At 75.5% G+C, this 55,903-nt stretch carries 55 protein-coding genes (2 of these 55 running past the window's edge); 29 read left to right on the plus strand and 26 right to left on the minus strand.

All coding sequences use genetic code 11. The annotated features are described in order from the left end of the window. The 4 genes in view from O7602_RS12175 to O7602_RS12190 are tightly spaced (at most 53 nt apart) and all read left to right on the plus strand, a layout consistent with a single transcriptional unit that may run on beyond the window. A protein-coding gene (locus tag O7602_RS12175) for a hypothetical protein (RefSeq protein WP_281588857.1) crosses the window boundary here: on the plus strand, positions 1-535 show its 3' portion. The gene continues 149 nt to the left of window position 1, outside the view; only the last 535 of its 684 coding nucleotides appear in the window; its start codon lies off the left edge, out of view; its stop codon occupies positions 533-535. Then, positions 532-1,512 carry a PmoA family protein gene (locus O7602_RS12180; RefSeq protein ID WP_348651320.1) on the plus strand — a complete coding sequence of 327 codons (981 nt, stop codon included), beginning with the start codon at positions 532-534 and terminating at the stop codon, positions 1,510-1,512. The genes O7602_RS12175 and O7602_RS12180 overlap by 4 nt, the downstream gene beginning before the upstream one ends. Before the next feature lie 53 nt (positions 1,513-1,565). After that, on the plus strand, positions 1,566-2,525 hold the full coding sequence (locus O7602_RS12185; protein WP_281588858.1) for a sugar kinase: 960 nt from the start codon (positions 1,566-1,568) through the stop codon (positions 2,523-2,525). Further along, positions 2,522-3,136, plus strand: coding sequence for a bifunctional 4-hydroxy-2-oxoglutarate aldolase/2-dehydro-3-deoxy-phosphogluconate aldolase (locus O7602_RS12190; protein ID WP_281588860.1), 615 nt, complete (start codon positions 2,522-2,524; stop codon positions 3,134-3,136). Before O7602_RS12185 ends, O7602_RS12190 begins: the two co-directional genes overlap by 4 nt. Here the strand turns inward: O7602_RS12190 and O7602_RS12195 are convergent. From O7602_RS12195 to O7602_RS12270, 16 genes are all read right to left on the minus strand, one after another. Further along, positions 3,129-3,893 (minus strand): hypothetical protein, encoded by a 765-nt coding sequence (locus O7602_RS12195; RefSeq protein WP_281588862.1) that lies wholly within the window; start codon positions 3,891-3,893, stop codon positions 3,129-3,131. The two genes, O7602_RS12190 and O7602_RS12195, sit on opposite strands and share 8 nt — an antisense overlap. A 63-nt stretch (positions 3,894-3,956) precedes the next feature. After that, the gene (locus O7602_RS12200; protein WP_281588864.1) at positions 3,957-4,433 is read right to left on the minus strand and encodes a hypothetical protein; all 477 of its coding nucleotides are present in this window, start codon (positions 4,431-4,433) and stop codon (positions 3,957-3,959) included. A 55-nt stretch (positions 4,434-4,488) separates the two neighbouring features. After that, positions 4,489-5,409: a hypothetical protein gene (locus O7602_RS12205; protein ID WP_281588866.1), complete on the minus strand. Its 921-nt coding sequence runs from the start codon at positions 5,407-5,409 to the stop codon at positions 4,489-4,491. Continuing rightward, a complete protein-coding gene (locus O7602_RS12210) occupies positions 5,406-6,086 on the minus strand; it encodes a phage tail protein (protein ID WP_281588867.1) in 681 nt (226 codons plus the stop codon). Before O7602_RS12210 ends, O7602_RS12205 begins: the two co-directional genes overlap by 4 nt. Then, positions 6,067-8,754: a putative baseplate assembly protein gene (locus O7602_RS12215; protein ID WP_281588868.1), complete on the minus strand. Its 2,688-nt coding sequence runs from the start codon at positions 8,752-8,754 to the stop codon at positions 6,067-6,069. Before O7602_RS12215 ends, O7602_RS12210 begins: the two co-directional genes overlap by 20 nt. Then, positions 8,751-9,212 carry a GPW/gp25 family protein gene (locus O7602_RS12220; RefSeq protein ID WP_281588870.1) on the minus strand — a complete coding sequence of 154 codons (462 nt, stop codon included), beginning with the start codon at positions 9,210-9,212 and terminating at the stop codon, positions 8,751-8,753. The genes O7602_RS12215 and O7602_RS12220 overlap by 4 nt, the downstream gene beginning before the upstream one ends. Next, positions 9,209-9,547 (minus strand): hypothetical protein, encoded by a 339-nt coding sequence (locus O7602_RS12225; protein ID WP_281588871.1) that lies wholly within the window; start codon positions 9,545-9,547, stop codon positions 9,209-9,211. The genes O7602_RS12220 and O7602_RS12225 overlap by 4 nt, the downstream gene beginning before the upstream one ends. Then, on the minus strand, positions 9,547-11,118 hold the full coding sequence (locus O7602_RS12230) for a phage baseplate assembly protein V (RefSeq protein ID WP_281588873.1): 1,572 nt from the start codon (positions 11,116-11,118) through the stop codon (positions 9,547-9,549). Before O7602_RS12230 ends, O7602_RS12225 begins: the two co-directional genes overlap by 1 nt. A gap of 52 nt (positions 11,119-11,170) precedes the next feature. Beyond that, positions 11,171-11,932, minus strand: coding sequence for a hypothetical protein (locus O7602_RS12235; RefSeq protein WP_281588875.1), 762 nt, complete (start codon positions 11,930-11,932; stop codon positions 11,171-11,173). After that, positions 11,932-12,054 (minus strand): hypothetical protein, encoded by a 123-nt coding sequence (locus O7602_RS12240; RefSeq protein ID WP_281588877.1) that lies wholly within the window; start codon positions 12,052-12,054, stop codon positions 11,932-11,934. Before O7602_RS12240 ends, O7602_RS12235 begins: the two co-directional genes overlap by 1 nt. A gap of 1,684 nt (positions 12,055-13,738) precedes the next feature. Then, positions 13,739-14,221 (minus strand): phage tail protein, encoded by a 483-nt coding sequence (locus tag O7602_RS12245; protein ID WP_091055932.1) that lies wholly within the window; start codon positions 14,219-14,221, stop codon positions 13,739-13,741. A 1-nt stretch (position 14,222) separates the two neighbouring features. Next, on the minus strand, positions 14,223-15,464 hold the full coding sequence (locus O7602_RS12250) for a phage tail sheath subtilisin-like domain-containing protein (protein ID WP_281588882.1): 1,242 nt from the start codon (positions 15,462-15,464) through the stop codon (positions 14,223-14,225). Positions 15,465-15,480: 16 nt separating this feature from the next. Then, entirely contained in the window at positions 15,481-16,161 is a 681-nt protein-coding gene (locus tag O7602_RS12255) for a carboxypeptidase-like regulatory domain-containing protein (protein ID WP_281588884.1), read from the minus strand. Then, positions 16,158-16,766, minus strand: coding sequence for a glycine zipper family protein (locus tag O7602_RS12260; protein WP_281588886.1), 609 nt, complete (start codon positions 16,764-16,766; stop codon positions 16,158-16,160). Before O7602_RS12260 ends, O7602_RS12255 begins: the two co-directional genes overlap by 4 nt. 15 nt (positions 16,767-16,781) lie before the next feature. Continuing rightward, on the minus strand, positions 16,782-17,123 hold the full coding sequence (locus O7602_RS12265) for a hypothetical protein (protein ID WP_281588887.1): 342 nt from the start codon (positions 17,121-17,123) through the stop codon (positions 16,782-16,784). Beyond that, complete coding sequence (locus O7602_RS12270) at positions 17,120-17,854, minus strand: DUF3153 domain-containing protein (protein ID WP_281588889.1); 735 nt, start codon at positions 17,852-17,854, stop codon at positions 17,120-17,122. Before O7602_RS12270 ends, O7602_RS12265 begins: the two co-directional genes overlap by 4 nt. A 329-nt stretch (positions 17,855-18,183) precedes the next feature. Between O7602_RS12270 and O7602_RS12275 the strand changes: the two genes are divergently transcribed. Further along, complete coding sequence (locus O7602_RS12275; protein WP_281588891.1) at positions 18,184-19,326, plus strand: FUSC family protein; 1,143 nt, start codon at positions 18,184-18,186, stop codon at positions 19,324-19,326. A 6-nt stretch (positions 19,327-19,332) separates the two neighbouring features. Here O7602_RS12275 and O7602_RS12280 read toward each other — a convergent pair whose 3' ends face one another. Then, entirely contained in the window at positions 19,333-20,322 is a 990-nt protein-coding gene (locus tag O7602_RS12280; RefSeq protein ID WP_281588893.1) for a LacI family DNA-binding transcriptional regulator, read from the minus strand. A gap of 118 nt (positions 20,323-20,440) precedes the next feature. Between O7602_RS12280 and O7602_RS12285 the strand changes: the two genes are divergently transcribed. Then, a complete protein-coding gene (locus O7602_RS12285; protein WP_281588895.1) occupies positions 20,441-21,676 on the plus strand; it encodes an MFS transporter in 1,236 nt (411 codons plus the stop codon). Between the two features lie 91 nt (positions 21,677-21,767). Then, the gene (locus tag O7602_RS12290; protein WP_281588896.1) at positions 21,768-22,100 is read left to right on the plus strand and encodes a hypothetical protein; all 333 of its coding nucleotides are present in this window, start codon (positions 21,768-21,770) and stop codon (positions 22,098-22,100) included. A gap of 9 nt (positions 22,101-22,109) precedes the next feature. Here O7602_RS12290 and O7602_RS12295 read toward each other — a convergent pair whose 3' ends face one another. From O7602_RS12295 to O7602_RS12305, 3 genes are all read right to left on the minus strand, one after another. Next, positions 22,110-22,814 (minus strand): MBL fold metallo-hydrolase, encoded by a 705-nt coding sequence (locus O7602_RS12295; RefSeq protein WP_281588897.1) that lies wholly within the window; start codon positions 22,812-22,814, stop codon positions 22,110-22,112. A gap of 61 nt (positions 22,815-22,875) precedes the next feature. Continuing rightward, positions 22,876-23,238, minus strand: a complete 363-nt coding sequence (gene crcB / locus O7602_RS12300; protein ID WP_281588899.1) for a fluoride efflux transporter CrcB — start codon at positions 23,236-23,238, stop codon at positions 22,876-22,878. Next, the gene (locus O7602_RS12305) at positions 23,235-23,738 is read right to left on the minus strand and encodes a CrcB family protein (protein ID WP_281588901.1); all 504 of its coding nucleotides are present in this window, start codon (positions 23,736-23,738) and stop codon (positions 23,235-23,237) included. Before O7602_RS12305 ends, crcB begins: the two co-directional genes overlap by 4 nt. A gap of 228 nt (positions 23,739-23,966) precedes the next feature. Here O7602_RS12305 and paaK point away from each other — a divergent pair, with 228 nt between their 5' ends. Together paaK and paaI are read left to right on the plus strand one after the other, a co-directional pair. After that, entirely contained in the window at positions 23,967-25,274 is a 1,308-nt protein-coding gene (paaK, locus tag O7602_RS12310; RefSeq protein WP_281588903.1) for a phenylacetate--CoA ligase PaaK, read from the plus strand. Between the two features lies 1 nt (position 25,275). Continuing rightward, positions 25,276-25,755, plus strand: coding sequence for a hydroxyphenylacetyl-CoA thioesterase PaaI (paaI, locus tag O7602_RS12315; RefSeq protein ID WP_281588905.1), 480 nt, complete (start codon positions 25,276-25,278; stop codon positions 25,753-25,755). 122 nt (positions 25,756-25,877) lie between these two features. Here paaI and O7602_RS12320 read toward each other — a convergent pair whose 3' ends face one another. After that, positions 25,878-28,499 carry an adenylate/guanylate cyclase domain-containing protein gene (locus O7602_RS12320; RefSeq protein WP_281588906.1) on the minus strand — a complete coding sequence of 874 codons (2,622 nt, stop codon included), beginning with the start codon at positions 28,497-28,499 and terminating at the stop codon, positions 25,878-25,880. Positions 28,500-28,688: 189 nt separating this feature from the next. On the opposite strand from O7602_RS12320, the gene O7602_RS12325 reads away from it, so the two are divergent. The 3 genes from O7602_RS12325 (at position 28,689) to O7602_RS12335 (ending at position 34,733) form a co-directional block, all read left to right on the plus strand. After that, the gene (locus O7602_RS12325) at positions 28,689-31,628 is read left to right on the plus strand and encodes a helix-turn-helix transcriptional regulator (protein ID WP_281588908.1); all 2,940 of its coding nucleotides are present in this window, start codon (positions 28,689-28,691) and stop codon (positions 31,626-31,628) included. A gap of 112 nt (positions 31,629-31,740) precedes the next feature. Further along, the gene (locus O7602_RS12330) at positions 31,741-32,511 is read left to right on the plus strand and encodes a DUF5995 family protein (RefSeq protein WP_281588910.1); all 771 of its coding nucleotides are present in this window, start codon (positions 31,741-31,743) and stop codon (positions 32,509-32,511) included. 125 nt (positions 32,512-32,636) lie between these two features. Beyond that, entirely contained in the window at positions 32,637-34,733 is a 2,097-nt protein-coding gene (locus O7602_RS12335; RefSeq protein ID WP_281588912.1) for an amino acid transporter, read from the plus strand. Between the two features lie 185 nt (positions 34,734-34,918). Here the strand turns inward: O7602_RS12335 and O7602_RS12340 are convergent, their stop codons facing one another. The 5 genes from O7602_RS12340 to O7602_RS12360 form a co-directional block, all read right to left on the minus strand. After that, positions 34,919-35,125 carry a hypothetical protein gene (locus tag O7602_RS12340; protein WP_281588914.1) on the minus strand — a complete coding sequence of 69 codons (207 nt, stop codon included), beginning with the start codon at positions 35,123-35,125 and terminating at the stop codon, positions 34,919-34,921. Positions 35,126-35,244: 119 nt separating this feature from the next. Next, positions 35,245-36,447 (minus strand): low temperature requirement protein A, encoded by a 1,203-nt coding sequence (locus tag O7602_RS12345; RefSeq protein ID WP_281588915.1) that lies wholly within the window; start codon positions 36,445-36,447, stop codon positions 35,245-35,247. Between the two features lie 337 nt (positions 36,448-36,784). Beyond that, entirely contained in the window at positions 36,785-37,771 is a 987-nt protein-coding gene (locus O7602_RS12350; protein WP_281588916.1) for a helix-hairpin-helix domain-containing protein, read from the minus strand. A 220-nt stretch (positions 37,772-37,991) separates the two neighbouring features. Then, positions 37,992-38,336, minus strand: a complete 345-nt coding sequence (locus tag O7602_RS12355; protein ID WP_281588918.1) for a TcmI family type II polyketide cyclase — start codon at positions 38,334-38,336, stop codon at positions 37,992-37,994. Positions 38,337-38,432: 96 nt separating this feature from the next. After that, on the minus strand, positions 38,433-39,275 hold the full coding sequence (locus O7602_RS12360; protein ID WP_281588920.1) for a BTAD domain-containing putative transcriptional regulator: 843 nt from the start codon (positions 39,273-39,275) through the stop codon (positions 38,433-38,435). Positions 39,276-39,626: 351 nt separating this feature from the next. Here O7602_RS12360 and O7602_RS12365 point away from each other — a divergent pair, with 351 nt between their 5' ends. The 17 genes from O7602_RS12365 to O7602_RS12445 form a co-directional block, all read left to right on the plus strand. After that, the gene (locus O7602_RS12365; protein ID WP_281588922.1) at positions 39,627-39,959 is read left to right on the plus strand and encodes a TcmI family type II polyketide cyclase; all 333 of its coding nucleotides are present in this window, start codon (positions 39,627-39,629) and stop codon (positions 39,957-39,959) included. After that, positions 39,956-41,656: an acetyl-CoA carboxylase carboxyltransferase subunit alpha gene (locus O7602_RS12370; protein WP_281588924.1), complete on the plus strand. Its 1,701-nt coding sequence runs from the start codon at positions 39,956-39,958 to the stop codon at positions 41,654-41,656. The genes O7602_RS12365 and O7602_RS12370 overlap by 4 nt, the downstream gene beginning before the upstream one ends. Further along, complete coding sequence (locus tag O7602_RS12375) at positions 41,656-42,135, plus strand: biotin/lipoyl-containing protein (RefSeq protein WP_281588926.1); 480 nt, start codon at positions 41,656-41,658, stop codon at positions 42,133-42,135. Before O7602_RS12370 ends, O7602_RS12375 begins: the two co-directional genes overlap by 1 nt. After that, the gene (locus O7602_RS12380; protein WP_281588928.1) at positions 42,135-43,652 is read left to right on the plus strand and encodes an acetyl-CoA carboxylase biotin carboxylase subunit; all 1,518 of its coding nucleotides are present in this window, start codon (positions 42,135-42,137) and stop codon (positions 43,650-43,652) included. Before O7602_RS12375 ends, O7602_RS12380 begins: the two co-directional genes overlap by 1 nt. Continuing rightward, complete coding sequence (locus O7602_RS12385; RefSeq protein ID WP_281588929.1) at positions 43,649-44,356, plus strand: SRPBCC family protein; 708 nt, start codon at positions 43,649-43,651, stop codon at positions 44,354-44,356. The genes O7602_RS12380 and O7602_RS12385 overlap by 4 nt, the downstream gene beginning before the upstream one ends. Then, the gene (locus O7602_RS12390) at positions 44,353-44,763 is read left to right on the plus strand and encodes a cupin domain-containing protein (protein WP_281588931.1); all 411 of its coding nucleotides are present in this window, start codon (positions 44,353-44,355) and stop codon (positions 44,761-44,763) included. The genes O7602_RS12385 and O7602_RS12390 overlap by 4 nt, the downstream gene beginning before the upstream one ends. Further along, on the plus strand, positions 44,760-46,031 hold the full coding sequence (locus O7602_RS12395) for a beta-ketoacyl-[acyl-carrier-protein] synthase family protein (protein ID WP_281588932.1): 1,272 nt from the start codon (positions 44,760-44,762) through the stop codon (positions 46,029-46,031). Before O7602_RS12390 ends, O7602_RS12395 begins: the two co-directional genes overlap by 4 nt. A 55-nt stretch (positions 46,032-46,086) precedes the next feature. Further along, positions 46,087-47,352: a beta-ketoacyl synthase N-terminal-like domain-containing protein gene (locus tag O7602_RS12400; protein ID WP_281588934.1), complete on the plus strand. Its 1,266-nt coding sequence runs from the start codon at positions 46,087-46,089 to the stop codon at positions 47,350-47,352. A gap of 291 nt (positions 47,353-47,643) precedes the next feature. Then, on the plus strand, positions 47,644-49,026 hold the full coding sequence (locus tag O7602_RS12405; RefSeq protein WP_281588936.1) for a class I adenylate-forming enzyme family protein: 1,383 nt from the start codon (positions 47,644-47,646) through the stop codon (positions 49,024-49,026). Between the two features lie 213 nt (positions 49,027-49,239). After that, a complete protein-coding gene (locus O7602_RS12410; RefSeq protein ID WP_281588938.1) occupies positions 49,240-49,503 on the plus strand; it encodes an acyl carrier protein in 264 nt (87 codons plus the stop codon). Then, positions 49,503-49,748 carry an acyl carrier protein gene (locus tag O7602_RS12415; protein ID WP_281588940.1) on the plus strand — a complete coding sequence of 82 codons (246 nt, stop codon included), beginning with the start codon at positions 49,503-49,505 and terminating at the stop codon, positions 49,746-49,748. The genes O7602_RS12410 and O7602_RS12415 overlap by 1 nt, the downstream gene beginning before the upstream one ends. Beyond that, the gene (locus tag O7602_RS12420; protein ID WP_281588942.1) at positions 49,741-50,871 is read left to right on the plus strand and encodes a beta-ketoacyl synthase N-terminal-like domain-containing protein; all 1,131 of its coding nucleotides are present in this window, start codon (positions 49,741-49,743) and stop codon (positions 50,869-50,871) included. Before O7602_RS12415 ends, O7602_RS12420 begins: the two co-directional genes overlap by 8 nt. Then, positions 50,868-51,383, plus strand: a complete 516-nt coding sequence (locus O7602_RS12425) for a hypothetical protein (protein WP_281588944.1) — start codon at positions 50,868-50,870, stop codon at positions 51,381-51,383. The genes O7602_RS12420 and O7602_RS12425 overlap by 4 nt, the downstream gene beginning before the upstream one ends. Then, positions 51,380-52,999, plus strand: coding sequence for a class I adenylate-forming enzyme family protein (locus O7602_RS12430; RefSeq protein WP_281588945.1), 1,620 nt, complete (start codon positions 51,380-51,382; stop codon positions 52,997-52,999). The genes O7602_RS12425 and O7602_RS12430 overlap by 4 nt, the downstream gene beginning before the upstream one ends. After that, positions 52,996-54,237 (plus strand): beta-ketoacyl-[acyl-carrier-protein] synthase family protein, encoded by a 1,242-nt coding sequence (locus O7602_RS12435; protein ID WP_281588947.1) that lies wholly within the window; start codon positions 52,996-52,998, stop codon positions 54,235-54,237. Before O7602_RS12430 ends, O7602_RS12435 begins: the two co-directional genes overlap by 4 nt. A gap of 60 nt (positions 54,238-54,297) precedes the next feature. After that, complete coding sequence (gene hppD, locus O7602_RS12440; RefSeq protein WP_281588949.1) at positions 54,298-55,395, plus strand: 4-hydroxyphenylpyruvate dioxygenase; 1,098 nt, start codon at positions 54,298-54,300, stop codon at positions 55,393-55,395. 5 nt (positions 55,396-55,400) lie between these two features. Next, positions 55,401-55,903, plus strand: the 5' portion of a protein-coding gene (locus O7602_RS12445; protein ID WP_281588950.1) for a phytanoyl-CoA dioxygenase family protein. Its footprint extends 421 nt past the window's final position; the window shows 503 of its 924 coding nt (coding positions 1-503); the start codon lies at positions 55,401-55,403; its stop codon lies off the right edge, out of view.

Below are 55,903 nucleotides of genomic sequence, written 5' to 3' on the forward strand. Positions count from 1 at the left end.
CCGCGCGGTCACCGGGTCGTGGCCCGCGGCTCGGACCACCCTCATCCGGTTCGGCCGGGCGCTGCCCGCCGGCCTCGCCGCCAGCGCCGTCGCGCTCACCGTCGCCGTGGCGCTCGGCGCCGACCTGCTCGCGCTGGCCACCGGCCGGGCACCCGGCGGCGGCCCCGCCCTGGCCGTCACCGCCGTCGTGGCCGCGGCCCTGCTCGGGTACGCCGGCCTGGTCGCCGTCGCGATCGGGCGCACCGGCGGCCGGGGCTGGCGGGCCGCCGCCCGGCACGTCGCCCGCACCTGCCCGCAGCGGCCCGGCGCGTGGGCCGCCGCCGCCGGGACCTGCGGCCTGGCCGTGCTGCTCGCCGCGCTCGTCACCCCGGTCGCGGTGCCGATCCTCGGCGGGTACACCCTGGCCGCGCTGCACGCGATCGACGTCCGCTTCGCCGACCGTCAAGCGGCCCTCGCCGGTGCCCTCGGCCGTCCGGGCGGCGCGCCGGAGCCGGCGCGGGCCCACCACCCGGCAGTCGGACCGGAGGCGTCGTGACCGCCGATCCCCGCGCCGCCGCTGCCGGGACGGACGCTGCCGCCGCCGGGACGGAAGCTGCCGCCGCCGGGACGGACGCTGCCGCCGCCGTTCCGGACGCGGCCCGGGCCGGCACGCCGGACGCCGCCGCGACTGGTGCGGAGCGGCTGGTCGTGGCCGGGGTGGAGGTGGCCCGCTACGTGGTCCGCCCCGACCTGGACCCCCGGCACGGGCCCCGGCCCTACCTGCACCCGGTGCGGACCCGGGCCGGCGTCCCGGTCACCGACGCGCTCCCCGCCGACCACGTCTGGCACCTCGGCGCGTCCCTCGCCGTGCAGGACGTGGCCGGCGCGAACCTGTGGGGCGGCCGGACGTACGTGCGCGGCACCGGCTACACCTGGCGCGACGACCACGGCGTCATCGCCCACACCGGCTGGCGGGACCGGGCCGCCGACCGCCTCGACCACGATCTCGAATGGCGGGCCGCGGGCGGGCGGCCGTTGCTGCGCGAGCACCGCACGCTGACCGCCGCCCCGGCCGGCGACGACGCCTGGTGGCTCGACCTGAGCGCCACCCTCACGTCCGCCACCGGCGGCGACGTCCACCTCGGCAGCCCGGCCACCAACGGCCGACCCGGCGGGGCCGGCTACGGCGGCTTCTTCTGGCGGGTCGCGGCCGGGCCGGAACCCCGGGTGCGCACCGTGGACGCCGCCGGCGAGGAGGCGGTCAACGGTTCGGCCGCGCCCTGGCTGGCGCTGTTCGGCACCGGGTCCGGCGGCGGCGCGTACACGCTCGTGTTCACCGGCCTCGGGCCCGGCGACAGGTGGTTCGTGCGGACGGCGATGTACCCGGGCGTCTGCGTCGCGTACGCCTTCGACCGGCCGGCGGTGGTCGCCGCCGACCGCCCCCGCCGCAACCGGCACCGGGTGCTCGTCGTCGACGGTCACCTCGACCCGGCGGACGTCCCGGCCCGGCTGGCCGCGAAGGCCACGTCGTGACCGGCCCGGCCCGCCGTGCAGGCCACCTCATGAGCGGGCCGGAGGTGGCCTGCGTGGGCGAGACCATGGTGGTGCTCGCCCCCGACGACGGCGGTCCGCTGGAGCACGCCGCCCGGCTCACCGTCGGGGTGGGCGGCGCGGAGTCCAACGTGGCGATGGGGCTGGCCCGGCTCGGCCACCGCGCGGCCTGGCTCAGCCGGGTCGGCGACGATCCGTTCGGCCGCCGGGTGATCGCCGAGATCGTCGCGTCCGGCGTGGACGTCTCCCTGGTCACCGTCGACCCGGCCGCGCCGACAGGCGTCTACCTCAAGGACCCCGGCCCGGCCGGCACCCGGGTCCACTACCACCGGGCCGGATCGGCGGCCAGCCGCCTCGACGCGCCGGACCTCACCGACCCCCGGCTGGCCGGCGTCCGGCTGCTGCACCTGTCCGGGATCACCGCCGCGCTCTCCGATTCCTGCCACGGGCTGCTCGCGCACGCGCTGACCGGGCGGGCGCTGCCCGACGCCCGGGTCGTCTTCGACGTGAACCACCGGCCCGCGCTCTGGCCCGCCGACCGGGCCGCCCCGATCCTGCGCGACCTGGCCGACCGCGCCGACGTGGTGCTCGTCGGGCTGGACGAGGCGGCGACGCTCTGGGGCAGCGCCGACCCGACCGCCGTCCGCGACCTGCTGCCCGGACCCGAACTGGTGGTGGTCAAGGACGGGCCGGTCGGCGCGACCGCGCTGCCGCGTACCGGGCCGGCGGTCTTCGTGCCGGCGCCGCAGGTGGACGTGGTGGAGCCGGTCGGTGCCGGGGACGCCTTCGCCGCCGGCTTCCTCGCCGGACTGCTGCGCGAGGTTGACCTGAGATCGTGCCTGCGGTTGGGTCACCTCACCGCGGCACCGGTGCTGGCCGTGCCGGGCGACACCGCGCCACCGCCGGACCCGGCGCGGATCGCCCGGGCGCTGGCGCTGACCGACCGGGACTGGGCGACGCCGGTACGGCGACGCGACGGAGGGAACGGCACATGAGCGCACACGACTTCGCACCGCTGTTCGGCGACGCGCGGGTGATGGTGATCCTGCGGGACCTGCCGCCGGAGGAGACGGTCCGCCTCGCCGAGGTGGCCTGGGACCTCGGCATCGACGTGGTGGAGGTGCCGATCCGTACCCCGGGGGCGGTGCCCGCGCTGCGCGCCGCCGTCACCGCCGGGCGGCGCCGGGACCGGATCGTCGGCGCCGGCACGGTCCGCAGCCCCGCCCAGGTCCGCCAGGCGATGAGCGCCGGCGCGGCGTTCACCGTCGCCCCCGGCCTCGACCTGGCCGTCGCGGACACGGCCCGCGGCTACGGCATCCCGCACCTGCCCGGCGTGGCCACCCCCACCGAGGCGCAGCGGGCGCTCGACCACGGCCTGATCTGGCTCAAGGCGTTCCCGGCGGTCAGCCTGGGCCCGGCCTGGTTCCGGGCGGTCGCCGGACCGCTGCCGGAGGCCCGGTTCGTGGCCACCGGCGGCATCGACGCCGGCAACGCGGGCGACTTCCTGGCCGCCGGGGTGCGCGTGGTGGCGGTCGGCTCGGCGCTCACCGACCCGGCGCAGCTCCCGCGCCTCGCCGCGCTCGCCACCGGGGACCCGGTCAGCTGACCGTGCGACCGGACGTGGTGGCGGTGGTGCGGATCGCCTTCACGATCGCCGGAATCGAACCGATCAGCAGCACCAGCGCCCAGATCAGCGCCACCACGGCGAACACCACCGCGCCCAGGTCGTCGAGGATGCTGACCAGGATCACCGGCAGCAGGCCGTGCAGGAACTGCAGCACCACCGTGCACAACAACGTGGTCAGCGCCAGCGCGACGAGGCCCTTGTTGCGCAGGAAACGCGGTTGGGCGGCGAGCAGCAGCCCGGCCCACACCAGCTTGAGCAGCAGCACCAGCCCGAGCAGCACGGCCGCGTCACCGACCGGGAAGAACCCCCACACCGCCAGGTACGCCAGCGTGCCGAACGGGGGCGCCAGGAACAGCGAGACCATCACCGTCAGCTCGACGAACGCGACGATCAGCAGGACCAGCGACACCAGCAGCAGCACGATCGAGAAGACGAGCGTGGCGACGCCCTGCAACCGACCCTGGACCCGGTCCGGCAGCACCAGGCTCAACGCGAACAGCCCGGTGGTCCAGAGCGCCACCACGTCGATCAGCGCGAGATAGCCGGTGCCCCGGCCGGACGGCTCGGCCACCCCGCCCACGTCGCCCAGCTCCACGCCGAGCTGCCCGGCGCTGTCCCGCAGCGCGGAACCCGCGTCCCCGCCGCCGGTCAGCGCCGCCGCGCCCAGCTCCACCCCGACCACGAGCGCCACCGCCAGCAACGCCAGCAGCAGGAACGGCTTGCGTAGCTCACCCATGTCGCGTCCCCTCCCGGACGGGCCCGGTCCGGACCGGGCGCGCTCCTCCCCGGGCGGGCCCGGTCAGGAACGGGCGATCGTGACCGCGCACCCGCCACCTCCCGGGCACCGCAGGACCACCTCGGTCTCCCGGTCCACCGCCACCTTCGCCACCGGCCCGCCGTCCGGCCCGGGCGTCACCTCGTCGGTGACGGTGACGTCCGCGTCGCCGGGCGCGGGGGCCGTCACCTCGAACGGCGTCCCGCCGCGCAGCACGAGCGTGCGCAGGGACCCCGGATCGGCGACCCGCAGCCGGCAGACGGCGTCGAAGCCGACCACCACCCCGTCGGCGGTGGCGGTCGGCGCGGTGGCCGGCGGCACGCACGCCACGGTCACCGTCGCCGGGTCCACCGCACCGGCGCCGCGCCCGAGCCGGCCCAGCGGGCCCGGCCCGGCGGCCGGGTCGCCCGGACCGTCACGTCGCCCGGCCACCGCCACCAGCCAGAGCGCCACCAGCAGCCCGGCCAGCGCGACAAGCAGCACCTTCTGCCGCCCGGTCATGCTGCCGATCCGGTTCGCGACTGCGGGGCTCGCAACACCGGCTCACTCCTCGCGCTCACGGCAGGTCGACCGGGGTGAACCGGATCAGGTCCACCCCGGCGAAGTAGCCGTCGGTGCCCTGGGTCTTGCTCACCGCCACGAGCGTCAGCGTGTGCGGCCCCCGGGCCAGCTCCACCGTGTCCACGTCCAGCTCGTCGGTGCGCACCACGGTCGGGGTGAAGCCGAAGAACGTGTCACCCACCTGCCGCCCGTCCACCAGCCAGATGGTGTTCGCGTAGTCGTACGACGTGACGCGCACGGTGGAGAACCGCCACCTGCCGTCCGCCGGCAGGTCCACCGACACGGTCACCCGGTCGCCGACCGCCCGGCCCAGGAAGAACAACTGTTTGTCGCCGGAGAAGACCACGCCGCAGCAGTTGTCCTGCGCCACCACCGCCGCCTTCGTGGCGCTCTTCGACGTCACCTCGGCGCCGGCGACGAGCGTCTCCGCCTCCACCGCCACCGGCTGCACCGCCGGCGTGGGGGGCGTGTCCGGGCCGCGGGTCACCAGCCACACCACCACGCCGGTCACCACGAGCAGCAGCACCGCCGCGGCGGCCACCCACGGCCACGGCGAGCGCCTCGGCCGTTCGACCGCCCGCACGTCGTACGTCACCCGGCCGCTGGACCGGGAACTCTCCTCCGGCGCGGTGTTCGCCGAGTACGCGAACCCGGTCACGTCGTAGCGCCGGGGCGGGGTGCCGGGCGGCACGGCGAGCCGGACCAGGACCGACACCGACCCCTGCCCGGGCACCACGCGCTGCGGCTCGGCCACCGTGAACCAGGCGCGTTGGCTGCCCTCGCCGGGGGCGACGTCGAACACCACGGTGTCCGGCGCCGCCCCCGGGTTCGACACGGTGAAGGTCAGCTCGCCGGTGTTGCGGGCGTCCAGGGTGAACTGTTCGGCGGCGGCGACGACTGTCCATTCGGTGGTCATGACGGCTCCTCGGGCGGATCGTGCGGCGGGGGAGGGGGCACGTGCGCCCGGCCGACCGCGCGCACCGGCTCTGGCGGCATCGGGTCGGCCGGCGGCGTCGGGTCGGTGGGCGGCGTCGGGTCGGTGGGCGGCGTCGGGTCGGTGGGCGGCGTCGGGCCGGCGGGTGTGCCGGCCGGCGCGGCGACCACCTCGACGGTGACCGCGGCCGGCTTCTCCGCCTCGACGATCCGGGTGACGAGCGCCAGCCGGTCCGCGGCGGCCGGCGGCACGCGCACCACCAGGTGGAACGGCCGCTCCGCCGGCTCGTCGAGGACGAACCCGGTCACCCCGGTGGCCAGCTCCAACGCGGTGCGCATCCCGTACGGGGTGCCCCGCCAGCGGGCCAGCAGCGCGCCGTGCGCCACCAGGTCGCGCAGCCGGCCCACCGGCAGCGGCAGCGGCGCGTCCGCGGGCGGCGCGGCGACCACGTGGTCCATCGCCACCCACCGGCTCAGGTACGCCACGAACCCGTCCGCCGTCCGGTACGGCCCGAACAACGCGTCGACGTCGGCGAGCACCGCCTCGTCCGGGGCGTGCAGCGCCTCCATCACGTCCAGCAGCGCGCCCAGCACGCTGCCCGGGCCGGCGGCCCGCTGGTACGCGGCCGGCAGCAGCCGCTCAATCGCCGCTCGACGCATCCTGCCGCACCACCTCGATGTCGTGCTCGCCGGAGCAGAGCAGCCAGGTGCCGGGCACGGTGACCACGTCGGCGGTGGACTGGTTGGCGCTGGCCGCCCAGTCCTCGCCGTCGCCGCTGCGGTACACGCCGCGCTCGCCGCCGGCCAGCACCAGCCGCCCGCCGTCACCGGCCGGCGCGGTGGCGGCGATCGCGTCCACCGGGGAGAACCGGGTCCGGTCCCGCAGCGGCAGGCCGCAGTTGACCATCACCGACCGCCACTGCGGCTGCCCGGCGAGGGTGTCCAGCCGGACCACCCCGCCGCTCTGCGTGGCGGCAAGCGCCAGCGGGCCGCTGAACGCCAGGTCCCGGCAGGTGCCGCCGATCCAGCCGGCGGACATCGACTGCCACTGCACGTCGGACTCGAACAGGCGGGTGCGGTGGGCGCCCTGGCCGGGCTTCTTCGGGTCCGGCTCACCCGCGCCGCACCACAGCAGCGTGGCCGGGCCGTCGTACTGCACGGCGAGAACCCGGTTGTCCACGTTGGCCAGACCCACGTGGGTGAACGTGCCGGGGCGGCCGGCGGCGGTGGACAGGTAGACCCCGAACCCGGCCTGCGCGGCGACCGCCACCCCGGGCGCGCCCCGCTCGGAGACGAACGACCGCACCGCGTAGAAACCCCGGTCGGCGTCGGCCGGGTCGACCAGGATCTGCAACGGCACCGCGCCTGGCAGCAGCGGCACCTCGTACAGGCCCGCGTCGGTGGCCAGCAGCAACGCGCCGGTGCCGTCCCGGTCGATCCAGGCCAGGTCCCGCACCCCGGCCTCCAGGTCGGTCAGCAGCGTCCAGCTCTCGCCCAGGTCGGTGCTCAGCCGCACCCGGGAGCCACCGGCGTCGCGGGTGCTCACCACCGCCACCGAGCCGGCCCGGGGCACCACGCCGGGGCGGACGGGGGCGGGCGCGGGGGCCACCCGCACCACCGTCTCCTCGTCGAACCGGCCGGCCGGCTCCCAGCCCGCGCCCGCGTCGGTCGACCGGAACAGCACCGGCCCCCGCCCGGCGTACCAGGTGCCCGGCTGGTACTGGTCCACCGCGACGGTGCGGACCTGCGCGTCCGGCGCCTCGTCCACCACGAAGCGCACCGACTCGACGTAGCGCACGCCCGGCTCGGCGTGCTCCAGCATCCGGTAGACGTTCGAGGCCCGCAGCGGCTCGCCGAACGCCCAGCCGGCCGGGTTGAGCGGCGTGGGCAGCGGGCTCAACGTCTGGTGCAGCCGGTCGTGGATGCGGCGGCGGACCGCGTCGACGTCCTCCTCGCGGCGCACCACCACCCGGGCCCGGACGGAGACCGCCTTGTAGCGTGCCCAGCCGGCGCGCACCGCCGTACCCAGCGCCCGGCGCCGCTCCAGGTCCGCCTCGACCCGGCGGCGGGCCTCCTCGACCTCGTGCTCGCGCAGCATCGACACCGGCAGCCGGCCGCCGGGGCGGGCCGCCTCCGGCACGTACGGCACCAGCACCACCTCCACCTCGCCCGGGCGGGCGAAGCTGTAGACGGCGGCCCGGGTGAACGCGCGGGCCCGAGCGACCGCGCCGGAGCCGGTGGCGAGGATCTCGAAGTCCCGCGCGGTCACCGCGCGCTGCTGGGCGAAGAACTCGTACGGCCCGCGCGCCAGCACCGACTCCAACGACTCCAGTTCCCGCCCGCCGGTGGCCGGCGCCGGGTTGTCCACCCGCAGCCCCGGCAGCGGGTCCCGCAGGCTGGTCAGCACCCCGGCGGCCACGTTCCCGGCCGGCCCGCCGCCGCACCGGTACCAGAGCCGCACCTGCCGCCCGGCCGGCGGGACCGCCACCGTCGTCGGCCCGGCCGCCCCCTCGACGGCCGGGCCGCTCCCGGGTCCGTTCCCGGTGTCCGGCTCGGTGCCGGTATCCGGTCCGGTCCCGGTGTCCGGTTCGGTCCCGGTGGCGCTTACCGGGCGCAGGTCCAGCGCCGGGGCGAACGTGACCACCCCGGAGGCCCGGTCGACCAGGTAGACCTTGGCCTGCGGGCCGAGACCGGCGAAGCTGTCCACCGGCCGCCAGATCTCGTACGTGCGGCCCTCGTGCTCCCGGGCCGCGGCGCCCAGCTCCACCGAACCGGTCGGCACCTCCACCCCGAGCAGCAGGTCCAGCGCTTCGGTGGTGCGGGTCAGCGGGGCGCGGGCGGCCCGGAACGTCTGCCCGGGCTGACCGGTGCCGGTGCCCAGCAGCTCCGCCTCGACCGGCTCGCAGTGGTGCACCCGTACCGTCACCTCGGTCTCGCCGGCGGGCAGCAGGGCCGGCTCGGTGGTCACGAAGACGACCGGCCGGGGATCGGCGCCGCGGGCGGCGGCGACCCGGGTGCCGGCCGGCACCCGGACCGGGCCGCTATCGGCGCCGGTGCGGGTGAGGCGCACGTCCGCCCAGGCCGCCGCCGGCGGGTGCCGGGTCGCGCCGAGCAGGTTCAGGAACGCGACGTACGCCTTCTCCGGCAACTGGTTCAGCCGGTAGATCATCACCTCGGTCAGGTAGGCGAACGCCTCCAGCAACGCCATCCCCGGGTCGTGCGCGGACAGGTCCGTCCAGTCCGGGCAGGAGCGGCGGATCCGCTCCCGGGCCTCGGTGACCAGGTCGAGGAAGGCGCGGTCGTCCAGGTGCGGCACCGGCAGCGTCATGAGATGGCCCCCTCACCGGTCCGGTCGGCCGGGTCGTCGTCGAGGTCGGCGTCGGGCGGCAGCAGGTCCACGGAGAACACCAACTGGCCGGGGGAGAGGCTCGCCCGCACCCGGTAGTCCAGCCGGATCACCAGCCGCCACGGGTCGTCCGGGTCCGGCCCCGCGTCCACGTCCAGCACCTCGACCCGCGGCTCCCACCGCCGGATCGCCTGCCGGACATAGTGGATGGCCAGGCCGGCGGTGGTGTCGTCGTTGGGCGCGAAGACCAGCCGGTGCAGCCGCGACCCGTACCCCGGACGCATCAGCCGCTCGCCCGGCGTGGTGGACAGCAGCAGGCACAACGCCTGGCGTACCGTCTCGTCCCCCTCGGTCATCGCGAGCCCGCCGGCGGCGGTCAGCGCGAGCCCACCGGCGCGGCCCGCGTCGAAGCCGGCGCCCACGAACCGGAAGGCCCTCATGCGTCCGCCCCCAGGAAGCTCTGCCGCGGGTCGCGGACCTGGTGGTGCACGGTCCCCGGCGGGGTCCCGTCGGTGAGGCCGTCCAGGTGCGACAGCACCACGGGTTGCCGGTCCACCCGCAGCCAGGCGCTGTAGCCGACGGTCACGGTCATGGTGTGCAGGCAGGGTTTGATCGTCGGGCCGTAGTTCGGGCAGGCGGTGATGTCGCGCTCCTCGGGGTCGGGCCGCACCAGCACCGGCACGCCCCGCACGCGCACCCACTGCTGCGACGGGCGGTTCGCCACCCGCCCGTCGTGTCCGCAGGTGATCAGCGAGTCGCGGTGGATCCAACGCATCAGCCACCTCCGGCGGAGCGGGCGAGGGTGCGGGCCTGGGCGGCGGCGGTCGCGGCGTCCTCGGCCGCCGGGGCGTGCAGGAAGTCGACGGTCCTCGCGCGCACCACCACGGCCCGACCCGGCGCGGACAGCACCAGGTCACCGGCCGCGTGCACGGTGGTCAGCTCGGGGCGCAGCTCGACGAAACTGCCCGCGTCGGTGGCCAGCCGCAGCGTGCGGCCGTCGTCGTCGATCACGATCGACTGGCCGGTGCCGGTCCGCACCGACCACCGCCGGGACCGGCCGGAGACGATCCCCGCGTCGTACGGCTCGACCGCGCCGAACAGCGAGCCGAGCACCACGCCCGCCGCCGGCTCGCCGCCGGGCAGCGCCACCAGCACGGTGTCGTCCGGGTCGGGCAGCGCGACGATGCCCTTGCCCCGGCCCGCGCCCGGACAGGCCACGGCCAACCAGCCGGCGTCCAGGTCGCCGTACGCGGGCAGCGACACCCGGGCCCGGCCCAGCCCGTCCGGGTCGTCGACGTCGGTGACCGTGCCGAGGGTGACCGTCGCCGCCGGGGGCGCGGCCACCGGGGGCGGCTCCGGCGGGGCGGTGGAGAACCGGGTCAGGTGGCCGTCGGCGTCCACCGTGTGCACCACGTCCGTGAGCACGTACACGCCGCACACCGGATCCGGGACCCCGGCCAGGGCGATCCGCCGGCCCGGCCGCAACGCCGGATCGCCCCCGGCCGTGCCCTCGACGGTGACAAGTGACGCGACCCGGGCGTCCAACCCGGCCTGGGCCAGCGCGGCCAGCTCGTCGTCGCTGCGCCCGGGCTGGTCCACGGCGGTACGCACCCCGTCCGCGCCGACGTCGCCCGGCGCCGGGCGCAACGCGATCCGTCGCCCGCTGCGTGCCTCGCCGGCCCGCTGGCCCAGCGGCTCGGCGCGCTGCGGATGCCAGCCCAGCGCGGCGCACTGGGCGCCGGCCCGGTCCAGGTTCTCGGAGATCCGCACCGCGTGCACGGTCTCGCCGAGGGTCAACGGCACCGGCTCGCCATGACCGTCCAGGGTGAACAGACGCAGCCGGTCACCGTCCACGCTCAGGTGCAGCCCGGCCCTCTGCGCCACCTCGCACAACAGCTCCAAGTCGGTGTGCCGGTGCTGGAGCAGCCGGTCCAGGCGCGGCCCGTCGGCCTCGGCGGACACCCGCAGGCCCAGCCCGGCGCACAGCTCCCCGGCCAGCTCGGCGGCCGTCACCGACTCGAACACCCGCAACTCCTGACGCTTGCGCAGCCGGTGCAGCGGGTCGTACGCCCGGATCCGCAGCAGTGCCGCGCCGTCACCCGCGTACTCCACCTCCACGGCGGTCACCTCACCGGTGAACAGGGCATCCGGGGTGCCGTCCAGGCGTACGTCGAGGGCGGCGCCGGGGCGTACCTGTGGGTCGAGGGCGCCCGGACCGGGCAGGGCGGCCAGGGTCACCTCGCACTGCGTCGGCACGTCCAGCCGGGCGGCCACCCGGATCCCGCGCAGCCGGGCCGGGTCGGCCGGCGGCCGGCCGTCCACGGTCACCGTCGCGGCCCGGTTCACGGCGCGCCTCCCGTCGTGGTGGGTCACGGCGTACCTCCGGTGGTGGTGGCGGTCACGGCGCGCCTCCCGTCGTGGTGGTGGCGTCCGGCGGTGGTGCGGTGCCACCGGTCGGGGGGACCGCGAGGGCGGTGCCGGCCGGCACCGCAAGCGGGTCGGCGATCCGGTTGTGCTCTGCCAGCAGCCGCCAGCGCAGCGGCGAACCCAACGCGTCGTGGGCGAGCAGGTCGAACCGCACCCCGGACCAGCCCGGCTCGGCCGCGCCGTCCGCGGCGGCGACCACCGCGGAACCGGGCGCCACGGTGGGCGTGCCCGCCGCCGCCAGCTCCTCCTCGAAGCCGGCGCGGGCCGCCTCGGCGGTCTCCGCCACCCGGACCAGCCGCAGGCGCAGCCAGGAGCGGCGTGGCGTGCCGGTGAGCGTGAACGCGTCGAAGCGCTCCGCGATCGCCGCGATCACGCCCGGCACGTTCCAGGTCTTGCCCCACACCAGGCGGACCAGCGGCGGGCGGGGCCAGCCGTGCTCCACCGCCGAGTTCTCGGCCAGCATCCACAGCGGGCGGGTCAGCGCGCGGACGTCCTCGGGGCGGGCCGGGGACTCCACGAAGTCGACGTCGAAGAGCAGGTCCAGCACCAGCTCGGTACGCCCGCCGCCGGTGAACACGAGCGGGTCGTCGGCCAGCCCGGCGCCGGTCAGCGCACCGTCCGGGCCGCCCCGCGGCCGTACCCCGGCCAGCCGGGTGACCTGCACGGTCTCCGGGTTGAGCAGGCAGTCGACCCGGGTGCCGGACTCGTCCACGAGGAAGGCGACGCGTTCCATCAGCCACCCGCCTGTTCCCGGTCCAGTCGGACCGCGTCACCCCACGGGGCCGCCCGCGTCGCCGCCCGGGGCGCCGGATCGTCGGGCAGCGCCGGCCACGGATCCCGGGCGGGTGTCACCATGGACTGGTCCGGCAGCACCGGCCACGGCCCCGGGCGTACGACATGCTCCCGCCCGCCCGCCGTCGGCTTCGGGTGCGTTTCTTGTCGTCCCGGCGACGACAGGTGCACCCGAACCCGATCGCGACCCGGCGCGTGGCCGGCGGATCCGGACCCGGTGTGCGCGGCGCGCGTACCCCGGTGTGGTGGGGCGAGCGGATGATCGGGCGCGAACCACAGCGGCCCGCCGCCGGGATCCGTCGGGTACGCGCTGCCCGCCGAGGTCCCGGCGGCCACGCCTGCCGCCGATCCAGCGGTGCCGCCGCCTCCGGTGCCGCCGGTGCCGCCTCGACCTCGGCCGGTGCGTCCCCGGTCGACGGCTCGGACCGCGTCAGCCGCCCTCCGGCCGGACCCCGTCCCGTTCGCGCCCGTCCCGTTCGCGCCCGTCCCGGTCGTGTCCGTCCCGGTCGCGCCCGTCCCGTTCGCGCCCGTCCCGGTCGGGTGTGACGGAGCGGTTGATCCCTCGGTCCCGGACCCCGATCCGGTCGGATCGGTTGCGCCGGCCCGACCATCCGGGTCGGCTGCGGCGACGGTGGTGGGCGAGGAGTACGCCCCCGCGACACCCGGTCGGGTTTCCGCGCTGGTCGTCACCGGTCCCGGCCCCTGCCCGGCCGCACCGGCTCCGGCCGGTCGTGGGCCGTGCCATGCCGTTCCGGCTGGTCCTGGGCCCGGCGGTCCCGCCGCTCGTGCGCCGTTCCACGTTGGTCCCGCGACTGTCCCCGCCTGGCCGGCGTCGGCTCGCGGCGGAGCTGCGCCGGCTGCCAAGGTCCCGGGGTACGGGGCGCCGAGATGACTGTCGGGCGCGGCACCGGTCACGCCGGAGCGCCATCCCGGCCCGGTGACGCCGTCCCCAGGTCGACCAGTTCGGCCGGGTCCGGCGAATCCGCCGGCCGGCCCCGCACCGCCCGGACCGTGTGCGTCGCCCGGCCAGCCGTGGTGACCGGGCGACATGCCCGCCGGATCGTGGACGGAACTCGCGCGCGACCCCTCTCCACCGCGGCCCTCCGAGAACCCGGCCGTGACGGAGGTGCCGGCGACGAGCCGCGTCACCACCTCCCGCCACCGCCGCAGCACCTCACCCACGAGCCCGAACCCGCCCCGAGCCCTCCGCTTCTCGCCCCACCCCCAATCCCCACCCTGCCCCGGCCCCCCGACCCGCCCCGGCCCCCCGACCCGCCCCGGCCCCCCGGCTGGCCCCTCCCCGAAATATGAGTTCTCCGTCCCACTCTCCGGAAGCCGGCGTAGATCTTGGTACGAAACGGCCCCTCCAGGGGCCGTTTCGTACCAAGATCTGGCCGGCCCACCCGCGGACCCTCCGGTGATCAAGGAGTTCGCGTCGGAAATGAGGTCGGAGCCGACGCCAACTCCTTGATCGACGGGCCGGGGCAGGTCGTGGAGGAGGCCGGGGGCGTGGGCGGCCACCAGGCGGAGCCAGTGCTCCGGCGGCTCGCCGGGACGACGTGGGAACGGGTCGGTCGAGCGTGGGGCGGTGGGGAGGCGGTTGGCTGGCTGCGCGGCGGTGGGGAGGCGGTGGGCGGGGCGCAGGGCGGCGGGGAGACGGTCGGTCGGGCGTGGGGCCGGTGCGGGCGGAGGGTCGGCGGAGGTGGCGAGGCGGTCGGCGGTGACCCGCAGGGCGCGGGCCAGCCGATCACGCGGTCGCCGGGGCGGCGGCACTGCCGGACTCCAGTTCCAATCCCTCGTACGCCAGGGTCAGCGCCTCGATGGCGATCTCCTGGGAGAGGGTGTTCAGGTGGGCGCCCCGCCACCGGGTGGGCCAGGCGTTGATCATGTTCCAGCGCAGCACCTCGGCGGTGCCGGCCGGGTCGAGCAGCACCACCGACACGTTGCGTCGGTTGACCGTGCCCTTCGCCGCGGCGTTCACCCAGTCCCACAGCTCGCGGGCGTTGGTCAGGCCGAAGTGGAGGGTCACCGGGGCGTACTCCACCTGCCCGGGTACGGCGCGGATGCGCTCGTTGCCGGCCTCCCGGTAGGCCAGCGACGGTATCGCCACCTCGAAGCCGCTGACCTCGGTGAAGTGCCCGTTGGTGACGCCGTTGATGAGCAGCTTGAAGTGGTACGCCCGGTACGGGTCGACGGGTGCGCCCGGCTGCGGCGTGGCCGTGGTCGGCATGTCAGCCTCCGATCGTCTCGGTCTCGGTGCCGCCGGCCCACTGGCTCAGCTTGAACACCACGAACTCCGCGGGCTTGACCACCGCGATGCCGATGTGCGCCACCACCATCCCGGCGTCGCGTACGTCGGCCGGGTTGGTCTCTTCGTCGCACTTGACGAAGAACGCCTCCTCGGGCGTGCGGCCCAGCAGCGCGCCGTCGCGCCACACCCGGGTCAGGAACGCGCCGATGTCGCGGCGGATCGAGCGCCACAGGGTGAAGTCGTTCGGCTCGAACACCATCCAGCGGGTGCCGGCCGCGATGGCCTGCTCGATGGAGATGGAGAGCCGCCGCACGTTCAGGTAGCGCCACTCGCTGGCCTCGGCGGCGAGCGTACGGGCGCCCCAGAGCCGGATGCCCTCGCCGGCGAAGAACCGGATCACGTTGACGCCCTTGGGGTTGAGCACGTCGTGCTCCGGGCGGGTGACCCGGTACGCGAGGTCGACGGCGCCGCGTACCGGCTCGTTGGCCGGCGCCTTGTGCACGCCGCGCAGCGCGTCGGTACGGGCCCAGATGCCGGCCACGTGCCCGCTCGGCGGGGTGAGCACCAGGTCGCCGCTGAGCGGGTCGCGGACCCGGATCCAGGGGAAGTAGAAGGTGGCGAAGTCGGACTGCCGGGGCCGGTCGCCACCGGTGCCGGGCGCGTCGCCGTCGGCGTCCTTCGGCGTACCGTCGGCGGGTTTCCCGGACGCGGCCGACCCGGACGCCGGCTTGGCGGGCGTGGCGACCCGGGTGAGTCGGGAGACGTCGGCCACCTCCGGCGGTGGGTCGCAGATCGCCACCATGGTGCGCAGCCGTTCGGCGGTGCTGATCAGGGCCTCGTGCGAGACCGGGTCGTGGTAGCCGGGCGCGGCCAGGATGGAGATCTCGTCGATCGCCTCCAGCACCTCCAGGCCGCCGCGTCGCCCGCGGGTGCCGGTGAGCTGGCCGCCCTCGCCGACGTTCACCACCCAGCAGCGGGTGCCGCCGTTGTCGAGGAAGCCGAACACGGCCCGGGCCAGCGGGGTGCTCTCCAGGTGCTCGCCGTCGGCGTAGAGGCGCAGGAAGTCGGTCCAGCTGTTGACCGCCTGCGGTCGGTCGACGTGGGCGGTCCGGTCCGGCGCGACCCCGACGAAGGCGGCGGTGCTCGTGCCGACCGGCCCGATCGGGCGGGCCCCGGAGGGCACCTCCTCGACGTAGATGCCGGGGGAGAAGTAGGTGGGCATCGGTCCTCCTGGGGAGTCAGTCGGGGGCGCGGACGACGACCAGGTCGTCGCCGGCCGGGTCCAGTTCGGCGGTGTGGACCCGGCCCCGGCCGATCAGCCGGATCCGCACCGGACGGTCCGGCGCGTCGGGGTCGTGCGGCACGCCGACCAGCCGGAACCGGCCGGCGGCGTCGGTCTCGGTGGCCTGGGCGGTGCCGACCAGCTCCACCCGCATCGCGGCCAGCGGCTGGCCCTGCGGCCCCACCACCCGACCGTCGAGGGTGCGCAGTTCGAGCTGGCGGAGTTGAAGCGGCTGCCGCACCGGCGGCGCGGTCGGCGTCGGACGGTCGATCCGGACCGGCACGTCGAGCAGCAACGCCGGCCGGGGCGCCACGCCGAGCGCCCGCCACAGCGCCGGGTCGCCGGCGGCGAGCACCAGCTCCGCGTGGCCGCCCTCGGCGGCTGCGGCGAGCACCCGGTCCAGCGCCGGCAGCGCCGCCGGCCCGCCGCCGCTGACCAGCAGCCGGACCACGAAGCGGTACGGCTCGCGTGCCGTACCGCCGGACGCGGTCTGCCGGGCCGGCCGCAGCTCCAGCGGCCAGACGGTGAGGCCGCCGGCCGGGTCGTCGCGGGGCGGGCCGACCGGGACGGGCTCGCCCGCTGTCCCGGTCAGCCAGGTCGCGACGTCCGCGACGGCCGTCTCGATCGCACCGGTCATCGCGGTGGCGTCCCCTGGATGCGGTACGCGATGGCCTCGTTCCAGACGTGCGGGTAGACGCCGATCTCGAAGTAGCGGGTGAACCTGTTGATCGGCGCGTTGGTGTGGTCGTGCCAGAGCAGCCATACCGGGGCGATGGTGAACAGCGCGTAGTTGAGCGCGACGAGTGGCAGGTAGAGCGGGCCGAGCAGCCGGGCCTGGAACACGTGCACGTCCTCGTGCCGTTGGATGCCGGGGCTGGACCCGGCGCAGACCGTGCCGATGGTGGTGGCGTAGCGGGGCGAGACGCCCTCGAGCACGTTGACCCGGCCGCTGCCGGCCGAGACGACCCGGTCGAGCTGGTGGCCGAAGACCAGGTGCAGGGCCAGGTAGAGCGCCCCGGCGAACGTGTTGAGCAGGCTCCACGTGTGGTCGACCACGAAGAGGAGGATCCCCTTCGGGCTGGCGTGGTAGGTGCCGGCGGAGGTGGCCGCCCAGCCGAAGGGCGCGCCGACGAGCAGGCCGACGACGGCGCCGACAAGCAGGCCGACGGTGCCGGCGGCGGCCTGCCCGAGCACGGCGCCGAAGACGGTCTGGACGGCGGCGCTGAGGATGCCGAAGATCATGTCCGGTCACCTCTCTCAGACCCAGGAGCGGACGAAGCGGGGCTCGTTTCCCTGGGCGAGCTGGGTGGGCGACGCCTGCGTCGCCTGCCGGTTGCCCGGGGGGAGTTGGTTGATGCCGAGCGCGGCGGAGAAGATGACCAGCCCGTTGAAGAACGCGATGATCCACTTTTCCGGGCCGGCGTCGGCGAACGCGGCGGTGAGGTAGGACAGCAGGAGCGCGAAGCCCAGCGCGACCCACTTGCGGGCCTTGTCGCCGCTCGGTCCGATCAGGCCGCCGATGACGTTCGTGGCGAGCAGGGTGGCGGCGCTGGCGCCGGTGAGGCTGCCCAGGGCGGCCCAGGTGAAGAGATCGTTCACGATGATCCCCCTTGTCGACGGTGTGGTGGTGCGGTCGGGTGAGGTGGTGCGGGGGGTCCGGTGGCGGGCCCGGTAGGTGCCGTGTCCTTGCTGCCGCCCCGGGAGCGGCGCAGCAGCAGGACGACCACCACGGCGACGACCAGCAGCAGCACGACCACCCCGCCGACGACCGGCAGCCAGGGGAACGAGCCACCACTGACCACGGCGGCGGCCGGGCTGGTGGCGGGGGGTGGCGGCGCTTCGGCGACGGCCCGCAGCTCGGCCGGCTTGGGCTGGTTGGCGACCACCTTCCAGCTCACCGAGCGCCCGGTGATCGTGCCGTTGGTGTCGAGCACCCGGCCGGGGAACGTCACGGATATCTCCAACTCCATCAAGGTCATGAAAGCCTGCTGGTTCCGCGGATCCTGCTCGGCCACCTTTCCGCCGTATTTCTGGGGATCAAGCGGAAGCGTGAAGCGATAGAGATCATCGTCCCGAACAAGATTCACGCTCTCGCTCGTGAATTGCGCCAGCGGCGTTTTCCGGTACGTGATCTGAATGCCGTAGAAGGTGGCGTCCTCGTACCGGGTCTCGGTGCCGGCGGGAAGCGTGGGAATGTTCTGCCGCAGTTCGGCGAAGGCCACCGCGACGTCCGGGTTGCGCTGCTTGAGCACGGACTTCTGCGCGGTCAGCAGCAGTTGGCCGGAGATCGTGTCGTCGGGGTTCACGGTCAACCCGAGATTGAGCTGCATGCAGCCGCTCAGTGCCGCCACGAGGGCGAGACACACCGCTAGGCGAAAGGCCCGGCTGCGGCGGAGTCTCGAATTCATGCGCTCAGTGTGAGCGGTCGTGCCGGGCTCGGCAGTCAGCGATCGGCCGCCGCTCTGTCGCCGATCTTACCGGTTTCCTCTCCCATTCGGACGACCTCGGAAACGCGCCCGCTCGATATTCTGAAAGGTTGTCGCAACTCCTTTCCCGGCGCCGGCCGAGCCAGGGTGATCCACCAGGTCAGGTGCCGGCGATCACTGCCGGCCGGCCCGCGAGGCCGCAGGATGGTGGGGGCGCGACAGGAAGGCGGGCGATGGCGACGGTGACCAGGGGACGGGTCGGACCGGCCGTACGCGAGGCGGCCGGGCGGCTGCGGCGCGGCTGGCTGCCGGTGGTCGAGGCGACCCTCGCCGCCACCGTCGCCTGGATGCTCGCCACCCGCCTCGTCGGTCACCCGCAACCGTTCTTCGCCCCCGCCGCCGCGCTGATCGTGCTCGGTCAGGCGCGGGGCCAGCGGATCCGCCGGGCGGTGGAGGTGGTGCTCGGCGTGGCCGCCGGCGTGCTCGTCGCCGACCTGGTGGTGCAGGCGCTCGGCCCGCGTACCACCTGGACCGTGCTCACCGTCATCCTGCTCACCGTCTCGCTGGCGGTGGCGGTCGGGGCCAGCTCGGTGACCGTGGTGCAGGCCGCCGTCTCCGCGCTCTACCTCGTGGTGGTGTCGCCGCCGACCGAGTCGCTGATCCCGTTCCGGTTCGTCGACGCGCTGATCGGCGGCGCGGTGGCGGTGGTCGCCAGTCAACTCGTCGACGCCCGCCGGCCGCTCGCCCCGCTCGTCGCCGAGTTCCGGCACACGTTCGCGGAGCTGGCCGAGGTGCTCGACGAGATCGCCGACGCGCTCGACCGCGGCGACGACACCGCCGCCCTGGCCGCGCTGGACCGGGCCCGGCACGCCGACGCCGGGGTGGAGCGGCTGCGCGACGCGGTCCAGGCCGCCGGCGAGGCGCTGCGGCTCAACGTCCGCCGCCGCCGGCACCTCGGCCGGCTGCGCTCGGTGGAGGGCTCGATCCGGCAGATCGACTACGCCGTACGCAACGTCCGCGTGCTGGCCCGGGCCGCGGTCACGTTCACCCGCGGCGCGGCGCCCGTCCCGGCCGACCTGGGCGCGACGGTACGCACGCTTGCCGAAGCGGTCCGCTCGGCCGGCGACGCGCTCGCCGCCGACCTGGGCGGGCAGGAGGAGGTCGCCGACGGCCACGCCGCCCGGGTCGACGCGGCGGCGCTGGCGGCGGTGCGCGTGGCCGGGCGGCTCTTCACCGCCGGCCCGAACCTGCCGCTCGCGATGATCATCGGGCAGATCCGGGCCACCGCCATCGACCTGCTGCGCGGCGTCGGCGTGGACGACGACGCCACCGTGCTCAGCCGGGTCGACGCCGCGGTCACCGGGCCGGAGCGCTGACCCCGCTCAGGCGCTCTCCCGGGTCACGAGCGTGGACCCGAACGCGGTCTCCGGCGGGACCGGCGCCTGCGCCAGCACCGCCGACGCCGCGGCGGCGGCGATCCGGTCCACCGGATGGGTCGCGGTGGTCAGCGCCGGGCTGCTCACCGCCGCGTACGGCAGGTCGTCGAAACCGGCCACCGCCACGTCGTGCGGCACCCCCAGGCCCTGCCCGCGCAGCGCGGCGATCACCCCGAACGCGGTGGCGTCGCTCGCCGCGTAGACCCCGTCCACGTCCGGCCACCGCCGCAGCGCCTCCAGTGCCGCCGCGCCACCCCGGGCCGCGGTGAAGTCGCCCGTCACCAGCCGCACCGGCGTCCCCGCCGCGCGCATCAACTCCCGGTAGGCGGTCACCGACCGTTCCGCGCAGGTCAGCCACCGAGGGCCGGTCACCATGACGATATGGCGGCGCCCGGTGGCGTACAGGTGACGCAGCACCGCCCCGGCGCCGGCGGCGTTGTCCACGTCGAACGACGGCACCGTCGCCGAACCCCGGCCGATCGAGGCGACCCGGCCGTGCAACCGGGCCGGCACCGCGTCCAACGCCGCCTGCGTGGTGTTGACCAGGATCACCCCGTGCACGCCCCGGTCCGCGCCGAGCCGGACCAGGCCGGATGGATCGTCGAGCGGCAGCCACTCCAGCGCCACCCCGACCCCGTGCGGCGCGCACACCCGGGACGCGGCGCTCACCACCCGGTGCACGTACGGGTCGTCGAAGACCGAGTCGTCCCGGCCCACCACGGCCACCACCAGCCGCACCCCGGCGCCACGCACCAGCGCCCGGGCCGTGGGGTCCGGCACGTAGCCCAGGTGGTCGGCGGCGGCGCTCACCCGGGCGCGGGCGCCGGCCGAGGCGAAGCCGTAGCCGCCGAGCACCCGCGAGGCGGTGGCCCGGGACACCCCGGCGGCCCGGGCCACGTCGTCGAGCGTGGCCGGTCGTGCGGTCGGCGTACCCATGTGAAGCATCATGCCCGGTCCGGGCCGTGCGAGGTAAGGCGTGGGCGCGCTTGTGGTGATAGCGCTCTCAGGTGTGCGATGGTCGTCGGGAACCATTCGGGGAAGGGACGACCGCACCGTGAGCGACACCCTCGACGCGCCGGCCGCGCCACGGCCACCGGCGCCGCGGCCGGTGCTGGCCGCCCGCACCGGCGTCGCCGTCGTCTTCGCCCTCAACGGGCTCGCGGTGGCGAGCTGGTTCTCCCGGGTGCCGGCGGTCCGGGAGGCGCTCGACCTCAGCCCGGGCCGGCTCGGCCTGCTGCTGCTCTGCATGTCGGCGGGCGCGCTGCTGGCCATGCCCGCCGCCGGCCTGGTCACCCAGCGGCTCGGCCCGGCCCGCACGGTGGTCGTGGCGACCGTGCTGGTCGCGCTCGGCATGACCGTCGCCGGCCTGGCCACCGGGCTGGCCGGCTGGGTGGTCGGCGTCGGGCTCGGCGTCGCCGCGTTCGGCTTCGGCTCCGGCCTGTGCGACGTGGCGATGAACGTCGAGGGCGCGGCGGTGGAGAAGCGGCTCGGGCGCACCATCATGCCCCGGTTCCACGCCGCCTGGAGTCTCGGCTCGGTCGCCGGGGCGGGGCTCGGCGCCGGCGCCGCCAAGCTCGGCGTACCCATCCAGGTGCACCTGCCGGTCCTGGCGGTGCTGATCCTGACCGGCACGCTGCTCGGCGCCCGGTCGTTCCTGTCCGCGCCGGCCGAGACGGGCGACGCGGGCGAGCCGGCGGCCCGGCGGCGGGCGCTGCTGGCCGCCTGGCGGGAGCCGCGCACCCTGCTGGTCGGCCTGCTGGTGCTGGTCATGGCGTTCACCGAGGGCAGCGCCAACGACTGGCTGGCGGTGGCGTTCGTGGACGGGTACGGCGTCGACGAGGCGGTCGGCGCCGCCGTGTTCGGCGTGTTCGTGGTCGGGATGACGCTGGGCCGCACCGCCGGCACGGTCGCCATCGACCGCTGGGGTCGGGTGCCGGTGTTGTTCGGCACCATCGGCATCGCCGTCGCCGGCACCGCCCTGACCGTGCTGGCCGGCTCCGGCCCGCTCGCCGTGGTCGGCGTGGCGCTGTGGGGGATCGGCGCGTCGCTCGGGTTCCCGGTCGGGATGAGCGCCGCCGCAGACGACGAGGACAGGGCCGCCGCCCGGGTCAGCGTGGTCGCGGTGATCGGCTACACCGCGTTCCTCGCCGGGCCGCCGCTGCTGGGCTTCCTCGGCGACCACTTCGGCGTGTTGAACGCGCTCGGCCTGGTGCCGCTGCTCCTGCTGCCCACGCTCGCGCTGGTGCCGGTGCTCCGCCCGCCCGCGGGCGCGGAGCCGTCCGCCCGCTGAGCGGGGCCCAGCCGACTCCTACGATCCTCCCAGCCGCCTGCCAGGCGGGCGTGCTGCACTGGGACTCCGACGGCGAGGAGAGGAGGCGGGCATGCGTTGGTTCAGCCGACGGGCCGCCGACCCGACGACCCCGACGAAGCTCGACCGCGAGGCGAACCGGGAGGACCTGGCGCAACTGGAGGCGTTCGTGACCAGCCGGCGCGGCGTCGAGTTCTACCTGGAACCGGAGACCACCGCCACCGACACCACGGTGGTCGCCATCGCCCACGACGGCGAGTGGATCCGCCGCCGCACCGGCTCGCCCCGGGTCGCCGGCACGATCGCCAGGCGACACGCGGTGCCGCTCTACGAGGCGGCCCGCACCGGCTACCCGGAGCGGATGCGGGCCTGGAACCGGGCGCACCCGGAACGCCGCAAACGCTGACCGCCGCGCTCAGTCGCCGAGCGCGGCGCGGGCCTGATCCCGGCGCAGCGGCTCGTCGTGTGCGGAGACGTACCACTCGACGTGGTCGGAGAGCAGGCTGCGGGCCAGCGCCAGGTCCGGCCCGTCGGTGGGCGTGCGTTCGTGCAGCGGGGGCGGGTACCAGCAGTCGCCGAGCAGCAGCACCCGGGAGTCCGGCACCAGCACCACCGTCGAGTCCGGGGCGTGCCGGCCACCGACGTGCCGCAGCACCACGCCGGTCGGCAGCATCAGCTCGTCGGTGAACGTGCGGGTCGGCGGCAGCACCGCGAAGTCGTCCCAGTCGTCCACCGCGAGCGCCCGGGCCCGGTGGCTGGGCCCGAGCCGGGGCTCGGCGCGTACCCCCTCCCGCAGGTGCCGGTGGCTCCACGGGCGGGCCGCCTCGGCACGCAGCGGCTCGACGCCGGCCTCGTGGCCGACGATCTCCACGTCCGGCCAGGCGGCGGCGCCCCACACGTGGTCCCAGTGGTGGTGGGTGTAGACCAGCCAGCGCGGCTCCGGCAGCCGGGCCGCGGCGATCCCGGCGCGGATCTCCCGGGCGTGTGCCGGACTGTGGCCGGCGTCGACGAGCACGCTGCCCCGGTCGTCGGCCACGACCGCCACGGCGGGTCGTATCGCGCCGGGGTCGGGGTCGCCGGGGGCCAACCAGACCCGGTCGGCCAGGTGGCGCAGCTCCATGGCGGGATCCTCTCGCAGCTCCGCCGGATGCTATCGCCGTCCCGCGTGGCCGGCTGCCCCGTCAACCGCCGACCGCAATGGCCAGCGCGTACCCGACGAAGGCCGCGCCGAGCCCCGCGACCACGCTGACCAGCACATTCGCGTACGCGTGCAGGCGCGTGCCGGTGCGGGCCAGCGTCAGCGTCTCGTAGCTCAGCGTGGACCAGGTGGTCAGCGCGCCGCAGAAACCGGTGCCGACCAGCGCGGTGACGGCCGGATCGGCCGGCACCGCGAGCACCGCGCCGAGCAGCAGCGAACCGGCCACGTTGACGGTGAGCGTGCCCCACGGGAACGCCGAGTCGTGCCGGGCCTGCACCGCCCGGTCGGTGAGGTAGCGCAGCGGGGCGCCGAGCGCCGCGCCGAGCGCGACCAGCAGGACGGTCACCGGGCCGCCCCCCGCCGCGCGGCCAGCAGCCGGCCGGTCACCACGTCCCCGGCGGCGACCGCCAGCAACGCGCCGAGCACGGTCGCCGCCAGGTAGGCCAGCGCGGTGCCCGGCGCGCCGTCGGTCACCAGGCGTTGCGCGTCGACCACGTACGCGGAGAACGTGGTGAACCCGCCGAGCAGCCCGACGCCGAGGAACGGCCGCGCCAGCGGGCCGGCCGGCCGGGCGGCGAGCACCGCCATCAGCACGCCGATCAGCAGGCAACCGGTGACGTTGACGCCGAACGTGGCCCACGGGAAGCCGGTGGGCGTCCGCGGCACGACGGCCTGCGCGCCGGCGCGGGCCAGCGCGCCGAGCGCGCCGCCGGCGGCGATCACGCCGAGCACCGCCGCCGGGTGCGCGGCCAGCTCCGCCCGGTCGGCGGGTACGCGGAGATCGACGTCGGGGTCGACGCGGGACTCGGGGGGTCGTGCCACGGTGCCTCCCACCAGGACGGGCATCGCTGGCAGGGACCGTTGGCGATGTCGCGGTTCTCCCGGCGTGCCCCGGGACGGCGGGCCCCACCGCCGGTCTCATCCGAGCATAACCCCGCCCCGTCCGCGCCGCCCGCGGCGGGCCCCGGCGACCTGCGGAACGGCGCTGACCTGGCAGGACCCCCGGTACGGGCGTACGGTGATCGGCATCCCGCCCGGCGCGGCGGCGTCGGGCCCGTCGCGCAGGAGGCACCCGTGCAGGACCGCACCCCTCGGCCGGACGAGCTGGATCCCGTCGAGCGGATCGGCGTGGACGAGCTGCGCGCCCTGCAACGGGACCGGTTACGCCGGTCGCTGCGGCACGCGTACGACCACGTGCCGCACTACCGTCGCGCGTTCGACGCCGCCGGCGCGCACCCCGACGACGTACGCGACCTGGCCGACCTGGCCCGCTTCCCGTTCACCGCCAAGGCCGAGCTGCGGGAGAACTACCCGTTCGGCATGTTCGCCGTGCCCCGCGAGCGGATCGCCCGGCTGCACGCCTCCTCCGGCACCACCGGCCGCCCCACCGTGGTCGGCTACACCCGCGCCGACCTGGACACCTGGGCGACACTGATGGCCCGGTCGATCCGGGCGGCCGGCGGCCGGCGCGGCGACCGGGTGCACGTCGCGTACGGCTACGGGCTGTTCACCGGCGGGCTCGGCGCGCACTACGGCGCCGAGGAACTGGGCTGCACCGTGATCCCGGTGTCCGGCGGCATGACCGAGCGCCAGGTCATGCTGATCCGCGACCTCGAACCGGAGGTCATCATGGTCACCCCCAGCTACATGCTGGCCATCGTGGACGAGATGGAACGCCAGGGCGTCGACCCGCGCGCCACCTCGCTGCGGGTGGGCGTCTTCGGCGCCGAGCCGTGGACCGAGGACATGCGCCGGGAGTTGGAACAGCGGCTGGACATGCACGCGCTGGACATCTACGGGCTGTCCGAGGTGATGGGTCCCGGCGTGGCCGTCGAGTGTGTGGAGACCAAGGACGGCCTGCACCTGTGGGAGGACCACTTCTACCCGGAGATCATCGACCCGGTCACCGGCGCGGTGCTGCCCGACGGCGAGCGGGGCGAGCTGGTGCTGACCTCGCTCACCAAGGAGGCCACGCCGGTGGTCCGCTACCGCACCCGGGACCTCACCCGGCTGTTGCCCGGCACGGCCCGTCCGATGCGGCGGATCGAGAAGATCACCGGACGCACCGACGACATGATGATCGTCCGGGGAGTGAACGTGTTCCCGACCCAGATCGAGGAGCTGATCCTGCGTACCCCCGCCCTGTCGCCGCACTTCCAGTGCGTGCTCGACCGGCAGGGGCGGCTGGACACACTCACCGTCCAGGTGGAGCGGCGGGCCGGCGCCGCCGTGGCCGACGCCGAACGGGCCGGCGCGGCGCTGGTCGAGCAGGTCAAGAACACCATCGGGGTCTCGGTGGCGGTCCGGGTGATCGAGCCGGACGGGGTGGAGCGCTCGATGGGCAAGATGCGTCGCATCGTCGACAAGCGGCGGGAGCGCTGAGATGGCGGCGGACGACGGCCGCACCGCGGCGCACGACATGTTCGACGCCGGTCGCACCGCGGCGCACGACATGTTCGACGCCGACGTCGCCTCGAAAGGGCTCGGCATCGAGCTCGTCTCGGCCGGCGGCGGCGCGGCGGTGGCCCGGATGCGGGTCACCCCGGCCATGCTCAACGGGCACGCGATCGGCCACGGCGGCTACGTGTTCCTGCTCGCCGACACCGCGTTCGCGCTTGCGTGCAACAGCCACGGACCGGTCACCGTGGCCGCCGGCGGCGAGATCAGCTTCCTGCGCCCGGTGCGCGAGGGCGACGTGTTGGAGGCGTACGCCACCGAGCGGGCCCGGCACGGCCGCAGCGGCATCTACGACGTGACCGTCCGGCGCGGCGACGAGGTGGTGGCCGAGTTCCGCGGGCGCAGCCGGGTGGTTAAGGAGGGGGCCCCGCTTAACGCCTCCGGTAGAGGAGGGGCCCCCGCTTAACACCCGTGCCCGCCGGGGCGCGCGCCCACGCGGCCCGCCGGGGCGGACACCCGTGCCCGCGGGGGCGCGCGCCCGTCCGGGTCGGAGCGGCCCCGTGCCCGCTCCGACCCGGACCCGGCCGCTCAGGCGGCGACGCCGAGCGGGGTGACGGGTGGCGTGGCGGCCACCCGTCGGCTCCGGCGCACCCGTTCGGGCGGGCCGGTCGTCCACCCGAGCGTCGCCGGGACACGCGGCATGACCCCGGCCCGGACGCCCGGCCCCGTGGCGGGCGCGTCCCGTCCGGTCGCGGCCGTCCGTGGGGGACCGGCCCGGGCGATGCCGGAACCGGCGTACCCAGGTCGTTCGGGCAGCGTCCCGGTCGCGTCGGACCCGTCCGACCGGGACGGCGGGACGGGCGCCGGTCGGGCCCCTCCACCCGACCGGTGCGACCGTCCCGCCCCGAGCGGGCAGATCACCCGCTCGTCGGCGTCCGGCGCGGGGACACCGATCCCGGCGCCCGCCGCGGCCCGAGGGCGCGCGGCGGGAGCATCAGCCGGCTGTCCGGCCGACCGTCGAACCACGAGGGGGCCCGCCCACTCGGGGACCCCGTTGCCGGCTCTGACACCTGGCCGGACGCTCGTGCCCGCTCCGACGTCGGCACCTGCGCCGCCGCCAGCCACCCGACCGATGCCGACGCCGGCTCCCGGACCGATGCCGACGCCGGCTCCCGGGCCGACGCCGACGCCGGCACCTGCGCCGCCGCCGGCTCCCGGACCGATGCCGCCGCCGGCCTCCGGACCGATGCCGATGCCCGGCCCCGCCGCCCCGCCTGGCCCGGCGGCCCGGTCGGTCACACCGGAACCCGTCCCGGCGCCTGGCCGGACGTTCGTGCCCGGTCCGGCGTTCGCGCCCGGACCGGCGTTGGCACGTGCCCTGGTGTCGGCACCCCGGCGGACGAGTGCGCCAGGTCCGGCGTTGACGCCGGTGCGGGCCACGGCGCGGACATCGACGCGGTCGGGGCGGATCGCCGGGACCGGCCCGACGCCGCTGAGCCGGCGGGCGAAGTCCGCCCGTACCGCGCGGGTCAGCCGGTGGGCGGCCACCTGGACCACCACCGGCTCGGCGATGGTCCAGTCCGGCGCTTCCGGTCCACCCGTACCCGCGCCGGCTGCCCGGTCGGCGCGGCGGAGCAGGCCGGTCGCGGCCAGGGCGCGCAGCGCCGGCCCGGACCGCCCGGCCGGCCAGCCGAGCATCCGTTCGACCGTGCCGGCGGCGAGCGTGCCGCCGAGCGCGGCGCCGGCCATCAGCACCGCGCGCTGCGTACCGTCCAACCGGTCCAGCCGGGCGTCCACCCGCCGGCGTACCGGGGCGGGGACCCCGGCCGGCTCGTCCGCGGGGTCGGCCGTCGCGTACGCGGCGGCGACGGCCGGGTTGCCGCCGACCAGCGGCAGCAGCCGGGCGGCGAGCGCGGCGGGCCGTCCGGCCCGGTCGAGCAGGTGCCGCAACAGGCGTCCGGTGTCCCGTGCGCCGAGCGGCGGCAGCCACACCCGGCGGCGACCGCCCGGGGCGGGCCCCGGGTCGGCCCAGCCGGCGCCATGGGTGACGACCACCGCGAGCGCCAGCCGCCGGTCGCCGGCCGCGACCTGCAACTGGCGTAGGAACCGGCGCAGCGCCGGCGCGGCCCGGTCCAGGTCGTCCACGGCCACCACGAGCGGGTTGCCCGCGGCGCGGTCGAGCAGCAGCTCACGGCAGGCCGTGGCGGCCCGGGCCCCGGCCGCCGCGTCGTGCGGCGCGGCGAGGAACGCGGCAAGCGCGGCGCCGCCCACCGCCGTGCCGGACAGCGGACGTACGGTGGCTGCCCGGCCGGTCGGGTCCGGTGCGAGCAGCGCGCGCACCAGGTCGGCGACTGGCGCGAGGTCCCCGTCGGGGTACGGCGGGCAGTGCGCCACGCACCAGCGCACCGTCGCGCCGTCCACCGTGGGCACGGCGCGGGTCAACTCGTGCAGGAGCCGACTGCGACCGCTGCCCGGCGGCCCGGTCAGCGAGATCCACCGTGGTCGGCGTTCCCGCAGCGCACGGGTCACCTCGTCGGCCGCGCCGGCCAGTTCCCGCCGCCGGCCGACGAGCGGCTCGTGGTGCCGGGCCGGCTGGCGCCGGGACACCCCGGTGACCCGCCACACGTCGAGTGGCACCGCCTTGCCGGCGATCGTCACGGTCGCGAGTCGACGCTGTTCCACGAGCCCGGCGACCGCCCGCCGGGTGCTCGGGCAGACCACCACCCCGCCGGGTGGCGCGTACGCCTGGAGCCGGGCGGCGGTGGTGATGACCGCGCCGCTCGCCGCGCCGTGGCCGCCGTCGCGGGCGCCGACGAGGTCGACGAGCACCTCGCCGGTCGCCACGCCGACCCGGACCCGCAGCCGGGTCTCGTCCGGCGTCCGCCGGTCCAGCGCCGCCTGGATCTCGAGTCCGGCCCGGACCGCCCGGTACGCGTCGAAGCCGTCGCAGTCGTGCGCGCCGAACAGCGCCATCACCGCGTCGCCCACGTATTTCTCCACCACGCCCCGCCACCGGCGCAGCACTCCGGACACGGTGCCGAAGTAGACCCGTTGCAGCGTCCGGACGTCCTCCGGGTCGAGTCGTTCCACCAGGCCGGTCGAGCCGACGATGTCGACGAAGAGCACGGTGACGGTGCGGCGTTCCTCCGGCACCGGCCAGCGCGCCGCGGTGACGGCTTCCCGACTCCCCACGGGCGTGGTGATCAACATCGCACCCACCCTTTCCCTGGTCCGGTGCCCGACGACCTCCGGACACTGTCACCACCGGGTCCTCGGGGGATCGGTAGGACGACGTATGTCGACCACGCGCAACCGTTAGTCGTGTTGTCGACGCGAGAGGTACGAGTGGAGCCATAAGGCCGTAGAACGGTCCGGGACCCTGTGACTAGGCTGCGTTCCATGGCCAGCGACGTGGACACCGCACCGCTCGTCGGCCGGGCCGGGACCGTGGCGACGTTGCGGTCGGCGCTGCTCGACGGCGTCGCGCCCGGGCACACCGCGGCGGTGTTCCTCACCGGCGAGAGCGGGGTGGGCAAGACCCGGCTGCTCGCCGAGGTCGGGGACCGGTTGCGGCAGGCCGGCGCGCTGGTGCTCACCGGCACCTGTCTCGACATCGGCGACGCCTCGCCGCTGCACCCGGTGCGTCAGGCGTTGCGTCGGCTCGACGCCGACCAGGCCGAGGCGCGCACCACCTCGGCGGTCCGTGGCCTGCTCCAGGTCTTCGACGAGGAGAATCCCGGTCCGGACGGCGCCGGCGCGCTGCTGGAACGCGTCGCCCAGGGCCTGCACCTGGTGGCCGGCGGTCGGCCTCTGGTGCTCGTCCTCGACGACCTGCAGTGGGTCGACCGGAGCACCCGCCAGCTCCTGCTCTATCTGCTCGCCGGCCTGGGCGACCTGCAACTGTCGGTGCTCGCCGCGATCCGCGCCGAGGCGCTGCGGGGCGCGCACCCGCTACGCCGGGTGCTCACCGAGCTGCGCCGGTTGCGCTCGGTCCGGGTGGTCGACCTGCTGCCGCTGGACCGGGCCGGCACGGACGAGCTGGCCGCCGCGATCGCCGGCGCGCCCCTGCCCCAGGACGCCGCCGACCTGCTGTGGCAGCGCAGCGGCGGCAACCCGTTCGTGGTGGAGGAGCTGGCCCGTGACCGGCGCGACGGCCGCGACGGTCTCTCCGACACGCTGCGCGAGGTCTTCCTGGACCGGGTCGACGCGCTGCCCCAGCCGGCGCACGCGGTGGTGCAGGCGGTCGCCGCGGGCGTCGAGCCGGTCGAGCACTGGCTGCTGGGCCAGGTGGTGCGGTTGCCCGAGGACGAGCTGCTCGACGCGGTGCGCGAGGCGGTGGCGCACCGCCTGCTGGTCGGCGCCGACGAGGGCTACCGGCTGCGGCACCGGCTGGTCGCCGAGATCCTCGCCGGTGAGCTGCTGCCCGCCGAGCGGGCCGCGCTGCACCGCCGCTACGCCGAGGCGCTCACCGCCGTACCGGCCGAGCTGCACCAGGCCCGGCTGGCCCACCACTGGCGGCAGGCCGGCGAGCCGGCCCGGGCGCTGCCGGCGGCGATGGCCGCCGCCCGCGAGGCGGAACGACTGCACGGGTACGCCGAGGCGCACCGCCACTGGTCCGCCGCGCTGACCCTGGCGGCCACCCCGCCGCCGGTGCCGTCGGACGGCAGCCGACCCGAGCCGGTCGAGGTGGACCGCGCCGAGCTGCTCAGCAACGCCGCCGAGGCCGCGCACCACAGTGGCGAGCACGCCCGGGCGCTGAGCCTGCTGGCGGAGCTGTCCGCCGAGCCGACCGGCCCGCCGGCCTGCGCGCTGCACATCCGGCGGGCCCGCTACCTGGCCGCCGCCGGCCGCTCCGCCCCGGCGGAGGAGGAATACCGGCGGGTGCTCGACTCGGCCGACTGCACCCCGCGCGAGCGGTGCACGGCCGCGGCCCGGCTGGCCGAGCTGCTGCTGCACCTGGGCCGCTACGCCGAGGCCGGCGACCAGGCCCGGGAGGCGCTCGACCTGGCCGCCGGGGTGCCCGGCTCCACCTCGGAGGTGGTGCTCGCCAGCGCCGCGCTGGGCTTCAGCGAGGCGTTCCTGGAGGACCCGACCGCCGGGCTGGCGGTGATGCGGCGGGCCCTGGACACCGCCGAGCGTTCCGGCCGGCCGGAGGACGTGGCCTGCGCCTACCTGCACCTGGCCGAGTTGCTCACCGGGCCGCTCAACATCTGCGAGGAGGGGGTGGTGGTGGCCCGCCGGGGCGCCGAGCGCGTCGCCGAGCTGGGGCTCGGCCGCACCTGGGAGACGCGGCTGCTGGCGGTGGCGACGAACGGGCTGTTCCGGGTGGGGCAGTGGGCGGAGGCGGAGAAGGTCGTCGCCGCCGCGCTGCGGCACCGCCCGTCCGGCGCGGACGCGGTCGAGCTGCTGCTGGCCCGCTGCCGGCTCTCCGTCGGGTACGGCGACGTCGAGGCCAGCGACCGCGACCTGGAGGCCGTCGCCACGGTGCTGGCCGGCGGCGGGGCCCGGCACGTGCTGCCGATGCTCATCCTGCGCGCCGGGCTGGCGATGTGGCAGGGCCGGCACGACCTGGCCCGGCAGGCCGTCCAGCGGGGCCTGACCGAGAGCCGCTCCGACGACGTCATCGTGCTGGCCACGCTGGCCTGGCACGGGTTGCGCGCGGAGGCCGAGGCGGCGGCCAGCCGTACGGTCGAGGTGGATCCGACGGCGGTGCGCCGGCTGCGCGAGGTGGTCGACCGGGTGGCCGGCAAGAGCGAGAAGGCGGGCGCGCCGGTGCGGTACGTCGCCGACGGTTTCCTGGCGCTGTGCGCCGCCGAGCTGAGCCGGCTGGACGACGGCCGGGGCGATCCGGAGCTGTGGGGTCGCTCCGCCACCGAGTGGGACCGGCGTCACCATCCGTACCCGGCGGCGTACTCTCGCCTGCGGCAGGCCGAGGCGCTGCTGGCCCGGCGTAGCCGGGTGGCCACCGCCGGCAAGCTGCTGCGCCAGGCGCACGCGATGGCGCTGTCGCTCGGCGCGGTGCCGTTGAGCGCGGAGATCCGTACGCTGGCCGGCCGGGCCCGGATCACCCTGGAGGACGCGCCGACCCTCGCGCCGGTGCCCCGGCAGCGGGTGGCGGCGCCGGCCGTGCCGGCGGTGGACGAGTTGGCGGACCTGACCGCGCGGGAGCGGGAGGTGCTCGCCGCGGTGGCCGAGGGGCTGACGAACAAGGAGATCGGCCAGCGGCTGTTCATCAGCGAGCGGACCATCGGCGTGCACGTGTCGCACATCTTCGACAAGCTCCACGTCCGCACCCGGGTGCAGGCCAGCGCCATCTTCCTGCGTAACCGGCCGGTATAGACGTACGTCGGCAATACGTCGTTCTACTGATCCGACGCGTGTCCGGCGGCTGGCAGGCTGTCCGACGGAATCGGGTGGCGTCGTGGGGGGCGCCGACCATCGTGGAGGAGAGATGACCGAACCGGTCTGGGGTCCCGTGCACCAGGACATCGTCGGGCTGCTCGCCGACCACCCCGCCGACGTGCCGGCGGTCGTCGACCATCTCACCAAGTTGCAGGACCTGCTGGTCCGGCTCCCGCCGTTGGAGGCGAGCTGCCCGCTTGCCGACTTCAACCGGCTCTATCTGGTCATCACCAGCACCGTGCTCGACGGCCTCTACGAGGACCGGTTCGTGGACCCGGCGTTCCTGGCCCGGCTCGACGTGGAGTTCGCCGCCCGCTACTTCGAGGCGTTGCGGTTCTGGACCGACGCCAGCCCGAGCACGCCGCGAGCCTGGTCGTGCCTGTTCAAGCGGATGCGCGGCCCGGACGCCCGGCCGCTGCCGTCGGCCGCCGCCGGGGTGAACGCGCACATCAACTACGACCTGCCGTTCGCGTTGGTGACCACGCTGGAGAGCCTGGAGTCCGAGCCGGTCGACGGCAGCGACCAGCACCGCGACTACCTGGAGATCAACAAGATCTTCGCCGAGCGGATCCCGGACCTGCGCCGCGGCTACCTGGACCACTGGCAACTCATGATCGACATGGTGAACGGCGACATCGACGACTGGTACCAGGGCGAGCTGGTGGAATACACCCGCAACGTGGCCTGGCGCAACGCGCAGAAGATCTGGCACTGCCGCCACGACCCGCACGCCCGCGAGTGTGAGCGGACGCGGCTGGACGACAACGCCGCGCTGCTCGGCCGGCTGTTGCTGTCGCCCCTCGGGGCGTTCCTGCAATAGCCGGGACGGGGGGTCCCCGCGTCCCGCCGTCCGGGCGCGGGACGCGGGGACGCCGTCCGACTCGTTCCCTTCCCCGATCCGGCATTCCGGCGGGACGTGACCCGGGCACCGCCTACCGTCGGGTCATGGCGCAGGCACGGGACGGGGAGCGGCCCCGGCGTACGCGGGACCGGCGCCGCGAGGCGCACGACGCCGCCGCGGCCCGAGCCGGCCACCACGCCGAGCCCGGCGAACGGGCCGGCCTGGTCCCCGGCGCCCTGCCGGAGCGGGTCGACACGCCGGCCCGGCCCACCGCTCCGGCCGACCGGCTGCACCGTTGGCTGTTCCAGCACCGGGTCGAGCCGGTCGGCCCGGAGATACGGGAACACCAGTCCCGGGCCCACCCCTGGTGGCAGGTGATGTGCCTGACCGGCGTCGACTACTTCTCCACCCTGTCCTACCTGCCCGGCATCGCCGCGGTCGCGGCCGGCGCGCTCAGCCCGCTGGCCACCCTGCTGATCGTGGCGCTGACCCTGTTCGGGATGCTGCCGATGTATCGGCGGGTGGCCCGGGAGAGCCCGCACGGGCAGGGCTCGGTGGCCATGCTGGAGCGGCTGCTGCCGTTCTGGCGCGGCAAGATATTCGTGCTGGTGCTGCTCGGCTTCGTGGCCACCTCGTGGATCATCACGATCACGCTCTCCGCCGCCGACGCCACCGTGCACCTGCTGGAGAACCCGGTCCTGCCCGCGTCGTTCCCGCACGGCGCCACCGCCGCGGTGCTGGTGACCGTGGTGTTGCTGCTGGTCCTCGGCGGCGTGTTCCTGCTCGGGTTCAGCGAGGCCGTGCAGGTCGCCATCCCGCTCGTGGTGGTCTTCCTCGGGTTGAACGCGGTGGTGGTGGTCGCGGGTCTCACCGAGATCGCCGCGGCACCCGGGCTGCTCGCCGACTGGACCGGCCGGCTGACCCGGGTCGGCGGCGCCGGGGACGTGCTGGCCACAAGCGTGCTCGCCTTCCCGTTGCTGGTGCTGGGCCTGTCCGGCTTCGAGACCGGGGTGAGCATGATGCCGTTGGTGCGGGGTGACGGCGCGGACCCGGAGCGCCGGCTGGCCGCCCGGATCCGCAGCACCCGGCGGCTGCTCACCACGGCCGCCCTGATCATGTCGGTGTACCTGGTCACCACCACGTTCGTCACCACCGTGCTGATCCCGCCGGCCGCCTTCGCCCCGGGCGGGGCCGCCAACGGCCGGGCGCTGGCATACCTCGCGCACCGGCACCTGGGCGAGGCGTTCGGCACCGTCTACGACATCAGCAGCGTGCTCATCCTCTGGTTCGCCGGCGCCTCGGCGATGGCCGGGCTGATCAACATCGTGCCGCGCTACCTGCCCTCGTACGGGATGGCGCCGGAGTGGGGACGGGCGGTCCGCCCGGTCGTGCTCGTCTACACCGCGATCAGCATCGCGATCACCGTCGCGTTCTCCGCCGACGTGAACGCCCAGGCCGGCGCCTACGCCACCGGCATCCTGGCGATGATGGTCTCCGGCGCGATCGCGGTGACCATCTCCGCGCTGCGCGGCCGGCACCGGGCCGCCGCGACCGGATTCGCGGTGCTCACCGCCGTGCTGTTGTACGCGCTGGCGGAGAACGTCGTGGCGAAACCCGACGGCATCACCATCTCCGGGTTCTTCATCGCCGGGATCATCGCGGTCTCGCTGATCTCCCGGGTGACCCGGACCACCGAGCTGCGCGCCGAGCGGATCGAGTTCGACGGCGCGGCCCGGCGGTTCGTCGACGAGTCCGTCGCCCGGGACGGGCGGCTGCACCTGATCGCCAACAAGCGGCAGCGCGGATCGGTGAAGGAGTACCGGGTCAAGGAGCGGGCGCAGCGGTCGATGAATCCGGTGCCCGGCGCCGCCGACGTGATCTTCCTGGAGATCGACGTGAGCGACCCGTCGCAGTTCAGCCAGGTGTTGCGGGTGCACGGGGTGGAGGTCGGCGGACACCGCATCCTGCGTGCCGGCAGCCCGGCCGCGCCGAACGCGATCGCGGCGATCCTGCTCGCGCTGCGCGACGCCACCGGGGTGCGCCCGCACTGCCACTTCGAGTGGTCGGAGGGCAACCCGATCGCGCACCTGTTGCGCTACCTGATCCTGGGGCGCGGCGACACCCCGCCGGTGGTCCGCGAGATCATCCGCAAGTCCGAGCCCGACCGCACCCGTAGGCCGGGCATTCACGTCGGTGGTTGAGGTGTAAGGAGGGGGCCCCGGTTAACGCATTCGGTAGAGGAGGGGGCCCTTCTTAACACCCCACGCCTAGAACCCAGCCTCCTAGGATGGCCTAGGGGTGGTGACGGTGGGTACCAGGGACACGAACCGGCCCGCGCCCGCCGAGATGGGCGGGCGCGGGCCGGGGAGAGTGCGGTTGAGGCGGCCTACTTGGACGGCTCGGGAAGCTTGCAGTCGATCTTCGGGTTGGCGCCGATGTAGTTCAGCGGGCCGGCCACGATGGTGACCAGGATCGTGCCGGCCTCCGCGCAGTTCGTCTCGTCGTTGCCGTAGTAGCCGCGCTGCCCGGCGGCGATGGCGCCGATGATGAGCCAGATGACGACCAGGACGCCGAGTATCGAGGTGCCGCGCATCAGTTGCCTCCACTGGGGTTGTGGTGGATTCGAGGTGCAGGGCATGTACCCCGCGGGGGTTGTCCGCCAAACGGGCGCCCCCGTCCCGTGCGGCCGATTCCGATTACCGGTGTCGTGGTTCAATGCGGTGGCGCCGGTTCCTCCGGCGGGCGGCCACGGCTGCGCCGGTGGTCGGCGACGGCCACCCCGGCCAGCACCAGCAGAGCGCCGCCGGCGGCGTACACCGGGGCGAGGAACGCCAGCGCCGGCGCGATGGCGAGCAGTGCCAGGACGCCGCCCGGGCGCGACCACGACACCCGGCTGAACACCTCGTACTCGAAGGCGGCCCGACCGGCCAGGAACAGTGCCGGGCCCCCGAGGATGACCGCCAACCAGGCCGGCGGGGTCCGCCCGGTCGGTTCCAGCAGCACCAGGTCGAAGCCGGCCGCCGTGGTCACCACGCCGGCCACCATCAGCAGATGGGTGTACGGGGCGGTGTTCAGGAACCGGCTCGGTTGGTTGGACCGCGCGATGGCGTCCGGCAGCAGCTCCCCGGACCGGTGCACGTAGATGCGCCAGAGCAGCAGCGTGACGCCGAACGAGATGGTGAACGCGGCGATGTTCTCCACCTCGGAGTGATACCGGCTGAACACGGTGCCGGAGACCAGCACGGCGTCGCCGAGCGCGATGATGAAGAACTGCTGGTAACGCTCGGACAGATGCTCGGCGGTCACGTTGCGCTGGGCGTCCGGCACCGCGCCGAGGCCGGGCACCGGATACGCCAGCCGGAAGCCCAGGTAGTCGACGGCCAGCGCCGCCGCCCAGAACCACATCCGGGCGATACCGTGCGCGGCGAGCGCCCCGACGAGCCACGGCACCGCCGACACCGCGAACCAGACAAAGACCCGGATGGCTCGGCGGCGGGTCTGCGGCTCGCGATGAACCGCCGGCATGAGGAACAGCCCGCGTCCGAGATGGATCGCGACGTACGTGCCGGCGAAGATCAGCCCACGGGCGCCGAACGCCTCCGGGATGGCGGTGGTCATCAGCAGCGCGCCGAACATGGCCGCCACCACCAGCAGCTTGATCTCGGCGCGCTGCGGATCGTAGAGGTCGGTGACCAGGGTGGTGATCGCCCAGATCCACCAGATGGCCATCAGCATGATCAGCGACTGCGCGGCCCGTTCCCAACCGACCGCGCCCACCAGGTAACGCGAGATCAGGGCGAGCGCCACCACGTACACCAGGTCGAAGAAGAGTTCCAGCAGCGTCACCCGGCGCGACGCCTCGGGATCGCGGACCGGCGGTCGCCGGCCGGCGGGCTCCGGCGTCGCGGTGGGCACGGGCTGCTCCTGCGGTGGCGGGATTCGGGCCGCCCCACCCCCTCACCGACCGTAACGATGCCCGTCCGCGCCCGTCGGCTTTCCGGCATTCCGCCGCGCCCGGCCCGCGGGGCCGCGCGGCGTCCGCGTCGCCCGGACGACACCCGACGACCCGACGAGGTACGCGGCGGGCGGCGTCTCCGGTTCAGGGAGGTGGCAGGCCGGGCCGCCGCTCCGGTGTGCCTGGCCGCCGGTGCGGCGCGGTTTGCGGGGGCGCGCCGCCGGGGGAGACGCGCCGGGCCGGTGGCGACCCGGGTCGCCACCGGCCCGGAGGCGGGTGTGGGTTGCTCGGCGCTGGCTACTCGGCGCTGGTCGGGAGCACGCGGTCGGCCTCGGACCGGGCACCGGCCAGCACCCTCGCCTGCTGCGGCCAGCTGGCCAGGCCGGGCGCGGCGCGCAGGCCGGCGGCCTTCACGGTCTCGCGCAGCGTGGCCTCGTCCATCTCGGCCAGTTGGTGGTAGGTGCGGATGCCGGCCTCCTGGAGGGCGGCGGCGAGCTTCGGCCCGACGCCCTGGATGCGGCGGAAGTCGTCCGGCGCGTCGTTCTCGGCCGAGGCGCGGGGCGCCGGCACGATCGGCGCGGCGGCCGGCTCGACGGCGACCGGTGCGGGTTCCGCGATCGCGGCGACCGGCGCCGGTTCCGCGGCCACCGGCGACTGCGCCGGCTCGTCGACGACAGGTGCGGACGCGGCGTCCGCGGCAGCCGGCTCCGGTTCCGCGATGGCGGCGGGCTCCGGCGTGGCGGGCGTCGGCTCGCCGGCGGTGCCGGCCAGATCCGCGGTCGCCTCGGTCCGGTTCGGCTCCGCCGGAACCGGCTCGTCCACCGCGACCGTGTCCGCCGGGACCGTGTCCGCCGGGACCGTGTCCGCCGGGACCGGGTCCGGGGTGGTGGCGAGCGTCGGCTCAGCGTCGGCCCCGGTGGCGAGCGTCGGCTCCGGGCCGGCCGCGGTGGCGGGCGCCGGCTCGGGTTCGGCGGTGACGACGATCGGCGCAGCGTCGGTCCCGGTGGCGAGGGCCGGCTCGGCGTCGGTGGTCGGGGCGGCGTCAGCGGTGGTCGGGGCCGACTGGTCGGTGACGGCGGCCGGGGCCGGCGTCTCGTCGACCACCGCGGCCGGCTGCGGTTCGTCGACGGTGGCGGTCACCGCGGGGGCCGCAGCGGCGGCACCGTCCACAGTGGGACTGGTGTCGCGGGCGCCGGCGCGGCGTCCGCTCACCACCCAACCGACACCCAGTCCGATGAGCAGGGCCAGGATCAAGAGCAGCCACTGCCCGAAGCTCGACGGCATGGCCAACCTCCTTCTATGTACGCGCACAACGGTCACGAGAAAGCTCGGGGCAGCTTCGCACACGTGCGCGCGGGGCGACAGGCAGGTCGGCGGTGGCGCGGCGGCGGTGGGACGGACCGTGTCGGCCGGTGTCCGGAGGATGACCGTGGGTGGGGAGGGCACCCCGGGACCTGGTGCCGTGCGCGGTCCCGGGGTGCCCCGTCGGTGGCCCGGTCCCGTGTCAGCGGATCCGGTCGGGCGCGGGGGTGTCGGCGGAGTCCCAGCTGTAGAAGCAGCCGGCCACGGCGTCCCGGGGGGAGTGCCAGGTCGGCAGGTACGGCGAGGTGTGCGCGGACAGCCGTTCGTTGACGCTCTCGTAGAGCGGGTGGTCGCGCAGCTCGGCCGGGTCGGGGACGACGTCGACGGTCTCCATCAGGTGGACGCACAGGTCGTGCAGGTAGTAGAGCGACCGGTGCCGGATGCCGGTGAGCCGGGGCAGCTCGGTCGCGTCGGACTCGGCGAAGATCTGCGCCACCCGGCCCTGCGCTCCGGGCGCGATCCGGCTGACCACCAACAGTCGACTCATCGGAACCCCTTCCGCCGCGCTGCTGCCGCGTCGACCCCGGCCGGACGGCGGCTGTCGTCGTGTGTCCACCGTGCCGGCGCGGGTGTCACCTCGCCGTCACGGCGTACCCCTGGGCATTGATGGTGGCGGTGACGGCCGTGCCCCGCCGCGCGGGCGGGGGGTGGCGGCGGGCCGTGCGGGGGGTGGCGGCGGGTCCGGGCGGCTGGCCCGCCGGATCGGCGCGAGCGTGTCGTCGAGCAGCGCCGTCATGGCCGGGGACGGTTCCAGGCGCAGTTCGCGCAGGAGCAGGTCCCGGTAGACGTAGAACGAGTGGACCGCCTCGAACGCGTTGCCCTCGGCGAGGTGGATGCGGACGACCAGGCGGTGCGGTGTCTCGCGCAGCGGCTCGGCGGCCATCGCCTCCAGCGCGGCTTCGAGCGCCTCGCCGTGGCGGCCGGCGGCGAGGTGGTTGCCGGCGAGTTCTTCGAGCATGTGCAGGCGTAGCTGGCGCAGCCGTTCCCGTTCCAGCAGGACCCAGTCCTCGTACCAGCCGGGGAGCAGGTCGTGCCGGCCGGCGCCGGTGGCGCCGCGGGGGGCCGCGCCGGCGCGGACCCGGGTGACGGTCTCGACCAGCTCGTCGGTGTCGAGGTGGACGGTGGGGCCGAGGCGGATGGTGTCGCCGTCGGTCCGTAACGGGCAGCACGGGTCCTGGCGGAGTCGCCACAGCGCGGTACGCAGGGAGGAGAGCGCCCGTTCCTCGGAGGTCTCGGGCCAGAGCAGGCCGGCGAGGTGACTGCGGGTGGCGGCCGGGCGCAGTCCGATGAGCGCGATGACCCGTTGCAGGCCGCGGGGCACGACCACCGGCACGTCGTCGTGCAGCAGTTGGAAACCGCCGAGCAGGCGCAGCGCCACCCGGGGGGCGGGATGTCCCGCCGTCGGCATTCCCGCTCCCTTGGACACGGCGCACCCCCCTACGCCTCCGCCACGCCTCGCCGGACCTGTGCCGCGGTCGGGCCTACCGGAACGGAGAATATCAACGCCTGTTACTCTCAGTCAACGGCCGATGACACCGTTGGTCTTCCGTAGCGGACTCGTAAGTCGCCTGTGATCTGCGAATAAGTGTCGTCAATGGGCAGACGTAAGTGGATCTTCGCATAGCTCACGCACAGTTTGCGTCAACGCAGCGTCACCATTTTTCTGGCCCCAGGGTGCCCGGTTGACGCCCGGGTGACGCGGCGGACGGCACCGTGACGTGATCCGCGCGGCGTGACCGGTCCGCCGCGCACCGGGACATACCAGGGGAGGCCGCGGATGGACCGTTCGCTCATCGTCGCCAAGGTGGTACCCACCGCTGAGGACCGGGTCGCCGAGATCTTCGCCCAGTCCGACGCGACCGAGCTGCCCGGCCTGGTCGGCGTGCGGCACCGGTCCCTCTACCGGCTGCACGACCTCTACGTGCACCTGCTGGAGACGGAGACGCCGGCCGAGGGCGCGGTGGAGGAGGCCCGCGGGCATCCCGAGTTCGTCCGGGTCAGCGAGCGACTGCGTCCGTACATCTCGCCGTACCTGCCGACGTGGCGTTCGCCCCGCGACGCCATGGCCCGGTGCTTCTACCGGTACGACGCCGCCGGGCGGCGGCCGTGACCACCACCGCGCCCCGGGACGAGCAGCTCTGGTCCCGGTGCGACGGCTGCGCCTCGCTGCTCTACCGCAAGCGGCTGCGCCGCAACCTGGACGTCTGCCCCGAGTGCGGGGCGCACGCCCGGCTGGACGCGCCGGACCGGGTGGCCCACCTGGTCGACCCGGACTCGTTCACCCCGCTGCCGGACCGGGCGGTCCGGGTCGACCCGATCGACTTCGTCGACGCGTTGCCGTACCCGCACCGGCTCGGCGCGGCCCGCGCGAGCACCGGCCTGGACGAGGCGGTGGTCTGCGGCACCGCCCGGCTGGGCGGGCACCCGGTCGCGCTGGCGGTGATGGACTTCCGCTTCCTCGGCGGCAGCCTGGGCTGCGCGGTCGGCGAGCTGATCACCCGGACCGCCGAGCAGGCGCTCGCCGACGGCACCCCGCTGGTGCTCGTCACCGCCTCCGGTGGGGCACGGATGCAGGAGGGCGCGCTGTCGCTGATGCAGATGGCCACCGTCAGCCAGGCCCTGGCCGGGCTGCGCGAGGCGGGACTGCTCACGGTCAGCGTGGTCACCGACCCCACGTACGGCGGGGTGGCCGCGTCGTTCGCCACCAACACCGACGTGGTGCTCGCCGAGAGCGGCGCCCGGCTGGGCTTCGCCGGCCCCCGGGTGATCCGTCAGGTCACCGGCGCGGCGCTGCCGGAGGGCTTCCAGACCGCGGAGTACCTGCTGCGGCACGGGCAGGTCGACATGGTGGTGCCCCGGCACGCGCTGCGGGGGCGGCTGACCGCGCTGCTCGCCGCCGCCGAGGCCGGCCGGGCCCGCTCCACGGCCCGTCCGGCGCCGCGCCCGGCCGCCGCGCCGCCGGCCGCCCGGCCGGCCGGTGACCCCTGGGAGACGGTACGCACGGCCCGGCACCCCGGCCGACCGACCACGCTCGACTACCTGGAGACCGCCTTCGACGGCTTCGTCGAGCTGCACGGCGACCGGCTCGGCGCGGACTGTCCCGCGATTGTCGGCGGCGTCGCCCGGCTCGACGGCCGTCCGGTGATGGTGATCGGCCACCAGAAGGGTCACACCACCGCCGAGCTGGTGGCCCGCAACTTCGGCATGGCCAGCCCGGCCGGGCACCGCAAGGCGTTGCGGCTGATGCGGCTCGCGGCCCGGCTCCGGCTGCCCGTGGTGACGCTCGTGGACACGCCCGGCGCGGACCCGGGGGTGACCGCCGAGCAGCAGGGCCAGGCCGCGGCGATCGCGGAGAACATCCTCGCGCTGAGCGTGCTGCCCACCCCGGTGGTGGCGGTGGTGACCGGCGAGGGCGGCAGCGGCGGCGCGCTCGCGTTGGCGGTCGCCGACCGGGTGCTCATGCTGGAGCACGCCGTCTACTCGGTGATCAGCCCGGAGGGCTGCGCCGCGATCCTCTGGCCGGACAGCTCCGCCGCCCCGCAGGCGGCCCGGGCGCTGCGCCTCACCGGCGCCGACCTGTGCCGGCTGGGCGTGGTCGACGAGCTGGTGCCGGAGCCGTACCCGGCCGCGCACGGCGATCCGGCGGTCGCCGCCGAGCTGCTCGGCCGGGCGGTCGCGGCGACCCTCGCCCCGCTGCTCACGGTGCCACCGGCGACGCTGGTGCGACGTCGCCGGCAGCGCTTCCGCCGCTTCGGCGCCGCCCGAACCGCCGGCGCGTCGGCCGACGGCCGCCCGGAGGTGGCGTGATGGCGGACGACGGGGCCGAACAGGTGCTGGACGGGCTGCGCCGGCAGGCCCGCCAACTGGTCGCCGACCTGGCCGGGCCGGTACGCCGGGTGCGGCTGCGCAGCGGCGACGCGGCGCTGGAGGTGGAGTGGCACGACCCGGTGCCGCCGGCGCCGCGTACCGGGTCGGAACCGGTTGGCGAGCCGGCGTCGCCCGGCGGCGCGCAGGCGACGTCCACGGCGGACCGGCCGACCGTGCGGGCGCCCGTGGTGGGCACGTTCTACCGGGCCGCCGAGCCCGGGGCCGAGCCGTACGTCTCCGTCGGTGACCTGGTCCGGCCGGGTCAGGTGATCGGCATCGTCGAGGCGATGAAGCTGATGAACGAGGTGACCGCCGGCCAGGCCGGTCGGGTGGTCGAGGTGCTGGTCTCCGACGGCAAGCCGGTCGAGTACGACCAGCCGCTGATCGCCCTGGACCCGGTCACCGGACAGGACGGCTGATGTTCGACAAGGTGCTGATCGCCAACCGGGGCGAGATCGCCCTGCGGGTGCTGCGCGCGTGCCGGGAACTGGGCGTACGGACGGTGGTGGTGCACTCCAGCGCCGACGCCGACTCGCTGCCGGTGCGGCTCGCCGACGAGGCGGTACGGATCGGCCCGGCGGCCAGCCGGCGCAGCTATCTCAACGCCGCGGCGATCGTCGAGGCGGCCCGGCAGACCGGCGCCCAGGCCGTGCACCCCGGTTACGGCTTCCTCTCCGAGGACGCCGACTTCGCCGAGATCTGCGCGGAGAACGGGCTCGTGTTCGTCGGACCACCGCCGCAGGTGATGGCCGCGCTCGCGGACAAGTCCACCGCTCGGGCGCTGATGAGCCGCGCCGGCCTGCCGCTGCCGCCGGGGAGCGTGCGGACGCTGCCGACCGTCACCGAGGCCCAGGAGGTGGCCGCCGAGGTCGGCTACCCGGTGATCGTCAAGGCCGCGGCCGGCGGGGGCGGGCGCGGGATGACAGTGGTGCGCTCCGCCGCCGAGCTGCCGCGCGCGTACGCCCGGACCCGCGCCGCCGCGCAGGTCGCCTTCGGCGACGACCGGGTGTACGTGGAGCGTTACCTCGCCGACGCCCGCCACGTGGAGGTGCAGGTGCTCTGCGACGGGGAGGGCAACGGCGTGCACCTGGGCACCCGGGACTGCTCGGTGCAGCGCCGGCACCAGAAGCTGGTCGAGGAGGCGCCGGCGCCGGCGTTGCGACCGGCCACCCTGGACACGCTCGCCGAGGTCGCCCTGCGCGGCGCGCTGTCGGTCGGCTTCACCGGCGCCGGCACCGTCGAGTTCCTGATCGACGACGCGGAACGCGCCCACTTTTTGGAGATCAACTGCCGGATCCAGGTGGAGCACCCGGTCACCGAGATGGTCACCGGCGTGGACCTGGTGCGGGAGCAGCTGTACGTGGCCGCGGGCGTCCCGCTGCGCCTGCGGCAGTCCGACGTGCGGCTGCACGGGGTGGCGATCGAGTGCCGGGTCAACGTGGAGGACCCGGACCGTGACTTCGCGCCCGCGCCCGGCCGGCTGGACCGGTTCCGGCCGCCCGGCGGGCCGTTCACCCGGGTCGACACGCACGGCCACGTCGGCTACCTGGTCAGCCCGCACTATGACTCCCTGCTCGCCAAGGTGGCGGCCTGGGCGCCGGACCGGGACGCCGCGCTGGACCGGCTCGACCGGGCGCTTGCCGAGTTCGACGTGGCCGGACCCGGGGTGCGCACCACCATCCCGTTCGCCCGGCGGGTGCTGCGTGACCCGGCGTTCCGGGCCGCCCGGCACACCACCGCCCTGGTCGAGCGCCTGCTCACCCCACCCGCCGACGACGCCCGGCCCGCCGACGACGCCCGGCCCGCCGACGACGCCCGGCCCGCCGTGGCGGTGCCGCCCGTGGCGCCCGACCCGCGCGCCGCGACCGACCCGACCGGCCGTACCGCCGTTCCCGCCGTGCCCACCGCCGGCCCGACCATCTGGAGGAACCGATGACCCTCGCCCCCGACCGACCGCTGACCAGCGAGATCACCGAGATCCTGGTGACGCGCTGCGGCCTGGACCCGGACGCCGCCGCCACCGCGCCGGCGGCCAGCCTGGAGGAACTGGGCATGGACTCGCTGGCGCTGCTGGAACTCGCCGCGGTGGTCGCCGACCGGTGGCGGGTGAAGATCCCCGAGCAGGCCGGCGCGCTCAGCATCGCCGGCGTCGCCGACCTGGTCGCCCGCCGCGCCGACCCGCCCGGGCACACCGAGAACGCGGTGGACATCGCCGCGCCGCTGCCGCTGGTCTGGGAGATCACCAACGACGTGGCCGGGTGGACCGACCTGTTCACCGAGTACGCGGTGGCCGAGATCCTGCACCGCGACGGCGACACGGTCCGCTTCCGGCTCACCATGCACCCGGACGAGAACGGCGTGGCGTGGAGCTGGGTCAGCGAACGCACCGCCGACCCGACCACCCGACAGGTGCACGCCCGGCGGGTGGAGACCGGGCCGTTCGAGTACATGCGCATCCACTGGCGCTACGACGAGATCCCCGGCGGCACCCGGATGACCTGGACCCAGGACTTCGCCATGAAGCCCACCGCGCCGGTCGACAACGCCGGCATGACCGCGCGGATCAACACCAACAGCGCGATCCAGCTCGCCGTGATCAAGGAGAAGATCGAGCGGGCGTACGCGGGAGGCGCGCGATGACCGACACCACCACCGCCCGGGTCTCCGTCCACGACGTACCGGCCGACCGGCGGCGCGGCGGCGAGCTGCGGGTGCTGCTCGGCCCGAAGACCGTGGGCAGCACGTCCGGCTTCCTGGGGGTGGCCACCCTCGCCCCGGGGGAGCGGATCGCCGAGCACTACCACCCGTACAGCGAGGAGTTCCTCTACGTCGCCCGCGGCGCGATCACCGTGGACCTGGACGACGAGCCGGTGCCGGTGGCCGCCGGGGAGGCGCTCTACGTGCCGAAGGACGTGCGGCACCGGCTGCGCAACACGGGCGACGAGCCGGCCGAGGTGGTCTTCCACCTCGGACCGCTGGCGCCGCGCCCGGAACTCGGCCACGTCGACACCGAGAGCGCCGCCCCACCGCCACGGGAGCCGTCGTGACCGGCCGGCGCACGGTGGTCACCGGCGTCGGCGTCGTCGCGCCCGGCGGCGCCACCCGGGACCGGTTCTGGAAGACCATCACCGAGGGGCGCACCGCAACCCGGCGGATCAGCTTCTTCGACCCGTCGCCGTTCCGCTCGCAGATCGCCGCCGAGTGCGACTTCGACCCCGACGCCGCCGGGATCACCCTGGCCGAACGGCAACGCGCCGACAGGTACGTGCAGTTCGCGCTCGCCTGCTCCGCCGAGGCGCTCGCCGACAGCGGGCTGACCCTCACCGACGCCGAGCGGGAGCGGGCCGGCGTGGTGCTCGGCACCGCCGTCGGCGGCACCATGGCGCTGGAACAGGAGTACGTCCGGGTCAGCGACTCCGGCCGGCACTGGCTCGTCGACCACACCCTCGGCGGGCCGTACCTCTACCAGGCGCTGGTCCCCAGCAGCCTCGCCGCGGACGTGGCCTGCCGGCACGGCCTGCACGGCCCGGCCCAGGTGATCTCCACCGGCTGCACCTCGGGCATCGACGCGATCGGGTACGCCCACCAGCTCGTCGCCGACGGCGAGGCCGACATCGTGCTGGCCGGGGCCGCCGACTCGCCGATCTCCCCGGTCACCGTCGCCTCGTTCGACGCCATCGGCGCGACCAGTCCGGACAACGACGACCCGGCGCACGCCTCCCGGCCGTTCGACGCCGACCGGCACGGCTTCGTGCTCGCCGAGGGCGCCGCGGTGCTGGTGCTGGAGGAGGCCGAACACGCCCGCCGCCGGGGCGCGCACGTCTACTGCGAGGTGGCCGGCTACGCCGGCCGCAGCAACGGCTTCCACATGACCGGGCTGCGCCCGGACGGCGCGGAGATGGCGGTGGCCATCACCGACGCGCTGCGGCAGGCCCGGCTCGCCCCGTCGGCCGTGTCGTACGTCAGCGCGCACGGCTCCGGCACCCGGCAGAACGACAGGCACGAGACCGCGGCGTTCAAACGGGCGCTCGGCCCGGCCGCGTACCGGGTGCCGATCAGCTCGATCAAGTCGATGGTCGGGCACTCGCTCGGCGCCATCGGCTCGATCGAGATGGCCGCCTGCGCCATGGCCATCGAGTACGGCGTGGTCCCGCCGACGGCCAACTGGGCCACCCGGGACCCGGAGTGCGACCTGGACTACGTGCCGAACGAGGCGCGGGAGGTGCCGGTGGACGTGGCGCTCTCGGTGGGCAGCGGGTTCGGCGGCTTCCAGTCCGCGATGGTGTTCCGCCGGCTCGCCGTGGCACCGTCGTGAGCGCGAGGAGTGAGCCGGGTTTGCGAGCCCCGCAGTCGCGAACAAGGACGGCGTCATGACGGCGCGGGCGGTGGTGACCGGCATCGGCGTGGTCGCGCCCAGCGGCGTCGGCGCGGACGCGCACTGGGCCACCGTGGCGGCCGGGACCCGGCGCACCGGCCCGGTCACCCTGTTCGACCCGGCGTCCTACCCGACCCGGGTGGCCGGCGAGGTGGCCGACTTCGACCCGGCCGGGTTCGTCGGCGCCCGGCAGCGGGTGCAGACCGACCGCTGGACCCACCTCGGGTTCGCCGCCACCCGGCTGGCGCTCGCCGACGCGGGACTGCCGGAGGAGTCGCCCGACCCGTACCGCTGGGCGGTGACGCTCGCCAGTTCCTCCGGCGGCAACCTGTTCGGGCAGCGGGAGCTGCAACGGCTGTGGGGCGGGCCGACCCGCACCGTCGGGGCGTACCAGTCGATCGCCTGGTTCTACGCCGCGAGCGTCGGGCAGTTGTCGATCCGCCACCAGTTCAAGGGCCCGTCCGGGGTCACCGTGTCCGAGTCGGCCGGCGGGTTGGACAGCCTGGCGCACGCGGTGCGTACCGTCCGGCGGGGCACCCCGGTGGTGATCGCCGGGGCCACCGAGTGTCCGCTCAGCCCGTACGCGCTCGCCTGCCAGCTCCGCTCCGGGCTGCTCAGCGACGTTGCCGACCCGGCCCGCGCGTACCTGCCGTTCGACGCCGCGGCCCGCGGTTACGTGCCGGCCGAGGGTGGCGCGGTGTTCGTGGTGGAGGAGTTGGGGCACGCGTTGGGCCGGGGCGTCCGGATCTACGGGGAGATCACCGGCTGGGCGGCCACCCACGACGCCGCCCCCACCGACGCCGGGGCCGGGCCCGACCCGACCCACTACGCCCGCGCGCTGCGGCTGGCCCTGGACCGGGCCGCGGTCCGCCCGCACGACGTGGACGTGATCTGGCCGGACGCGCTCGGGGTGCCGGCGTACGACCGGGCCGAGGCCACCGCGTTGCGGGCGGTGTTCGGCGACCGGACCCCGCCGGTGACCACGCAGAAGCCGCTTACCGGGCGGGCCCACCAGGGCTCCTCGGCGTTGGACGCGGCCACCGCGCTGCTCGCGTTCCAGCGGGACGTGCTGCCGGTGTCCGCCGGCCCGGACGCCCCGGCGCCCGGGTGCGAGCTGACGTTCCTGCGTGAGCCCCGCCGCCCGCGCAGCCGGATCGCGCTTGTCGGGGCGCGTGGCTTCGACGGGTTCAACAGCGCGCTGGTGCTGCGCGGCGCCGCGCCCCCGCCGGCCACCGCGCCCCCGCCGGCCACCGCACGCTGAGCAGGGCAGCCGGACGCCGAGCCAGGCAGCCGGACGCCGGTGCCGGGCAGCCGGGCCGGCCGGCGCCGGCGTCCGCGCAGGGGGGCGCGGCCGGCGGGCCACCAAGCCGGCGTGCGCCCGATCCTTCCTGCCCGATCGATCCTGAGCAATCCACCCAGCCGCTGTTTTGGATCTAGCCATTTGCATCTGGCGATGCTGGTGGGCCCGTCGTAGGGTTCCCCCCAGCACAGAGAAGGGCGGATCTCGCCCCACTTCTAGGCTGGGCGGTGGCGGGTCGTGGTTGCACATCCCGTGGCGGACAATGCTGCGTCGACGACGGTGGACTGGGTGGACGACATCCTGTTGGCCGGGCGCGACACGGACGTCTGCCTGCGCCTACCCGAACCGGTCGACCGGGGCACGCTGCGCCGGCTGGTCGGTGAGGCGCAGGAGCGGCTGACCGAGGTCGGGCTGCGCCCCGGCGGGGCGGCGGCGCTGCGCCTGCCGCCGTCGCTCGCCTACGTGGCGCACCTGCTGGCCACCTGGCGCACCGGCGCGCAGGCGGTGCTGCTCGACCACCGGCTCACCGACCACGAGGTCGACCGGGCGCTGCACCGGCTCACCCCGCAGGTGGTGGTCGCGCCGGTGCGCACCGGCGGCGGCGCGCTGCGCGTCTTCGTCGACGTCACCGCCGGGGTCAGCGCCTGGTCCGACCGGCCGGCCGGCAGCCCGCACGCGGTGATCCAGCTCAGCTCCGGCTCCACCGGACCGTCCAAGGTGATCGGTCGTACCGCCGCGGACCTGGTCGCCGAGGTACGCCGCTACACCGAGATCGACGGGGTGGCCCGGCCCGGCGAGCGGATCATCCTGCTGCCCAGCATGGTGCACGTGCTCGGCCTGGTCGGCGGCCTGCTCTACGGGCTGCACGCCGGCGTCGAGCTGTGCCCACCGGAGCGGCTGAGCGGCGACGCCGTGCTCGCCGCCGTGGCCGCGCAGGACACCCCGGCCACCGTGCTCGGCGTGCCGTTCCACATCGGACTGCTGGCCTCCACCGCGCCCACCGGGCCGCTGCCCCAGCTCACACGCATGACCACCGGCGGTGAGCTGGTGCCCGCCGCGGTCGCCCGGGCGTTCACCGACCGCTACGGCGTCCCGCTCGGCAACATGTACGGGATGACCGAGGTCGGCGTCATCGGCACCGACCTGCACGGGCGGCACCGGCCCGCCATCGCCCCCGCCCCCGGCATCCGGGTCCGGGCGCAGGACGGCGAGCTGTGGGTGAGCTGCCCGGCCAACCCGTACGTCGGGCTCACCGACCCGACCCGCTGGGCCGATGGCTGGCTGCACACCCGCGACGCCGGCCGGGTCGACCCGGAGACCGGGCTGGTGACCATCGCCGGCCGGCTCGACTCGCAGGTGTCGGTGGGCGGCCTGAAGGTCGACCTGACCGAGGTGGAAGCGACAGTCGCCGGGCTGCCCGGGGTCACCGCCGCGGTGGTGGTCTGGGACGACGGGATCAGCGCCTACGTGCAGACCGACGGCACGCTCACCGAGGACACGCTCGACCGCCTGCTCGCCGAGCGGCTCGCCGGCTTCAAACGGCCCCGCACGCTGCGCCTGCTCGACCACCTGCCGCGTACCACCACCGGCAAGCTGGTTCGCTCCGCTCCGGCACTGCGGGACGCGGCGTCGTGACCGGCCCGCTGCGCGGCCACGACCGCCACCTGGCGCCCGCCGGGCGTCCGGCCCACCCCGACCCCCACCCCGGTCCGGCCGGGCGGCGCGCCACCCGCGCGCCGGATCCGCCGCCGCGTCAGCTCCCGCTGGACGCCGCGGTCACGGCCGGTCCGGACGGACACGGTGTCCCGACCGGGCACCGGTAACTGGTACCGAAATGAGGTCACACCCATGCGCGACGAGGTCCGCACCTTCGTCATCGAGCAGCTCACCGACATGAACTACGACGTCGACGGGGTCGACGACGGCACCACCCTCGGTCCCTCCGGCGTCGACCTGGAATCGCTGGCCCTGGCCGACCTCGCCGTCCGGGTCGAGGACCGCTACGGGCTGAAGTTCGCCGACGACGAGTCGGAGAAGATGGCGTTGATGACGGTCGGCGAGTTCACCACGATGGTGGCCGACCGGGCGGCCACGAACAGCGACCCGTCCTGATGTCCGGTCAGCCCGACCTGGGGCGAGCTGACCTGGTGACCATGCTCGCCGAACTGACCGCGAAGCCCGTCGACGCGGTGCCGGACCGGCTCGGCTCGATGGAGCTGGCCTGGCTGGTACACCTCGTCGAGCAACGCTACGACCGCCGGCTGGACCTGACCGACGACCAGCTCGCCGGCATCCGCACGGTCGACGACGCGCTGACGGTGTTCCGGACCTCGCTCACCGCTCCCGCAGATGGCTGAGCGGGAGACCGTACGGATCACCGGCACGCACGCGGTAAGCGCCCTGGGCAGGGGCGCCGACGCGCTGCTGGCCGGGGTGCTCACCGGCGCCCCGGCGTTCGCCCCGGTGCGCCGCTTCGACACCACCGGCCGCCGGGTCACCGTGGCCGCCACCCTGCCGGAGACCGACACGCTCGCCGGTGAACTGGCCGACGCCGTCGACCACGCCGGCCGGGACGCCGGGCTGAACCGGGCCGACCGGGCGGGCACCGCGCTGTTCCTGGCCACCCACGGCGGGCCGCGTTCGCTGCCCGTACCGTCGGGGGTGGACGAGCCGACGGTGCCGGCGCTCGCCGGCCACCTGGCCGCGCGGTGCGGCCTCGGCGGGCCCACCCGGGTCTACACCACCGCCTGCGTCTCGGCGAGCACCGCCGTGGCCGACGCCGCCGCGCTGATCCGCCGCGGCGACACCGACCGGGTCGTGGTCGCGGCCGGCTACCTGGTCGAACCCGACCAGTACGCGCTCTTCGACGCCGGCCGGGCGCTCGCCGCCGACGGGGCGGTACGCCCGTTCAGCGCCGGCCGCAAGGGTCTGCTGCTCGGTGACGGGGTGGCCGCGGTGGTGCTGGAGTCGGCCGGCGTCGCCGCCCGACGGGGCGCCGAGCCGGTGGCCACGGTCGCCGGCTGGGGTCGGGCCGGAGACGCCTACCACCCGTGCCAGCCGCACCCGGGCGGGGACGGGCTGGCCCGGGCGGTCGAGGCGGCGCTGCGCCGCGCCGGGCTGCCCCCGGACGTGGTCGGCTACGTCAACGCCAACGCCACCGGCACCCCGTTCAGCGACGCCGCCGAGGCGACGGCGTTGACCCGGGTCTTCGGCGACCTCGCCGGGCGGCTGCCGGTCAGCTCCACCAAGTCGGTGCACGGGCACGCGCTGGAGGCGTCCGGGCTGCTCGAACTGGTGGTCACCGTGCTGGCGCTGCGGCACGGCAAGCTGCCGCCGACCGCCGGCTGGCTGGCCCCGGACCCGGACTGCCCGGTGGACGTCATCCGCGACGCCCCCCGCCCGGTGGCCACCGGCCACGCGCTGACCCTGAACTCCGCCTTCGGCGGCGCGAACACCGCCCTCCTGGTCGGTGTCCCGTGACCCCGCCGGCCCGACCCGCGGTGCTGGCCGAGGCGCGGTGGCCCGAGGACGGGGACGCGGCGGCGCCGGCCCTGCCGGGGTTCGTGCACTCGGCGTTCGCGCCGCTGGTGGCGGCCGTCGCCGATCGGTGCCTCACCCGGCGGTACGGCGGCGGGCCGCTGCCGGCCGGCAACCGGACGGCGGTGCTGCTGGTCAGCGCGGGCGGGGACACGGCCGGCGCGGCGCACGTGCGGGCGACCGTGGCGGCCGGCGGGCGGGTCGGCCCGCTGTTCTTCTTCCAGTCGGTGCCGAACAGCGTGGCCGGGCACGTCGCGGCCCGCTGGGGGCTGGACGGGCCGGTGGTGTGCCTCAGCCCGACCGGCGACCCGTGGGCCGACGGGGAGGCCGAGGCGGACCTGCTGTGCCACGACGGCGACGCCGCGCAGGCGTTGCTGATCCTGATCGAACTGGCACCGGACGGCACGTCGGGGGAGGCGCGCGCGGTGCTGCTGGGGGAGGAGACACGTCAATGAGGACGCGAGGACTACGCGGCGCGCTGGCCGCCGACACCGACCTGGGCGCGGGCAACGTGCTCGCCCGGGTGCTGGCCCACGGCGCGGACCCGGACGGTCCGGGGCTCACGTTCGACACCGCTGTCGACGGGCATCCGGCCGAGACTCCGCTGACCCTGGGCGAACTCGACCGGATGGTGACCGCCCGGGCGGCCTGGCTGCACGAACGGGGGGTGACGCCGCGTGACCCGGTGGCGGTGTGGGCCGGCACGGCCGCCGACATGGTGCTGTCGTTCCTGGCGCTGACCCGCCTCGGTGCCATCCCGGCGCTGATGAACGGCAGGCTGCGTCCGGAGATCGCCGCCGAGTACATCCGCCGGCTGCGCGCCGTCGGGGTGCTCGCCGACGCGGCGCACGCCGAGGCGCTGGCCGGGCACGACCTGGGCGCCCCGATGATCGGCGAACCCGCGCAGGCCGGCGGCGGGGACCCGGACGCCGCGCCGGCGCACTACCGGCACCACCCGGACGACCCGATCGTGATCACGCACACCTCCGGCACCACGGGCGTGCCGAAGGCGGTGCTGCACTCGCACGCCAGCCTCTTCGCCGCCACCCGGCACCTGCTGTCCATGCCGCAGGCGCAGGGCACCAGCCGGATCCTCAACGCGCTGCCCGCCCCGCACACCGCCACCGTGCTCATGGTCAACCAGGCGCTTGGTAACCGGGCCGAGATGTTCCTCCTCTCCGAGCAGGGCGGCGAACGGGTCCTCGACGCGATCCAGCGGTGGCGCCCGGACGGCGTCTTCGGGTTCTCGGTGACCTGGGCCGAGCTGGCCCGCTTCGACCTGTCCGGCTACGACCTGGACTCGGTGCGGCTGTGGTTCAACACCGGCGACTGCTCGCACGAGCCGCACGTGCGCAAGCTGGTCGCGGCCGGCTCACGGGACGTGGTGACCCGCGGCGGCGTGACCCGGATGCCCGGCTCGGTCTTCATCGACGGGCTCGGCTCCAGCGAGATGGGACACTCGATGTTCCACATCACACACACCGTCGATACCGACCGCTACGGCCGCTGCGTCGGCCGCCCGTACCGATTCACCACCGTCGCGGTCCTCGACGCCGACGGCAACGAGCTGCCCGCCGGTCAGGTCGGCTGGCTGGGCATCGACTCGCCGTCGCTGTTCCGCGGCTACTGGAACGACTCGGTCACCACCTACCGCTACCGGCTGCGCGGCTGGTACCTCACCGGTGACCTGGTGTACGCCGACGACGACGGCCGCTACTACCACCTGGACCGGGCGGTCGACTCGGTCGAGGTCGGCGACGGGAAGCGCCTCTTCACCGCGTTGTCCGAGGAGCGGATCCTCGCCGCCTGCCCCGACGTGACCGACTGCACGGTGGTCATCGTCAAGGGGCCCGACGACACGGTGACCACCGACGTGCTGCTGGAACTGGCCGCCGGAGCCGACCCGGCGCAGGACCGCACCGCCCGCATCCGCGCCGCGCTCGGCCCGGACGTGGCCGCCACGCTGCGCCGGGTGGTGCCGGTACGCGCCGACGACATCCCGGTCACCGTGACCGGCAAGGTACGCAAGGTGGCGCTGCGCGAGCGCTACCTGACCGAGTCGCCGTCATGACCGCCCTGATCACCGGCATGGGCCTGTTCACGCCGGCCGGGCGGGGCGTCGCGGAGACGTTCGACGCGCTGCTCACCGGCCGCTCCGGGCTGTCCCGTCCCCCGGAGGGGCACCCGGCGCGGGACAGCCTGGAGGTGGCCGGGGTGCTGCCGGAGATCGACCCGCGCAGCGTCGCCTCCGGACCGGAGACCAAGGTGCTCGACCGGGTCGTGCTGCTCGCCCTGCTCACCGCCGCCGAGGCGCTCGCCGACGCCGGCCTCCAGGTGGGGCGCGACGTCGACCCGGAGCGGACCGCGGTGATCGTCGGCGGGGTCGGCGGGATGTCCACGCTGGAACGGCAGATCGTGGCCCGCGCCGACCGGGGCCGGGCGGCGGTCAGCCCGTACCTGCTCACCGGCATCCTGCCGAACATGCCGTCGGCGCGCATCGCCATCGCGCACGGCATCCGCGGCTACAGCTCGTCGGTCGGCACGGCCTGCGCCTCCGGCGCCCAGGCGGTCGCCGACGGGGTACGCCTCATCCGCGCCGGCGAGGCCGACGTGGTGGTCTGCGGGGCCAGCGAGGCGCCGCTGTTCGGCACGTTCGCCGACACGTTCACCAACGCCCGGGCGCTGGCCCGGGGCTGGGACGAACCCACCGAGGCGAGCCGCCCGTTCGACAAGCGGCGCAACGGGTTCGTGCTCTCCGAGGGCGCCGCGCTGCTGGTGCTGGAACGGGACGGGCACGCCGCCGCCCGGGGCGTGACCGGCTACGCCGCGGTCGCCGGCTACGGGACGAACACCGACGCGTACCACCCGACCGCGCCCCGGCCGGACGGCGCCGGGGCCGCCGCGTGCATGCGCCGGGCCCTCGCGGCCGGCGGGATCGAACCGGCCGACGTCGGCTACGTCAACGCGCACGGCACCGGCACCCGGCTCGGCGACGTCGCCGAGACCACCGCGCTGGCCGAGGTGTTCGGCGTCGGCGGGGTGCCGGCCAGCTCTACCAAGGCGCTCACCGGGCACCTGCTCGGCGCGTCCGGGGTGCTGGAGGCCGCGGCCACCGCGCTGGCGCTGCGCCGCGGTCTGCTCCCACCCACGTACCACCTGGACGACCCGGACCCGGAGTGCGAGGCGGACCACGTCCGCGCCGTGCCCCGGCCCACCCGGACCGACCACGCGCTGACGAACTCGTTCGGGTTCGGCGGCCAGAACGTCAGCCTGCTGCTGCGCCGGGTCGCCACCCCGGTCGCGGGCTGACCGGACTCCATCCCGGGCGAGGCGCCCGGGCCGCGATCACGGGGGGAAGAGGGGAAGCCCATGCACGTCAACGGCATAGACCATCTGGAGTTGTACGTGGGGGACGCCCGGCAGGCGGCCTTCTACTTCGACACCGCGGTCGGCTTCCGGCTGCACGGCCAGGGCGGACCGGAGACCGGGCTGGCCGGGCAGCGTTCGCTGCTGCTGGCCCAGGCCGGCATCCGGCTGCTGCTGACCACCGGGCTGTCCGCGGAGCACCCGGCGGCGACCTACGTGCACCGGCACGGCGACGGCATCGCCGTGGTCGCGCTCGCGGTCGACGACGCCGCCGGGGCGTACGCGGAGCTGGTCGAACGGGGCGCGACCGGGGTGACGCCGCCGCGCACCCACACCGGCGCGGACGCCGAGGTGGTGGTCGCCGAGGTCGGCGGCTTCGGCGACGTGCTGCACCGCCTCGTCGAGCGGCGCGGCGACCCGACCGTGTTCCTGCCCGGCGCGATCGAGCCGGTGCCGGTCGCGGACGGCGACGCGCTGCTGGCCGAGGTGGACCACCTGGCGGTCTGCGTGCCGCCGGGGCAGCTCGACGCCACGGTCGCGCACTACGAGAAGGTGTTCGGCTTCGCCGAGATCTTCGCCGAGCACATCGAGGTCGCCGGGCAGGCGATGAACTCCAAGGTGGTGCAGGACTCGTCCGGCCAGGTGACCCTGGTGCTGCTGGAACCGGACACGAGCGCCCGGCCCGGGCAGATCGAGGACTTCCTGCGCTGGCACGCCGGGGCCGGGGTGCAGCACCTCGGGCTGCGCACCGACGACATCGTCACCACGGTCGGCGCGCTCGCCGGCCGGGGCGTGCGGTTCGCCCGCACGCCCGACGCCTACTACGACGACCTGGAGCAGCGGGTCGGTCGGCTGGACGCGCCTGTGGACCGGCTGCGCGAGCTGAGCATCCTGGTCGACTCCGACCACGACGGGCAGCTCCTGCAGATCTTCACCGAGTCGATGCACGTGCGTCGCACGCTCTTCCTTGAGGTGATCGAGCGGCGCGGGGCGCGCACCTTCGGCAGCGGCAACATCAAGGCCCTCTACGAGGCCAAGGAACGCGAGCTGGCCGCGGCGGGGGCGACCCCCGCCGTCGCGGCCGGAGGGTTGGAGGGGTAGGGCCCATGACCACCATCGATCCCGGGCTGACCGCCGAGGAGGAGGCGCTGCTGCCCTCCGACGACGACGTCCGGCACTACGCCGAACACGGCTGGTACCTGTCGAAGAAGCTGTTCACCGACGACGAGGTGGACGACCTCGTCGCGGCGACCGACCGCTACTACGCCGGGGAACGCGACCGGCGGCTGCCGGCGCGCCCGCCGAAGCTCGCCTACTGGGAGCCGTCCAAGGGCGACGTGCAGCGGCACAACGACTACGTCCACCACGAGCACGACGGCATCGCCCGGATCCTGCGCAAGCCGCTGATCGGCGCGGTCGCCGCCCGGCTGGCCCGGGCCACCGAGATCCGGATCTTCCAGTCCACACTGATCTGGAAGCCGCCGATCGCCGGCGAGCCGTCGAACATCGTGCCCTGGCACTTCGACAAGCACTACTGGGCGTCCTCGTCGTCGGAGGACATGCTCACCGCGTTCATCCCGTTCCACGACTGCGGCCCGGAGATGGGCAC

Origin of the sequence: Micromonospora sp. WMMD1128, assembly GCF_027497235.1 — a bacterium.
In the GTDB taxonomy this organism is placed as follows: domain Bacteria; phylum Actinomycetota; class Actinomycetes; order Mycobacteriales; family Micromonosporaceae; genus Micromonospora.

Coding starts and splice junctions, on each gene's coding strand:
- O7602_RS12190 (WP_281588860.1), top strand. CDS start 2,522: ATGAGCGCACACGACTTCGCACCGCTGTTCGGCGACGCGCGGGTGATG.
- O7602_RS12195 (WP_281588862.1), bottom strand. CDS start 3,893: ATGGGTGAGCTACGCAAGCCGTTCCTGCTGCTGGCGTTGCTGGCGGTG.
- O7602_RS12200 (WP_281588864.1), bottom strand. CDS start 4,433: ATGACCGGGCGGCAGAAGGTGCTGCTTGTCGCGCTGGCCGGGCTGCTG.
- O7602_RS12205 (WP_281588866.1), bottom strand. CDS start 5,409: ATGACCACCGAATGGACAGTCGTCGCCGCCGCCGAACAGTTCACCCTG.
- O7602_RS12210 (WP_281588867.1), bottom strand. CDS start 6,086: ATGCGTCGAGCGGCGATTGAGCGGCTGCTGCCGGCCGCGTACCAGCGG.
- O7602_RS12215 (WP_281588868.1), bottom strand. CDS start 8,754: ATGACGCTGCCGGTGCCGCACCTGGACGACCGCGCCTTCCTCGACCTG.
- O7602_RS12220 (WP_281588870.1), bottom strand. CDS start 9,212: ATGAGGGCCTTCCGGTTCGTGGGCGCCGGCTTCGACGCGGGCCGCGCC.
- O7602_RS12225 (WP_281588871.1), bottom strand. CDS start 9,547: ATGCGTTGGATCCACCGCGACTCGCTGATCACCTGCGGACACGACGGG.
- O7602_RS12235 (WP_281588875.1), bottom strand. CDS start 11,932: ATGGAACGCGTCGCCTTCCTCGTGGACGAGTCCGGCACCCGGGTCGAC.
- O7602_RS12240 (WP_281588877.1), bottom strand. CDS start 12,054: ATGGTGACACCCGCCCGGGATCCGTGGCCGGCGCTGCCCGACGATCCG.
- O7602_RS12245 (WP_091055932.1), bottom strand. CDS start 14,221: ATGCCGACCACGGCCACGCCGCAGCCGGGCGCACCCGTCGACCCGTAC.
- O7602_RS12250 (WP_281588882.1), bottom strand. CDS start 15,464: ATGCCCACCTACTTCTCCCCCGGCATCTACGTCGAGGAGGTGCCCTCC.
- O7602_RS12255 (WP_281588884.1), bottom strand. CDS start 16,161: ATGACCGGTGCGATCGAGACGGCCGTCGCGGACGTCGCGACCTGGCTG.
- O7602_RS12260 (WP_281588886.1), bottom strand. CDS start 16,766: ATGATCTTCGGCATCCTCAGCGCCGCCGTCCAGACCGTCTTCGGCGCC.
- O7602_RS12270 (WP_281588889.1), bottom strand. CDS start 17,854: ATGCAGCTCAATCTCGGGTTGACCGTGAACCCCGACGACACGATCTCC.
- O7602_RS12275 (WP_281588891.1), top strand. CDS start 18,184: ATGGCGACGGTGACCAGGGGACGGGTCGGACCGGCCGTACGCGAGGCG.
- O7602_RS12280 (WP_281588893.1), bottom strand. CDS start 20,322: ATGGGTACGCCGACCGCACGACCGGCCACGCTCGACGACGTGGCCCGG.
- O7602_RS12290 (WP_281588896.1), top strand. CDS start 21,768: ATGCGTTGGTTCAGCCGACGGGCCGCCGACCCGACGACCCCGACGAAG.
- O7602_RS12295 (WP_281588897.1), bottom strand. CDS start 22,814: ATGGAGCTGCGCCACCTGGCCGACCGGGTCTGGTTGGCCCCCGGCGAC.
- O7602_RS12305 (WP_281588901.1), bottom strand. CDS start 23,738: ATGCCCGTCCTGGTGGGAGGCACCGTGGCACGACCCCCCGAGTCCCGC.
- paaI (WP_281588905.1), top strand. CDS start 25,276: ATGGCGGCGGACGACGGCCGCACCGCGGCGCACGACATGTTCGACGCC.
- O7602_RS12320 (WP_281588906.1), bottom strand. CDS start 28,499: ATGTTGATCACCACGCCCGTGGGGAGTCGGGAAGCCGTCACCGCGGCG.
- O7602_RS12325 (WP_281588908.1), top strand. CDS start 28,689: ATGGCCAGCGACGTGGACACCGCACCGCTCGTCGGCCGGGCCGGGACC.
- O7602_RS12330 (WP_281588910.1), top strand. CDS start 31,741: ATGACCGAACCGGTCTGGGGTCCCGTGCACCAGGACATCGTCGGGCTG.
- O7602_RS12335 (WP_281588912.1), top strand. CDS start 32,637: ATGGCGCAGGCACGGGACGGGGAGCGGCCCCGGCGTACGCGGGACCGG.
- O7602_RS12340 (WP_281588914.1), bottom strand. CDS start 35,125: ATGCGCGGCACCTCGATACTCGGCGTCCTGGTCGTCATCTGGCTCATC.
- O7602_RS12350 (WP_281588916.1), bottom strand. CDS start 37,771: ATGCCGTCGAGCTTCGGGCAGTGGCTGCTCTTGATCCTGGCCCTGCTC.
- O7602_RS12355 (WP_281588918.1), bottom strand. CDS start 38,336: ATGAGTCGACTGTTGGTGGTCAGCCGGATCGCGCCCGGAGCGCAGGGC.
- O7602_RS12365 (WP_281588922.1), top strand. CDS start 39,627: ATGGACCGTTCGCTCATCGTCGCCAAGGTGGTACCCACCGCTGAGGAC.
- O7602_RS12375 (WP_281588926.1), top strand. CDS start 41,656: ATGGCGGACGACGGGGCCGAACAGGTGCTGGACGGGCTGCGCCGGCAG.
- O7602_RS12380 (WP_281588928.1), top strand. CDS start 42,135: ATGTTCGACAAGGTGCTGATCGCCAACCGGGGCGAGATCGCCCTGCGG.
- O7602_RS12385 (WP_281588929.1), top strand. CDS start 43,649: ATGACCCTCGCCCCCGACCGACCGCTGACCAGCGAGATCACCGAGATC.
- O7602_RS12390 (WP_281588931.1), top strand. CDS start 44,353: ATGACCGACACCACCACCGCCCGGGTCTCCGTCCACGACGTACCGGCC.
- O7602_RS12400 (WP_281588934.1), top strand. CDS start 46,087: ATGACGGCGCGGGCGGTGGTGACCGGCATCGGCGTGGTCGCGCCCAGC.
- O7602_RS12410 (WP_281588938.1), top strand. CDS start 49,240: ATGCGCGACGAGGTCCGCACCTTCGTCATCGAGCAGCTCACCGACATG.
- O7602_RS12415 (WP_281588940.1), top strand. CDS start 49,503: ATGTCCGGTCAGCCCGACCTGGGGCGAGCTGACCTGGTGACCATGCTC.
- O7602_RS12420 (WP_281588942.1), top strand. CDS start 49,741: ATGGCTGAGCGGGAGACCGTACGGATCACCGGCACGCACGCGGTAAGC.
- O7602_RS12430 (WP_281588945.1), top strand. CDS start 51,380: ATGAGGACGCGAGGACTACGCGGCGCGCTGGCCGCCGACACCGACCTG.
- O7602_RS12435 (WP_281588947.1), top strand. CDS start 52,996: ATGACCGCCCTGATCACCGGCATGGGCCTGTTCACGCCGGCCGGGCGG.
- hppD (WP_281588949.1), top strand. CDS start 54,298: ATGCACGTCAACGGCATAGACCATCTGGAGTTGTACGTGGGGGACGCC.